General features: G+C 63.5%; 54 protein-coding genes (1 of these 54 cut by a window edge). 23 read left to right on the plus strand and 31 right to left on the minus strand.

Features of this window, described 5'->3' with window-relative positions; translation table 11 throughout:
* The coding region (locus RUGAMON1_RS30995) for an alpha/beta fold hydrolase (RefSeq protein ID WP_445234120.1) at positions 1-459 on the minus strand (459 nt) is incomplete at its 3' end.
* Between the two features lie 314 nt (positions 460-773).
* Between RUGAMON1_RS30995 and RUGAMON1_RS31000 the strand changes: the two genes are divergently transcribed.
* From RUGAMON1_RS31000 to RUGAMON1_RS31010, 3 genes are all read left to right on the plus strand, one after another.
* Positions 774-1,676 carry a LysR family transcriptional regulator gene (locus tag RUGAMON1_RS31000; RefSeq protein ID WP_445234121.1) on the plus strand — a complete coding sequence of 301 codons (903 nt, stop codon included), beginning with the start codon at positions 774-776 and terminating at the stop codon, positions 1,674-1,676.
* Between the two features lie 124 nt (positions 1,677-1,800).
* On the plus strand, positions 1,801-2,004 hold the full coding sequence (locus RUGAMON1_RS31005) for a hypothetical protein (protein ID WP_445234122.1): 204 nt from the start codon (positions 1,801-1,803) through the stop codon (positions 2,002-2,004).
* 46 nt (positions 2,005-2,050) lie between these two features.
* Complete coding sequence (locus RUGAMON1_RS31010; protein ID WP_445234123.1) at positions 2,051-2,827, plus strand: GIN domain-containing protein; 777 nt, start codon at positions 2,051-2,053, stop codon at positions 2,825-2,827.
* Positions 2,828-2,884: 57 nt separating this feature from the next.
* On the opposite strand, the gene RUGAMON1_RS31015 is transcribed toward RUGAMON1_RS31010, so the two are convergent.
* The 11 genes from RUGAMON1_RS31015 to RUGAMON1_RS31065 form a co-directional block, all read right to left on the minus strand.
* The gene (locus tag RUGAMON1_RS31015; protein ID WP_445234124.1) at positions 2,885-3,577 is read right to left on the minus strand and encodes a LytR C-terminal domain-containing protein; all 693 of its coding nucleotides are present in this window, start codon (positions 3,575-3,577) and stop codon (positions 2,885-2,887) included.
* 6 nt (positions 3,578-3,583) lie between these two features.
* Positions 3,584-4,519 (minus strand): type II secretion system F family protein, encoded by a 936-nt coding sequence (locus tag RUGAMON1_RS31020; RefSeq protein ID WP_445234125.1) that lies wholly within the window; start codon positions 4,517-4,519, stop codon positions 3,584-3,586.
* A 9-nt stretch (positions 4,520-4,528) separates the two neighbouring features.
* Entirely contained in the window at positions 4,529-5,506 is a 978-nt protein-coding gene (locus RUGAMON1_RS31025; RefSeq protein ID WP_445234126.1) for a type II secretion system F family protein, read from the minus strand.
* A gap of 4 nt (positions 5,507-5,510) precedes the next feature.
* On the minus strand, positions 5,511-6,863 hold the full coding sequence (locus RUGAMON1_RS31030) for a TadA family conjugal transfer-associated ATPase (protein WP_445234127.1): 1,353 nt from the start codon (positions 6,861-6,863) through the stop codon (positions 5,511-5,513).
* A 23-nt stretch (positions 6,864-6,886) separates the two neighbouring features.
* Positions 6,887-8,059: a CpaE/TadZ family protein gene (locus RUGAMON1_RS31035; protein WP_445234128.1), complete on the minus strand. Its 1,173-nt coding sequence runs from the start codon at positions 8,057-8,059 to the stop codon at positions 6,887-6,889.
* Between the two features lie 9 nt (positions 8,060-8,068).
* The gene (locus tag RUGAMON1_RS31040; RefSeq protein WP_445234129.1) at positions 8,069-8,347 is read right to left on the minus strand and encodes a hypothetical protein; all 279 of its coding nucleotides are present in this window, start codon (positions 8,345-8,347) and stop codon (positions 8,069-8,071) included.
* A gap of 13 nt (positions 8,348-8,360) precedes the next feature.
* Positions 8,361-9,842 (minus strand): type II and III secretion system protein family protein, encoded by a 1,482-nt coding sequence (locus RUGAMON1_RS31045; protein WP_445234130.1) that lies wholly within the window; start codon positions 9,840-9,842, stop codon positions 8,361-8,363.
* 7 nt (positions 9,843-9,849) lie between these two features.
* Entirely contained in the window at positions 9,850-10,686 is an 837-nt protein-coding gene (gene cpaB / locus RUGAMON1_RS31050) for a Flp pilus assembly protein CpaB (protein WP_445234131.1), read from the minus strand.
* Complete coding sequence (locus tag RUGAMON1_RS31055; protein WP_445234132.1) at positions 10,683-12,047, minus strand: DUF8689 domain-containing protein; 1,365 nt, start codon at positions 12,045-12,047, stop codon at positions 10,683-10,685. The genes cpaB and RUGAMON1_RS31055 overlap by 4 nt, the downstream gene beginning before the upstream one ends.
* 100 nt (positions 12,048-12,147) lie before the next feature.
* The gene (locus tag RUGAMON1_RS31060) at positions 12,148-12,678 is read right to left on the minus strand and encodes a prepilin peptidase (RefSeq protein WP_445234133.1); all 531 of its coding nucleotides are present in this window, start codon (positions 12,676-12,678) and stop codon (positions 12,148-12,150) included.
* 56 nt (positions 12,679-12,734) lie between these two features.
* Positions 12,735-12,914, minus strand: a complete 180-nt coding sequence (locus RUGAMON1_RS31065) for a Flp family type IVb pilin (protein WP_445234134.1) — start codon at positions 12,912-12,914, stop codon at positions 12,735-12,737.
* 466 nt (positions 12,915-13,380) lie between these two features.
* On the opposite strand from RUGAMON1_RS31065, the gene RUGAMON1_RS31070 reads away from it, so the two are divergent.
* Positions 13,381-14,424 (plus strand): GGDEF domain-containing protein, encoded by a 1,044-nt coding sequence (locus RUGAMON1_RS31070; RefSeq protein WP_445234135.1) that lies wholly within the window; start codon positions 13,381-13,383, stop codon positions 14,422-14,424.
* Between the two features lie 107 nt (positions 14,425-14,531).
* Here the strand turns inward: RUGAMON1_RS31070 and RUGAMON1_RS31075 are convergent, their stop codons facing one another.
* Entirely contained in the window at positions 14,532-15,752 is a 1,221-nt protein-coding gene (locus RUGAMON1_RS31075) for an HD-GYP domain-containing protein (RefSeq protein WP_445234136.1), read from the minus strand.
* A 132-nt stretch (positions 15,753-15,884) separates the two neighbouring features.
* Here RUGAMON1_RS31075 and RUGAMON1_RS31080 point away from each other — a divergent pair, with 132 nt between their 5' ends.
* From RUGAMON1_RS31080 to icmF, 3 genes are all read left to right on the plus strand, one after another.
* Positions 15,885-16,817 carry a LysR substrate-binding domain-containing protein gene (locus tag RUGAMON1_RS31080; RefSeq protein WP_445234137.1) on the plus strand — a complete coding sequence of 311 codons (933 nt, stop codon included), beginning with the start codon at positions 15,885-15,887 and terminating at the stop codon, positions 16,815-16,817.
* 216 nt (positions 16,818-17,033) lie between these two features.
* Positions 17,034-20,597: an indolepyruvate ferredoxin oxidoreductase family protein gene (locus RUGAMON1_RS31085; RefSeq protein WP_445234138.1), complete on the plus strand. Its 3,564-nt coding sequence runs from the start codon at positions 17,034-17,036 to the stop codon at positions 20,595-20,597.
* Between the two features lie 149 nt (positions 20,598-20,746).
* Entirely contained in the window at positions 20,747-24,046 is a 3,300-nt protein-coding gene (gene icmF, locus RUGAMON1_RS31090; protein ID WP_445234139.1) for a fused isobutyryl-CoA mutase/GTPase IcmF, read from the plus strand.
* A gap of 46 nt (positions 24,047-24,092) precedes the next feature.
* On the opposite strand, the gene RUGAMON1_RS31095 is transcribed toward icmF, so the two are convergent.
* The 4 genes from RUGAMON1_RS31095 to RUGAMON1_RS31110 form a co-directional block, all read right to left on the minus strand.
* Positions 24,093-24,740, minus strand: a complete 648-nt coding sequence (locus tag RUGAMON1_RS31095) for a DsbA family protein (protein ID WP_445234140.1) — start codon at positions 24,738-24,740, stop codon at positions 24,093-24,095.
* Positions 24,740-25,471 carry an SDR family NAD(P)-dependent oxidoreductase gene (locus tag RUGAMON1_RS31100; protein ID WP_445234141.1) on the minus strand — a complete coding sequence of 244 codons (732 nt, stop codon included), beginning with the start codon at positions 25,469-25,471 and terminating at the stop codon, positions 24,740-24,742. Before RUGAMON1_RS31100 ends, RUGAMON1_RS31095 begins: the two co-directional genes overlap by 1 nt.
* 143 nt (positions 25,472-25,614) lie before the next feature.
* Positions 25,615-26,232, minus strand: coding sequence for a PEP-CTERM sorting domain-containing protein (locus tag RUGAMON1_RS31105; RefSeq protein ID WP_445234142.1), 618 nt, complete (start codon positions 26,230-26,232; stop codon positions 25,615-25,617).
* Positions 26,233-26,261: 29 nt separating this feature from the next.
* The gene (locus RUGAMON1_RS31110) at positions 26,262-27,707 is read right to left on the minus strand and encodes a pectate lyase family protein (protein ID WP_445234143.1); all 1,446 of its coding nucleotides are present in this window, start codon (positions 27,705-27,707) and stop codon (positions 26,262-26,264) included.
* A 598-nt stretch (positions 27,708-28,305) separates the two neighbouring features.
* On the opposite strand from RUGAMON1_RS31110, the gene RUGAMON1_RS31115 reads away from it, so the two are divergent.
* The 7 genes from RUGAMON1_RS31115 to RUGAMON1_RS31145 all read left to right on the plus strand — a co-directional run bounded on the left by RUGAMON1_RS31115 (position 28,306) and on the right by RUGAMON1_RS31145 (position 31,808).
* Complete coding sequence (locus RUGAMON1_RS31115) at positions 28,306-28,638, plus strand: cupin domain-containing protein (protein WP_445234144.1); 333 nt, start codon at positions 28,306-28,308, stop codon at positions 28,636-28,638.
* 27 nt (positions 28,639-28,665) lie between these two features.
* Entirely contained in the window at positions 28,666-29,247 is a 582-nt protein-coding gene (locus RUGAMON1_RS31120) for a DUF488 domain-containing protein (protein WP_445234145.1), read from the plus strand.
* A 102-nt stretch (positions 29,248-29,349) separates the two neighbouring features.
* On the plus strand, positions 29,350-29,736 hold the full coding sequence (locus tag RUGAMON1_RS31125; RefSeq protein ID WP_445234146.1) for a DUF488 domain-containing protein: 387 nt from the start codon (positions 29,350-29,352) through the stop codon (positions 29,734-29,736).
* A 14-nt stretch (positions 29,737-29,750) separates the two neighbouring features.
* Complete coding sequence (locus RUGAMON1_RS31130) at positions 29,751-30,377, plus strand: uracil-DNA glycosylase family protein (protein ID WP_445234147.1); 627 nt, start codon at positions 29,751-29,753, stop codon at positions 30,375-30,377.
* Complete coding sequence (gene sdhC / locus RUGAMON1_RS31135) at positions 30,374-30,742, plus strand: succinate dehydrogenase, cytochrome b556 subunit (RefSeq protein WP_445234148.1); 369 nt, start codon at positions 30,374-30,376, stop codon at positions 30,740-30,742. The genes RUGAMON1_RS31130 and sdhC overlap by 4 nt, the downstream gene beginning before the upstream one ends.
* Entirely contained in the window at positions 30,739-31,077 is a 339-nt protein-coding gene (gene sdhD / locus RUGAMON1_RS31140; protein WP_445234149.1) for a succinate dehydrogenase, hydrophobic membrane anchor protein, read from the plus strand. Before sdhC ends, sdhD begins: the two co-directional genes overlap by 4 nt.
* Before the next feature lie 35 nt (positions 31,078-31,112).
* A complete protein-coding gene (locus tag RUGAMON1_RS31145; RefSeq protein WP_445234150.1) occupies positions 31,113-31,808 on the plus strand; it encodes a succinate dehydrogenase iron-sulfur subunit in 696 nt (231 codons plus the stop codon).
* A gap of 95 nt (positions 31,809-31,903) precedes the next feature.
* Here the strand turns inward: RUGAMON1_RS31145 and RUGAMON1_RS31150 are convergent, their stop codons facing one another.
* The 5 genes from RUGAMON1_RS31150 to RUGAMON1_RS31170 form a co-directional block, all read right to left on the minus strand.
* Complete coding sequence (locus RUGAMON1_RS31150; protein ID WP_445234151.1) at positions 31,904-32,917, minus strand: substrate-binding domain-containing protein; 1,014 nt, start codon at positions 32,915-32,917, stop codon at positions 31,904-31,906.
* Between the two features lie 10 nt (positions 32,918-32,927).
* Entirely contained in the window at positions 32,928-34,196 is a 1,269-nt protein-coding gene (locus RUGAMON1_RS31155; protein ID WP_445234152.1) for an MFS transporter, read from the minus strand.
* Positions 34,197-34,227: 31 nt separating this feature from the next.
* Entirely contained in the window at positions 34,228-34,869 is a 642-nt protein-coding gene (gene pgmB, locus RUGAMON1_RS31160; protein ID WP_332853386.1) for a beta-phosphoglucomutase, read from the minus strand.
* The gene (locus RUGAMON1_RS31165) at positions 34,866-37,190 is read right to left on the minus strand and encodes a glycoside hydrolase family 65 protein (protein WP_445234153.1); all 2,325 of its coding nucleotides are present in this window, start codon (positions 37,188-37,190) and stop codon (positions 34,866-34,868) included. Before RUGAMON1_RS31165 ends, pgmB begins: the two co-directional genes overlap by 4 nt.
* 96 nt (positions 37,191-37,286) lie before the next feature.
* Positions 37,287-38,294 carry a LacI family DNA-binding transcriptional regulator gene (locus RUGAMON1_RS31170; RefSeq protein WP_116991112.1) on the minus strand — a complete coding sequence of 336 codons (1,008 nt, stop codon included), beginning with the start codon at positions 38,292-38,294 and terminating at the stop codon, positions 37,287-37,289.
* A gap of 229 nt (positions 38,295-38,523) precedes the next feature.
* Between RUGAMON1_RS31170 and RUGAMON1_RS31175 the strand changes: the two genes are divergently transcribed.
* Positions 38,524-40,998, plus strand: coding sequence for a TonB-dependent receptor (locus RUGAMON1_RS31175; RefSeq protein ID WP_445234154.1), 2,475 nt, complete (start codon positions 38,524-38,526; stop codon positions 40,996-40,998).
* A 134-nt stretch (positions 40,999-41,132) separates the two neighbouring features.
* Positions 41,133-41,474 (plus strand): hypothetical protein, encoded by a 342-nt coding sequence (locus RUGAMON1_RS31180; RefSeq protein ID WP_445234155.1) that lies wholly within the window; start codon positions 41,133-41,135, stop codon positions 41,472-41,474.
* Between the two features lie 3 nt (positions 41,475-41,477).
* On the opposite strand, the gene RUGAMON1_RS31185 is transcribed toward RUGAMON1_RS31180, so the two are convergent.
* Positions 41,478-42,542 carry an MBL fold metallo-hydrolase gene (locus RUGAMON1_RS31185; RefSeq protein ID WP_445234156.1) on the minus strand — a complete coding sequence of 355 codons (1,065 nt, stop codon included), beginning with the start codon at positions 42,540-42,542 and terminating at the stop codon, positions 41,478-41,480.
* A gap of 87 nt (positions 42,543-42,629) precedes the next feature.
* Between RUGAMON1_RS31185 and RUGAMON1_RS31190 the strand changes: the two genes are divergently transcribed.
* Positions 42,630-43,235 (plus strand): TetR/AcrR family transcriptional regulator, encoded by a 606-nt coding sequence (locus tag RUGAMON1_RS31190; RefSeq protein WP_445234157.1) that lies wholly within the window; start codon positions 42,630-42,632, stop codon positions 43,233-43,235.
* A gap of 6 nt (positions 43,236-43,241) precedes the next feature.
* Here RUGAMON1_RS31190 and RUGAMON1_RS31195 read toward each other — a convergent pair whose 3' ends face one another.
* Together RUGAMON1_RS31195 and RUGAMON1_RS31200 are read right to left on the minus strand one after the other, a co-directional pair.
* A complete protein-coding gene (locus RUGAMON1_RS31195; RefSeq protein WP_445234158.1) occupies positions 43,242-44,330 on the minus strand; it encodes a WD40/YVTN/BNR-like repeat-containing protein in 1,089 nt (362 codons plus the stop codon).
* Position 44,331: 1 nt separating this feature from the next.
* A complete protein-coding gene (locus tag RUGAMON1_RS31200; protein ID WP_445234159.1) occupies positions 44,332-44,601 on the minus strand; it encodes a ubiquitin family protein in 270 nt (89 codons plus the stop codon).
* Between the two features lie 86 nt (positions 44,602-44,687).
* On the opposite strand from RUGAMON1_RS31200, the gene RUGAMON1_RS31205 reads away from it, so the two are divergent.
* Positions 44,688-45,008 carry a hypothetical protein gene (locus RUGAMON1_RS31205; protein ID WP_116991119.1) on the plus strand — a complete coding sequence of 107 codons (321 nt, stop codon included), beginning with the start codon at positions 44,688-44,690 and terminating at the stop codon, positions 45,006-45,008.
* Here RUGAMON1_RS31205 and RUGAMON1_RS31210 read toward each other — a convergent pair.
* Entirely contained in the window at positions 45,005-45,541 is a 537-nt protein-coding gene (locus tag RUGAMON1_RS31210; RefSeq protein ID WP_445234160.1) for a carboxymuconolactone decarboxylase family protein, read from the minus strand. The genes RUGAMON1_RS31205 and RUGAMON1_RS31210 overlap by 4 nt on opposite strands.
* A gap of 110 nt (positions 45,542-45,651) precedes the next feature.
* On the opposite strand from RUGAMON1_RS31210, the gene RUGAMON1_RS31215 reads away from it, so the two are divergent.
* Positions 45,652-46,566, plus strand: coding sequence for an AraC family transcriptional regulator (locus tag RUGAMON1_RS31215; RefSeq protein ID WP_445234161.1), 915 nt, complete (start codon positions 45,652-45,654; stop codon positions 46,564-46,566).
* On the opposite strand, the gene RUGAMON1_RS31220 is transcribed toward RUGAMON1_RS31215, so the two are convergent.
* The 5 genes from RUGAMON1_RS31220 to RUGAMON1_RS31240 all read right to left on the minus strand — a co-directional run bounded on the left by RUGAMON1_RS31220 (position 46,499) and on the right by RUGAMON1_RS31240 (position 52,251).
* Positions 46,499-46,813, minus strand: a complete 315-nt coding sequence (locus RUGAMON1_RS31220; protein WP_445234162.1) for a 2Fe-2S iron-sulfur cluster-binding protein — start codon at positions 46,811-46,813, stop codon at positions 46,499-46,501. The genes RUGAMON1_RS31215 and RUGAMON1_RS31220 overlap by 68 nt on opposite strands.
* Positions 46,814-46,855: 42 nt before the next feature.
* A complete protein-coding gene (locus RUGAMON1_RS31225) occupies positions 46,856-48,502 on the minus strand; it encodes a methyl-accepting chemotaxis protein (RefSeq protein ID WP_445234163.1) in 1,647 nt (548 codons plus the stop codon).
* A 194-nt stretch (positions 48,503-48,696) separates the two neighbouring features.
* A complete protein-coding gene (locus RUGAMON1_RS31230) occupies positions 48,697-49,623 on the minus strand; it encodes an ABC transporter permease (RefSeq protein ID WP_332853376.1) in 927 nt (308 codons plus the stop codon).
* Positions 49,620-50,708 (minus strand): ABC transporter permease, encoded by a 1,089-nt coding sequence (locus RUGAMON1_RS31235; protein WP_445234164.1) that lies wholly within the window; start codon positions 50,706-50,708, stop codon positions 49,620-49,622. The genes RUGAMON1_RS31230 and RUGAMON1_RS31235 overlap by 4 nt, the downstream gene beginning before the upstream one ends.
* On the minus strand, positions 50,695-52,251 hold the full coding sequence (locus RUGAMON1_RS31240; protein ID WP_445234165.1) for an ABC transporter ATP-binding protein: 1,557 nt from the start codon (positions 52,249-52,251) through the stop codon (positions 50,695-50,697). Before RUGAMON1_RS31240 ends, RUGAMON1_RS31235 begins: the two co-directional genes overlap by 14 nt.
* A gap of 274 nt (positions 52,252-52,525) precedes the next feature.
* On the opposite strand from RUGAMON1_RS31240, the gene RUGAMON1_RS31245 reads away from it, so the two are divergent.
* From RUGAMON1_RS31245 to RUGAMON1_RS31260, 4 genes are all read left to right on the plus strand, one after another.
* Positions 52,526-53,278, plus strand: coding sequence for a GntR family transcriptional regulator (locus tag RUGAMON1_RS31245; RefSeq protein ID WP_445234166.1), 753 nt, complete (start codon positions 52,526-52,528; stop codon positions 53,276-53,278).
* A 137-nt stretch (positions 53,279-53,415) separates the two neighbouring features.
* Entirely contained in the window at positions 53,416-54,267 is an 852-nt protein-coding gene (locus RUGAMON1_RS31250; protein ID WP_445234176.1) for an outer envelope protein, read from the plus strand.
* Positions 54,268-54,287: 20 nt separating this feature from the next.
* Positions 54,288-55,370 (plus strand): BMP family ABC transporter substrate-binding protein, encoded by a 1,083-nt coding sequence (locus RUGAMON1_RS31255; RefSeq protein ID WP_445234167.1) that lies wholly within the window; start codon positions 54,288-54,290, stop codon positions 55,368-55,370.
* 8 nt (positions 55,371-55,378) lie between these two features.
* Positions 55,379-55,822: the 5' portion of an aromatic ring-hydroxylating dioxygenase subunit alpha gene (locus RUGAMON1_RS31260; RefSeq protein ID WP_445234168.1), read on the plus strand. Its footprint extends 579 nt past the window's final position; only the first 444 of its 1,023 coding nucleotides appear in the window; the start codon lies at positions 55,379-55,381; the stop codon falls past the right edge of the window.

Below are 55,822 nucleotides of genomic sequence, written 5' to 3' on the forward strand. Positions count from 1 at the left end.
GGTGGAGAAGCCGGCCAGGATGATGTTCTTCAGGTCCAGCGCTTCGATCAGCTGCGCCAGGTCGTCGGCGTAGTGGTCCATGTCGTTGCCGTCCCAAGGCTGGCTCGAACGGCCGTGGCCGCGGCGGTCGTGGGTGATGACGCGGAAGCCGTTGTTGGCCAGGTGGAAGGCGGCCGATTCCCAGCTGTCGGCGTTGAGCGGCCAGCCGTGGCTCAGGATCACCGGCTGGCCGGCGCGCGGCCCCCAATCCTTGTAGTAGATCTCGACGCCGTCGCGGGTGGTGATGGTGCTGCCCGTTTTGCTGACTGCGCCACCATGAATCACCGGCGCGGCCTGTGCGTTGCCCCCGGCAAACGCGGCCAGCGGCACGGCCACAGCGGCGACTGCGGCGCCGGCGCCACCGAAGATGGCGGAGCGGCGGGATGGGTTCACTGCTTGGTCTTGGGTATTTTTGCTCATGATGGACTCCATTTTAATTAGTTAGCGATTTAATAGGAAACTACATTTGTACATGATTACTGGTGTTTATTGTGCTGCCCACGTGCTCAATATATATCGCACGCTATTCAATAGCAAGCTATTTTAATCAATTCTTTTACAGCAACTTCTTCCTTTTAGTCGATACTTGGCTACAAGGGCCTGTGCTACAGTTCTTTGCACGTTTGGCCTTGCGATGGGTTGAATCTTAGGCCAGCCGGGGCGTTTGCGGAACAGACAGCCCTGCAAGCCGGCTTTGCAAAAATGCAGACCTCCCCCACGAAACGACATCCTCCATGCCCTCAAATACCGACTTCGACTGGAACGACATCCCGCTGATCCTGGCGCTGGCCCGCAGCGGCAGCATGAGCGCCACCGGCCGCCAGCTGGGCGTGGACGCCTCGACCATCAGCCGCCGCATCGCCGCCGCCGAAAAGTCGCTGAAGCTGCGCCTGTTCATCCGTGACAACACCGGCTACCAGCTGACCGACGCCGGCCAGGTCTTCGTCCAGCACGGCGAAGCGGTGTACGGCAACGTCCAGAGCATGTTGCAAGCCTCGTCGCAGGAGGCCGACGCCACCGCCGGCCCGGTCAACATCACCTCCATCGACTTCCTGTTCGACTACTGGCTGCTGGAACACGTTCCCGCGCTGCACGCCCAGCATCCGCAGCTGCAACTGACGCTGCAGGCGGAAAACCAGAACCTGTCCTTCACCCGCCGCGAGGCCGATTTCGCCCTGCGCCTGGGCAAGCCGGGCGAGGACGCGGCGCTGGTGATGCGCAAGCTGGGCGACCTGGGCTTCGCCGTCTACGGCCACGCCCGCTTCGCCGACACGCCGCGCGCCTGCTGGGGCACCCAGCCCTGGATCGCCTACGACGACGCGCTGGCCGCCACCGGCGAAATGCGCTGGCTGGCGCAGATGGACCCGCAGCCGCGCATCGCACTCAAGGTGAACAGCCTGAGCACGATGGTGCGCGCCTGCCGCGCCGGCGTCGGCATGGCGCTGCTGCCCTGCATCATGGGGCAGCAGGAGGGGCTGGTGCGCATCGGCGGCGGCGTCGAGGTACAGCGCGACATCTGGCTGCTCAGCCATCGCGACGCCGGCTCCATCGCCCGCTTCAAGACCGTCTCCACCTGGCTGTCGCAGCTCTACGCCGGCAGCCAGGACCTGTTGTGCGGCGCGGTTTCACACCGTTAATCCGCATTCTGACCCCTCGTTTTTGCAGTTCGTCACATCCCGGTGGATGTACAGGGGGCCCTTGTCTATAGTTCACTCAACGCAAGACAAAACGCAGTGAACCACACAACCCAAGGAGCTCAAAATGAACATCGCTAAAAACATGGAAGCCATCTTCGTAGCCGCAATCGTCGTCGCCAGCGCTACCTCGTTCGCCACCGCCGCCGTACCGGCAATGCACAGCGCCGCCCCAGTGGCAGCAGTCGCCGCCAAGGCCGACACCGCGAAGATGCAAGTGGTGACCGTCAGCGCCAAGCGCCTGACCGCCGCTGAAAAAGCCGCACTGTAATCGCGCGCTGTCATCGATATCTAACTCACGCTGAACGACGGAGCGCATGATGAAAAAATATCTGAAGGCTGCGATGCTGGCCACGGTCCTCAGCAGCGGCGCCAGCGCCGCGCTGGCCGCCGATGTGATCAGCGAAAACCGCAGCGTCGATGCGCGCGCCGTCAACATCGATCTTGATGGCGTCATCAGCCTCAAGATAAAGCAAGGTCCAGTCGCGTCGCTGACTCTACACGGAGAGGCTGACGCGCTGAAAAAAGTGACGGTGGAGCAGACGGGCGATACCCTGCACATCGGCACCAGCAAGACCCGCGGCTTCAACTTCGGCTTCGGAAGAAAGCAAGACCTGCGGGCGGAACTGACGCTGCCGAATCTGCGCCAAGTGGTGTCGAGCGGCGTCGGTTCCACCGAAGTGAACGGCTTCAGCGGCGACAACCTGCGCCTGGCGCTGGACGGCGCCGGCTCGGTCAAGGTCAACGCCCAGTACCGCAACGTCGATGTGAAGCTGGGCGGCGTCGGCAGCATGACCGTCAACGCCGGCAACAGCGACAACGTCGACCTGAATTTGCGCGGCACCGGCCACATCGAAATCACCGGCCAGACCAAGCAGCTGCACGCCAGCCTTGGCGGCGTCGGCGGGCTCGATGCGGAGCAGCTGCGCGCCGACACGGTGGAAGTCAATATGTCGGGACTGGGGAGCGCGTCGGTGTACGCGAAGACCAGCGCGAATATGAAGTTATCGGGCATGGGTTCGGCCAAGGTGTACGGCAACCCGGCCAATCGTAGCGCCAGCGCCCGCGGCATGGGCAGCATCAGCTGGCAATAAGGAATGCGGTAGTCCGCAGCAGGAAACACATGGGTGTGTTTTTACCGTCCGCGAGGCTCACTCCTCCCGGACGGTTTTTTTTATGGCGTCGCGTCCCAGCACGATGCGCATGTCGGCGTAGACCGGCTTGCCGTCTTGCGCTTGCAGCGGCAGGCCCAGTCGCTGCGCCAGCGTCTGCGCCAGCAGCCGCCGGTCGCGCCGGTATTCGATGCGGCTGACCGGCACCACGAACGGCTTCACATTGGTCAGGCGCGTGGCCTTGATGCCTTCCGCGTCCAGCGTGCGCGCCAGCCGCGCGGCGGCGCCGGCAACGCCGTTGCCGTTGCTGATTTCCAGCTTGACGCCTTGCGCCACAGGCGCCGCTTCAACGCTGGCGTCCACGCGCAGCACTTCCACCAGCGCCGCGCCGATCTTCCTCACTTCCGTGCGCGGCATCGCGGCCTCGACGACGGCCCTGGCCTGCGCCGCGCCTCCCTTCAACAGCGCGTAGTCGCGCCGCACGTCATGCGCGCGCAGCGTGGCGGCTTGCCTGAACATGGTCGCCGCCCGTGCGCGTTCTCCGCCCGCCTCCAGCGCCGCGCCCAGCTGCTCCCAGCGCGAGGCGTCGGTCGGCTCCAGCAGGCAGGCTTGTTCCAGCGCGGTGACGGCGCTGGCTGGCGGCTCCGTCACCGGCGCGAGCGCCGGGGCCATGCCGCCGCACGCCATCAGCAAAGCGCCGGTGCATGCGGCGCCCAGTGTACGTTTCATCATCGCCTCCTATTTTCCCAGTATGCTCGGCAGCATGCGGTAAATCTGTATGCCGGCGGGGCCGATCAGCACCAGCATCAAGGTCGGAAAAATGCAGAAGATCAGCGGGAACAGCAGCTTCAAGGCGATCTTGGCGGCGGCTTCCTCGGCGATCATGCTGCGCTTGGCGCGCAGATTGTCCGAGTGCACCCGCAGGGATTCGCCCATGCTGGTGCCGAAGCGTTCCGACTGTATCAGCATCGCCACCAGCGTGTCGACGTCGTCGACGCCGCTGCGCAAGGCCAGGTTGCGCAAGGCTTTCTCCTTGCTGAAGCCGGCGCGCATTTCCATCAACGCCAGTTGCAGCTCCTGCGCCAGCGCCACGCTCTTGATGTGGATCTCGCCGGCCACCTTGGCCATGGCGCGCTCCAGGCTCAGGCCCGCTTCCACGCAGACGGTCAACAGATCCAGCGCATCGGGGAAGTTCTCGAAGATATCGCGGCAGCGGCTGGCCGCCCTGCGCGACAATATGACGTTCGGCAGGTAGTAGCCGATCGCCGCCGTCATCAGCAGCAGGTAGATAAAGCCCCGGTTCAGCGTGTGCCCCAGCGCGGCGGCGCCCAGGCCCACCTGCAAAGCCGGGAGCCCCAACGCCAACAGTGTCTTGGCGGCGAAGTACAGCGACGGCGCCGACGCGCCGCGCCAGCCCGCGTTCATGAAGCGGGTGCGCAGCGGCGAACGCTCCCAGCCCTCCTCCGGCAGCGACAACCGCGAAAACGGTTGCGCCGCCTGCGCGACCTTCTCTATCCAGCCACCTTCCACCGGCGCCGACGATTCCGACTTGCCGATAAAATCGTTGAGCCGCTCGCGTATCGGCACCGATGAGAAACTGAGCAACGCCACCAGTACGACGCCCGCCACCACCGCGAACACGATAACGAGGAAACCTATCTGCCGGATGTCCATATCCCCTCCTCAAACCCGTATGCGTATGACCTTGCGCATCCAGACAACGCCGCCCGCCGCCATCGTCAGGGCGTACCACGTCAGCGTGACGCCGGCAGGATCGGTCCATAGCACCCGCACGTAAGCGGGGTTGGCCAGCATCATCAGCGCCAGCACGCCCAGCGGCAGCAGGCCCAGTATCCATGCCGACATCCGCCCTTCGGCCGACATCACGCGGACCTGCGCCAGCAGCCGCAGTCGGGCGCGTATCAGGCGGCTGATGTTGCCCAGGACTTCGGCCAGGTTGCCGCCGGACTCGCGCTGTATCAGCACCGCGATCACCAGGTAGCGCAGGTCGGTCAGCGGCACGCGCAACGCCAGGTTGTGCAGGGCTTCGTTCATCGGCACGCCGTAGTTGATCTCTTCGTAGGCGAACTTGAATTCGCCGGCGATCGGCTCCGGCATTTCCTCGCCCACCATCTGCATCACGTTGGCGAAGGAGTGGCCGGCGCGCAGCGCCCTGCCGAGAAAATCCGCGGCCTCCGGCAACTGCTCCTCCAGCTTGAGCAGGCGCGCGCGCCGCGTGCGCATCAACAAGGCCCAGGGCAGCGACAGTATCATCGCCAGCATGCCCGTCGCCGCCAGCGCGGGCAAGTCCAGCATGGCCGGCAGCAGCAGCGCCGGCGCCAGCAACGCCAGCACGCAGCCAAGGAACTGCGCCACCGACCAGCGCACGCCCGCTTGCAGCAGCAGGCGATCCAGCGCAGCGAGGTGCCTGAAGCGGCGCAGGATTTTCTCAAGCCCTGGATTGCGGCTGTAGCTGCGCTGCTTGAGGATATCGATCCGCTCTCCGCCGTGCTCTCCGCGCGCCGCCATCAACCGCAGGCGCTTGGAGATGCGCCGCGCGCCGCTGCCGTGCGCGCCCGACCACCACAGCCAGGCGCCTTCGATCATCAGGATCACGGCGGCGAACAGCAGCACCGCAAAGGCGGAGAAGATCGCATCCATGCCGCTACTCGTAGATCTTGTCGGGGTCGAACACCGAATCGGCCACCGGCACGCCGAACATGCGCAAGCGGTCGGCGAAGCGCGGCCGCACGCCGGTGGCGGAGAAGTGCCCCAGCACCTTGCCGTTCGCATCCACGCCCTTTTGCTCGTAGCGGAAGATCTCATGCATGGCGATTACATCGCCCTCCATGCCGGTGATCTCCTGCAGGCTGACCAGCTTGCGCGTGCCGTCGGTCAGCCGCGACACCTGCATCACCACCGTCACGGCGGAGCAGATCTGCTGGCGCGTGGCGCGCGGGGTCAGGTTCAAGCCGGTCATGCCGACCATGTTCTCCAGCCGCGACAAGGCGTCGCGCGGGGTGTTCGAATGGATGGTGGCCAGCGAGCCTTCGTGGCCGGTGTTCATCGCCTGCAGCATGTCCAGCGCCTCCGGCCCGCGCACCTCGCCGAGGATGATGCGGTCCGGCCGCATGCGCAGCGCGTTGCGCACCAGCGAGCGCTGATTGACCTCGCCCTTGCCTTCGATGTTGGGCGGCCGCGTCTCCAGCCGCACCACATGCGGCTGGCGCATCTGCAGCTCCGCCGCATCCTCGATGGTGACGATGCGCTCCGCCGCCGGAATGAAGCCGGACAGCACGTTCAGCATGGTGGTCTTGCCGCTGCCGGTGCCGCCGGAGATCAGGATGTTGACCTTGGCCTGGCCCAGCGCCTTCAGCACCTCCATCATCGGCGGCGTCAGGCTGCGGTAGTCGAGCAGGTTCTGCACCGTCAGCGGATTGACCGCGAAGCGCCGTATCGACAGGATAGGTCCATCGATCGCCAGCGGCGGGATGATGGCGTTCACGCGCGAGCCGTCCGGCAGCCGCGCATCGACCATCGGGCTCGATTCGTCCACGCGGCGGCCCACGCGCGAGACGATCTTCTCGATGATCTTCATCAGGTGGGCGTTGTCGTTGAAGGTCACATCGGTCAGCTCCAGCCGGCCGGCGCGCTCGACATAGACCTTGGCGCAGGTGTTGACCAGGATGTCGGACACGCCGGGATCGGCCAGCAGCGGCTCCAGCGGCCCGAAGCCCAGCATCTCGTGCTGGATGTCGAGCACCAGGCTATGCCGCTCGTGCTGATTGAGCACGATGCGCTCTTCTTCGATGATGCGCTGGACCAGCAGCGCCAGCTCGTGCTTGAACTGCTCCGGCGTCAGCCGCTTCAGGCGTTCCAGGTCGATACGGTCAAGTATCGTCTGGTGCATGCTTTTCTTCAGCTCCTGGTAGGCCGATGCCGCCAGTCCCGGCAGGCCGCCGATGATCAATCCCTGGCGGTTGTCGTCCGCCGTCGCCAGTCGTTCGCGTAAGCTCATGTCATTCTCCGCTGTGGTTGTTCCTACTCGCTCTCGTTGCGGCCGAACAGGCGGTCGAACAGGCCTTTGCTCTCGGCCACCCGGCGCGCCGTCACCAGTTCCACCAACTCGGCGAGGCTGCGCGCCACCGCGCTGCTGCGCGACAGCTGCAGCACCGGGATGCCCTGGTTGACCGAATCGGTGGCCGACAGATAGTCATTCGGCACGGTGTGCACCACCTCCGCGCCCAGCGCCTGCTCCAGGTCCATCAGGCGCAGCTTGCCGCCCTTTTCGTAGCGGTTGACGATCAGGCGGATACGCTCGCTCGGATAGCCCAGCGAACGGAAGATGTCCAGCAGGCGGCGGCCGTCGCGGATATCCGGCAACGCCAGTTGCAGCACCGGGTGGATGGTGTCGGCCTGGTCGAGCGCGCGCAGCGAGATGGCGTCGATCTGGCGGCCCACATCGAGCACGATGAAGTCGTAGTGCTGGCGCGCCACGCGCAGGATGGTGTCCATGTGCTCGGGCTTCATATCGACCGCGTGATTGGGATCGTCGGCCGCCGCCAGCACGCCGAAGTTGGACGCCACGTGCACCAGGCAGGAATCGAGGAAGGAACCGTCCATGCGGCCGATCTGCGCGCAGATGTCGGACAGCGTCATCGCCGGCTTCTGGTCCGACACATACAGCGTGGCGTCGCCGAACTGGCCATGCAGGTCAATCAGCAACACCTTCTTGTCGGCCAGCGCGGCCAGCGCGTAGCCGAAGTTGGTCGACAAGAAGGTCGCGCCGCTGCCGCCCTTGCAGGAGATGAAGGCCAGCACCTTGCCGTCGCGCACCTGGCTGACGCCGGCCGCCACTTCGATGCGGCTCATCGTTTCATGGAAGGCGCTGTGCACCAGCGGCAGCTGCAGCACCTCGCGTATACCGGCGCGCATGGCGCGGATCAGCAGGTCCTGCTGCGGCTCGCGCGTCAGCAGCATGAAGGAGGAGGATGGATACAGCTTGCTCAGGCGCTCGACCAGCTCCGCCTCGTCCGGCGCCACATCGCTGGCGTCGACGATCACCAGTTCCGGCAGCTCCGGCAGCTGGCGTTCAACCGCGTCGCGCAGGCCGTTGCGCGACGCCACCAACTGCACGGCGGGCATACGCGCCGAGCCTTGCGCGGCGACTTCGGCATGCAGCAGGCTGTCCCTGCTGATCATCAGTGCTTTCATGGTCGCTCCTCACTTGGCGCCGCTGACGCCGATGGTAAATGCCGACGGCTGCGGCGCGGGATCGCTGCTGGCCTTTTGGTAGCGCTCAAAAACCGCGTGCGCGGCGCGGCCGTCCATGCCGGCCACCGGGTCGCGGTTGCGGCCGGCGTCGGCGTCGATCACCTGCTGCGCCAGCGTGACGCGCGCGACGTCGCCGAAGTGCCGGTCCCATTGCGGCGTGGTGGGCGTCAGTGGCAAGGCGCAGGAGGCCAGCGTGCATGCCAGCGGCAGGCTAAGTAGGTATCGCATCGTCGTATCCCGTTTATTTGTGGTCGGTACTCTGGGCCGGTGGCCCTTCCATGCGCCCTTCGAGGAAGAGCTGGGCGCGGCTCGGTGTGGTGACACTGTCGGTCGGCAGCTTGTAGTCCGGCGGCAGCGGCTTGACCAGGTGCGGCGTGACGACGAACAGCAGCTCGGTGCGGTCCTGCTGGAAGTCGCTGCTGCGGAACAGCGCCCCCAGCACCGGCAGCTCGCCCAGCACCGGCAGGCCGTGGATGTTGGTGGTCTGGGTGTTGCGGATCAGGCCACCGATGGCGAAGCTCTGGCCGTCGAACAGTTCAACCGTGGTGGCGGCGCGGCGCGTGGTAATCAGCGGCAGGATGGCGCCGCCGGAGAAGCCGGCGGCCGAGATGCCGATGCCCTCGCGCGACAGCTCCGACACTTCCGGCGCCACGCGCAGGTTGATGCGGCCGCCGGCCAGCACGGTGGGCGTGAAGTGCAGGCCGATGCCGAACTCCTTTTCCTCCAGCGTGATCTTGTTGTTGTCTTGCGCGACCGGGATGAAGATCTTGCCGCCCGCCAGAAAGCTGCCTTCCTGGCCGCTGATCGCCATCACCGTCGGCTCGGCCAGGATGCGCACCAGGCCATCCTGCTTTTCGGCCGAGATGCCGGCGTGGTTGCCCGTGGCCTTGCCGCCGCTGAGCAGGCCTTTCAGGGTGCCGCTGATGAAGTTCGACGCCAGCGTGGTGCTCCAGCTGCCGCCGCCAAAGCTCAGCGACAGCCCGGTCTCCAGTTTGTCCAGCAGCGTCTTGGAGACCTCGGCGATTTTCACTTCCAGCATCACCTGCTGCGGCGCGCCGACGTTGAGGAAGTTGACGATGCGCGCGGCGCCGCCGGCCGCCGATGCCGATGCCGGTGGCGTCGCGGACGCCGCCGCGCCGACCTTGTCGACCTTGTCGCCCTTGTCGCCCTTGGCCGCCTCCAGCGCCTGCGCCGGCCGCCGCACAAACGCGGCCGCCAGCTCCAGCACGCGCGCGGCGGTCTGCGCGTCGTCGACCGTTCCGCTGAGGACCAGCGTATCGCCGGCGGCGCTGACCTGGATATCTTTTTGCGAGGGCATCAGCGCGGCCAGTGCGTTTTGCAGCGCCACCGGATCGACGCCGACCACCACCTCGATCACATTGCATACGCCGCTGCGGCCCTGCACGATCATATTGCTGCTGCCGATGTCGACGCCGACCACATACAGCGTGTCGGGCGCCACCAGCATCGCCTGCAGCACGGCTGGATTGCCGACGCTGCGCGCCTGCACCGCTTCCGGCATGCGCATCAGCGTCGACTTGCCCAGCGCGAGCGTCAAGCTGCCCGGCGTGGCGGCCTGACCGCTGCAGCGCAGGTTTCCGGTATCGCGCCCCGGCTGCGGCTGCGGCGCCTCCGGCGTGCTGGCGGGGGCGCCCGCGGCGGCCGCCATGGACCCCAGGCTGGCCATCGCCAACAACAGCGCCGTGTGTCGTAGCGTCGTCATGGGCGGCTCACAGGCATTCCTGCGTGCGCTGCGCGCCGGCGATCACGCCGACGCAGGCACGGGCACGCGGCGCGGCCTGCGCCAGCTGCGGGCGCGGCTTGGCGACGACGGCGGTCGTCTCCACCGGCGGCGCCACCGCAGGCTTGGCGATACCGAGCAAACTGGTCTTGGTCGCGCCGTCCGTCACGCCCGGACGCGGATCGACCTGGTTGCGCAACACCAGCGACAAGGTGCCGACGCTGCGCGCCAAGTCGATATTCTCGGCCTGCGCCGGCGTCACCTCCAGCGTGACGGCGTTGACCACGCGCGGCTTGGTTTCGTCGCGCCCCACTTCCTGCGCCACGGCCAGCACCAGTATCCGTTCCAGCACGATCTTGGAAATCGCGTTCTCGTTGCCGGTGGCGGCGGCCTGGGTGTTGACGATGATGTCGACAAAATTCCCCGGCAGCGCAAAGCCGGCCACGCCCACCACGTCATTGACGCGCACCGTGATGGCCCGCTTGCCCTCCGAGATCAGCGCCGACAAGCCGCCCAGCGTGCCGGCTGGCGCCAGCTTGGCCTCGCTCAAAGGCTCGTCGCGCAGCACGCTGGTTTTCAGCACGCGGCCCACCAGCTTGGAACCGTCGCGGATGGCGCCGCGCGGCAGGCTGTCGGCCGGCCAGTCGATCGCCTTCAGCATTTCCGGCGTCAGCCGCTGGCCCAGGTTCACATCGGTGGCGGCGACAATGATCTTGTTGGCCGACGTCGGCGTCTGGCGCAGCAGCCAGCGCGAGGCCAGCACCACCGCCACCAGTCCCAGTACGATGGCCAGCGCCATCATCATCAGTGCGCGGCGGTTGTTCATGCTATGCGCCGCTGCAGTTGGTCGATGGCGTCGGCCGGCGCCGCAACGCCGGTAGCGAACATGCTGATCCAGGCTTGCTCCAGCGTCTCCACGCTGATGCGCGCTGGCTCGCCGAGGAAGCCGGCGAAATCATTGATGCGGCCGATGATCTCGCGCGGGTAGCAGGCCAGCAGCGACAGGCCGCTACCCGCATGCAGCTCTTCGATCAGGTAGCGCAACGCCGCCTCGTCGAGCGCCACGCCGGCGGCTACGCACTGTTGGCGAAACAAGGTGCGGTAGTTGGCCACATCCAGCGGCCCGACCGGAATCTTGTAACCAACCCGGCGCAACGCCGGCGCGTCCAGCAGCGCCTCCGGCGCCAGGCTGGTGGCGAACACCAGCTGCATGCGGCATGGCACGCTGAAGTGATAACCGCCGGCCAGCGCCAGCTGGCTGCGTTCCAGTTCCCGCGCCTGCGAGAAGCGGTTCAGCAGATCGGCGGCGGCCATGCGCTGCCGGCCCAGGTCATCGACGATCAGCAGGCCGTTGTTGGCCTTCAGCTGCGGCGGCGAGCGATAGCAGCCGCTATGGCTGTCCGCCTGCAGCTCCAGCATGTCGGCACTCAGGTCGGCGTCCAGCGCCACCACCGGCCGCGCGCACAGCACCCAGCGCGGATCGCTGCTGCGGCGTTCCTGCGCCTGCCGCAGCTGGCGCAGATGCTGCGGCGCCGGCGCGCGGTGCAGCAGCGCGTCGTAGACCTGGATGATCTCCTGCCCCACCACCAGCGCATGCGGCACCGCGATCACGCCTTGCAGCAGGGCTCCCAGCCGGCGCGCCAGCACCGACTTGCCGCTGCCCGAAGGTCCATGCAACAGCACCGTGCGGCCCGCATGCATGGCCGCGCCCAGCATGCGCTGCACGGCGGGGCTGAGGAAGTCGTCGGCGAATTCGGCCGCCAGTTCTTCGGCGCACAGCTGCGGCGCCTGGCCTGCCTGGCGTTCGACCACGGCGCGGTAGGCGTCCAGCGTCACCGGCGCCGGACCGACGTAGGGGCAGCGGTCCATCCAGGCGCTGGCGCGCAGGCGGCCGGCCGACGTCAGCTGGTACTGCACGTCGATGTCCGATTCGCCGCGCCAGGCCACTTCGACCACATGCTCGGCCACCATGAACTCCAGCGCTTCGCGCAGCACATTGATCGACAGGTGCAGCCGCGTGGTCAGCACCGGCAGGTGGATTTTCCCGGTGATGAAGATGGTCTTGGCGATCAGCTCGACGATCAGCTGTTGCGACAAGCCGCTGTCGCGCACCGTCTTGGGCTGGGCCGGCAGCAGCTCCGCGGGGTCGGCATGGAGGGCGGTGGAAGGCGATTCTACGGCGAGCATGGCGATCTCCAGCGGTGGAATTAGTTACGTTGAGGAATCAAGTCTATCGACCCACGCTTTGTGGATATTGACGCGCAGCAAATTCGTGGCTAGCAAGCGTTCAGTGATGTGCGAGTGCCACAAGCGTCATCGTGGCCAGCGCGATCGCCAGGCCGTAGGGAATGCCGCCGACGCTGGCGCCCGGCGCCAGCGGCACCGCCTGCAAGGGCATGCCCAGGCTGCGCAGCAGCAGCGGTTTGCAGATCGTCACCAGGTTGCGCCAGCCGTCGCGCCAGCGGCCGTTAAACAACAGCATCAGCAGGCCCATCAGGCCGCCGATCAGCGTGGCCAGCGCCGCCACCTTCACGGCCATCAGCGGGCCGACGAAGCTGCCGACCATGGCCATCAGCTTGACGTCGCCGGCGGCCATGCCGCGCAACAGATACAGGGGCAGGAATAAAAAAAAGCCGGCCAGGCCGCCGGCTACCCACTGCGTCAACGGCGCCCAGTGCAGGCCGCCCAGCATGTGCAGCATCAGCGCCAGCAGCAGGCCGCTGAGGATCAGCACATTCGGAATCTTGCGCAGGGCCAGGTCGGTCACGGCCGCTTGCGCAACCAGGCAGATCAAGATCACTTCGATCGGGTTCAACATGACGGTCTCTCCGACGAAAGGCTTTCCAGCCTGACTGCGGCTGGAAAGCCGGGTGGTTACGCTGAGGTGATCTTGGTCGCGATGCCGGTGAAGGCCGTGTTCAGCGCCGGGCCCAACAACGCGAAGACGGCAATGACCGCCGTCGCCATCGTCGCCGCGATCAAGCCATATTCAATGGCGGTGATCCCGTCTTCGTCGTGGGCGAACACCTTTGCAGCTGCAATAAGCGAGTTCATGATTTACTCCTAGGATTAAGTCAAAAAAAGTACCCCTGGCGCGGTTGGCGGACTATCAAATCGCCAGTGCCTTGCCATTAAGGCTTACTATACGGATCGGAGTTTTCTGAGAGTTGACGTGACGCAAGTTTTCCGTACGGCATTTATTTTGCGGGTATGATGAAAATGTGCGTGCGAAGCACACTTCACGGCTGGCTTATGTCAAACTGCATCAGTTTCCCGGCCGATAAGCTGGAAAGGGTTATCCAGCTGTCGGAAAAAGGTCGCATCCAGTTGCAAGGAATGTTTTTTTTCGCACACATGAATTGCCTTGATTGCAAAAAGCTATTATCCTGCTTAGCTGTTCTTTGGAAAGGCCCCGTGTTGCAGCTTCACTGTGCGCCTGACTATCAAAGAGATTGGCTTGATAGGCGTGAACGAAACGTGGCTAGACACAAGGTTGTGTGATTATTTTCCAGAGAAGAAAATGGATTCCCTACTGAAACACATGGTGGACATGACCGGCCACCGCGATCACACGATGCTCGACATCTCCGTGATCTCGGCGGTGCAGGAGCTTGCCCGCGCCAGCCAGGCCCGCGTACTGACGCTGGCCACAGTCAGGGGCAAGACCTTCGTGCGGCCGCGCGCCATCATCTGCGCCGGCGAAGCGGCGCGCATGGTCGATACGACGGACCTGCACAATCCCGGCGAACCCATCGAGAACTTCCCGGCCCTGGCCCAATGCATCGCCGACCACGACTCGGGCGCCGACGTCGCCAACGAGGCGGGCGAGCACACGCTGTGGCTGCCGATCTGGCTGGGCGACAAGGCCGACACCTGCCTGGAAATCGTCAACCCGACCCCGTACACCAGCGACACCATCCACGTCATCGGCGGCATCGTCAGCGTCTACCGCAACTTCCAGAACCTGCTGGACTACAGCGAACGCGATTCGCTGACAGGCCTGCTCAACCGCAAGACCTTCGACGACCAGCTGGCCAAGATGTTGGCCGCCAGCACCGAGCAGGATGCCCTCACCTTGCCGGGCGAGCCGGAGCGCCGCAGCCACCACGAGCAGGAAAAGCAGTGGCTGGCCGTGGTCGATGTCGACCATTTCAAGCACGTTAACGACCGTTTCGGCCATTTATACGGCGACGAGGTGCTGATCCTGATCGCCAACCTGCTCACCTCCTCGTTCCGCGCACAAGACCGCGTGTTCCGTTTCGGCGGCGAGGAATTCGTCGTGCTGCTGCGCTCGACCACCCTGGACAACGCCAAGAAGATCATCGACCGCTTCCGCATGAACGTGGCGTCGCATGATTTCCCGCAAGTGGGCAAGGTGACTGTCAGTGTGGGCTTCGTCAGCATCAGCGCGCTGGAGGCGCCGGTGATCATCCTGGGACACGCCGATCAGGCGCTGTACTACGCGAAAAGCCACGGCCGCAACCTGGCCTGCCACTACGACGAGCTGGTCGATGGCGGCATGTTGCAAGCCATCGAATCCAACGATACCGCCGAGTTCTTCTAAACCCTACTGTAAGCCGTTTCAAACTGAGCGCAGCGAGGCGCGGCGCCGAAGACAGTACGAACGTACGGCAAGGCGCCACAACGAAGCTGCGGTCAGTTTGAAATGGCTTACGCCAGGGTCAGGAAGCGCATCGGGTCTACATTCCACTTGCTGGGCGATTCGTGGCCGACGATCTTGTCGCCGCCGCCAAAGCCCAGACCGCGCGACAAATCGATGGTTTCCGGCTTGATGTAGAGATTTTTCTTGGTGTTGAAGAAAACGTTGACCTTGGGCGCCAGCAAGTTGGTCTCGTGTGGTTCAATCACCACACCCAGGCGTCCCGACTCCAGCATCACCATGGTGCCAACCGGATAGATCCCGACGCAGCGCATGAATTCCTGCGCATATTGCGGATTGAAGTGGAACTTGCTCCACTCATAGATCTTGCGCAAGGCCGCCGCCGCCGACATGCCCTTGTGATAGCAGCGGTCCGCCGTAATGGCGTCGTACACGTCGACAATCGCCGCCATCTGCGCCAATTCGCTGATGTCGTCGTTGGCCTGCTTGTTCGGATAGCCGCTGCCGTCGCGCCGTTCGTGGTGGTGCAGCGTGATGTCCAGCGGAATCGGCCCGACTTCCGGCGATTGCAGCAGGATGTTGTAGCCATCCTGGGGATGGCGCTTGATGATGGCGAATTCCTCGTCCGTCAGCGGACCGGGCTTGTTCAGGATGGCGTCCGGCACCAGCGCCTTGCCGGTGTCGTGCAGCAAGCCGCCGAGGCCCGCCTGGTGGGTGGTTTCGGCATCGAACCCGCGCGAACGGCAAAATGCAACCAGCAGCGTACAGACGCTAACTGAATGCAAAAAGGTGTAATCGTCTTTGTTCTTGATGCGCAGCAAACCGACCAGCGCACCCGGATTGCGCAAGATGGATTCGGTGATATTCTGCACTACCGGCTGGACTTGATCGAGCTCGATGGCCTTGCCCAGGCGCGCATCCTGCATCACGGTGCGTACCAGCGTCGACGCCTGATGGCGGATCTGCACCGCGCGCTTCATCTCCTCGCCCAGCGATACGCGGGTGATGACCGGCGCCTTGGCGACGATTTCGACGATTTCGCGTTCGGTGGCGGCCTGCGCCTCGTCCAGCGTCGGTGCGTCCTGCACGTCAAGTCCCTTGCCGCTGTCTATGACAACGTCGTGGATGCCGGCGTTGATGATCTTGCGGATTTCATCTTCGCTGGAGATCAGGAAGCGGTTGCGGACGAATGGATGGGTCATCCAGTCGCAGCTCAGGTCATGAATGTACATGCCCACTTTTAGCTGCGAAGAGTCGACTTTCTTTAACATACTGGTACCCACTTTTCAAAGGCTGGAAGCAGCGGAAAGCGCTGATGCCAGTATAGCAAATAGTTTCCCATCAGGATTAGATTTACAGGTGCTACCATTTGTTTGTCTAGGTTAACACTACTCCCAAAACCCATGGAATTACGCCAACTTCGTTACTTTGTAGCCATAGCAGACCACGGTTCGCTGTCACGGGCGGCCTTGGTGCTGCATGTTGCGCAACCGGCACTAACGCAACAGTTAAGGCAACTGGAGGAAGAGTTGGGCGTGCAACTGCTGCACCGCTCGGCACAAGGCGTGCTCAGCACGGATGCCGGCAAGATCTTCTACGAACATGCGCAAGCCATCCTCAAGCAGGTGGCCGACGCCCGTTCGGCCGTGGCGCAGTCGGCCGAACGCCCCAGCGGCGCCGTCACGCTGGGGCTGCCGCACAGCATTTCCGGCGCACTGGCGCTGCCGCTGCTGACGGCAACGCGCGCCCAATATCCCGAAATCACCCTGCAACTGACGGAAGAGCTGACAGGCAACCTGAGCGAGCAGCTCAAGTCCGGCCGTGTCAACCTGGCGGTGCTGTTCGACGACGGCCAGCTGGCGCAGTTCGCCACCACGCCGCTGGTGGAAGAGGAGTTGCGCTTCATCTGTCGTGCCGATGCCACGTACGCGCAAGGTGAGCAGGCACTCACATTGACGCAAACGCTGAAAACCACGCTGATCCTGCCCGGTCTGCAGCACGGCGTGCGCCCGCGCATCGAAAGCGTGGCGCGCGAGGCCGGACTGACGCTGGGCAACGTCATCGAAATCAATTCCATCGCCATTCTCAAGTCCGCCATCCTGGCCGACATGGGCGCCACCATCTTGCCGTCGGCGCCTGTCCTGGACGAGCTGGAGCGCGGCGCGATGCGCTCCCACCGCATCCACAGCCCGTCGATTTCGCGCACGGTGGTGTTGTGCGCCTCCAAGAATATTCCGCTGACCAACGCCGCGGCGGCGGTCAGCCGGCTGGTGCAACAAGTGAGCGCGCAGTTGTGCGCCGGCGACACCTGGCCGGGCGCGACCGCCATCGCCTAAGTACATCACCCAGGCCATCACTTTTTCTTATACCCCCATCGGCAATCCGTATTTCCGTATACGTCAACTCGCGCCCATACTCTGCTACAAAGCGGGTTTTTTAAGCCTAAAATACCTGCAACGCCGCTAACCATGCGGCCCATGGCCTGATCCTGGCGCGCCTACCCGGCGCCACCAAGTTTGGGCGCGATCTGACACAAAACCGGAGACACCACCATGCCCGATACCACGGCAAACGGCCCAGCAACGTCCACCAGAGACGCCGCCCCATCCCGCCTGACCACCGTCAGCCTCGACGACAAATACACAGCCATCAAAGGCGACATCTTCCTGTCCGGCATCCAGGCGCTGGTGCGTCTGCCGATGATGCAGCGCGTGCGCGACCAGGCGGCCGGCCTGAACACTGCCGGTTTCATTTCCGGCTACCGCGGCTCACCGCTGGGCGGCCTGGATGAAAACCTGTGGAAAGCCAAGCCGCACCTGGAAGCGCACCACGTGCAGTTCGTGCCGGGCGTGAACGAGGATCTGGCCGCGACCGCCGTCTGGGGTTCGCAGCAGGTCGACCTGATCGGCGAAGCCAAGTACGACGGCGTGTTCGCCATGTGGTACGGCAAGGGCCCGGGCGTGGACCGCTGCGGCGACGTCTTCAAGCACATGAACCACGCCGGCACGTCCAAACACGGCGGCGTGCTGCTGGTGGCCGGAGACGACCACGGCGCCTATTCGTCGACGCTGCCGCACCAGTCGGACCACCTGTTCTCCGCTTCGATGATCCCGCTGCTGTATCCATGCAATGTGCAGGAATACCTGGACCTGGGCATCCACGGCTGGGCCATGTCGCGCTTCTCCGGCTGCACGGTGGCGTTCAAGGCGCTGGCCGATACGGTCGAATCGTCGGCCTCGGTCGACGCCGATCCGTTCCGCGTCGAAGTCAAGATCCCGCACGACTTTGTCATGCCGGAAGGCGGCCTGAATGCGCGCCTGTCGAGCATCCCGCTGGGCCAGCAGGCGCGCAATCAGGAAGCGCTGATGCAGGACTACAAAATCTACGCCGCGCTGGCCTATGCGCGCGAGAACAAACTCAATCACACCACCATCACCAGCCCGAACGCCAAGCTGGGCATCATCGCCTCCGGCAAGTCCTACCTGGACGTGCTGGAAGCGCTGGAAGAACTGGGCATCGACGAGAAGATGGCGGCCGACGTCGGCCTGCGCCTGTTCAAGGTCGCGATGCCATGGCCGCTGGAGCCGGACAGCGTGCGCGAGTTCGCGCAGGGCCTGGACGAGATCCTGGTGGTCGAGGAAAAGCGCCAGATCGTCGAGTACCAGCTGAAGGAACAGCTGTACAACTGGCGCGACGACGTGCGTCCGCGCGTGATCGGCAAGTTCGATGAAAAAGGCGAATGGGTCGCGCCGCGCGGCGAATGGCTGCTGACCTCCAAGGCCGACTTCTCGGTGTCGCAAGTGGCGCGCGTGATCGCCTCGCGCGTCAAGCGCCTGATCTCGGACCCGGTCACCTGCGACCATATCAAGGCCCGCCTGACCTTCCTCGACGCCAAGGACGCGGTGCTGAAGAAAGCCATCAACACCCCGTTCCGTCCGGCGTTCTACTGCTCCGGATGCCCGCACAACACCTCGACCAAGGTCCCTGAGGGCAGCCTGGCGCTGGCCGGCATCGGCTGCCACGTGATGGCGACCTCGATCTACCCAGAGTTCAACAAGCTGACCACGCACATGGGCGGCGAAGGCGCGCCGTGGATCGGCCAGGCCGCGTTCTCGAAAATTCCGCACGTGTTCCAGAACTTGGGCGACGGCACCTACTTCCACTCCGGCTACCTGGCGATCCGCGCGGCCGTGGCGGCCAAGGTCAACATGACCTACAAAATCCTCTACAACGACGCCGTGGCGATGACGGGCGGCCAGCCGGTCGACGGCATCACCTCGGTGCCGATGATCGCCCAACAGATGGCGGCCGAAGGCGTCAAACGCATCGCGCTGGTCACCGAAGACTTGAGCCGCTATACCGACCGCAGCGCCCTGCCATCCATCGTCAGCCTGCACGACCGCAAGGACATGGACGCGGTGCAGCGCGAGCTGCGTGAAGTGGGCGGCGTATCGGTGCTGATCTACGACCAGACCTGCGCGGCCGAGAAGCGCCGCCGTCGGAAAAAAGGTGAGTTCCCCGACCCGGCCAAGCGCATGGTCATCAACGAAGCCGTGTGCGAGGGCTGCGGCGACTGCGGCATCCAGTCGAACTGCACCTCCATCCTGCCGAAGGAAACGGAGTTCGGCCGCAAGCGCACCATCGACCAGTCGTCCTGCAACAAGGACTACTCGTGCGTGAAGGGCTTCTGCCCGAGCTTCGTCACCATCGAAGGCGGATCGCTGAAGAAGACCAAGACCGGCGTCACCAAGGACAACGCCGACGACGGCTTCGGCGCCCTGCCGGAACCGGTGCTGCCATCGTGCGATCAGCCGTACAACATCCTGATCAACGGCATCGGCGGCACCGGCGTGATCACCGTCGGCGCGTTGATGGGCATGGCCGCTCACCTCGAAGGCAAGGGCGCTTCGGTGCTGGACATGACAGGTATGTCGCAGAAAAACGGCTCCGTCACGTCGCACGTCAAGGTCGCGAAGACCCCGGCCCACCTGCGCGCGCAACGCATCGCCACCGGTGAGGCGGATGTAATCCTCGGCTGCGACATGCTGACCGCCGGCGCCGCCGACGCGGTATCGAAGATGCGTCCGGGCCGCACGCTGGCCATCGTCAACCTGCACGAGCAGCCGCCAGGCACTTTCGCGCAGAACGCCGACTGGCAGTATCCGGTGGCGGAAGTGCGCGCGCTGATCGAGGAATCGGTCGGCGCCGGCGCCGCCGATTTCATCGACGCCACCAAGCTGGCCACCGCGTTGATGGGCGACTCCATCGCCGCCAACCTGTTCATGCTCGGTTACGCATGGCAGAAGGGCCGCATCCCGCTGACCGAAGCGTCGCTGCTGCGCGCGATTAAGCTGAACGGCGTCGGCATCGCGTCCAACAAGAAGAGCTTCCTGTGGGGCCGCCGCGCCGCCGTGGACCTGAAGCGCGTCGAGCGCGTGGCCACGCCTACGCAAGCGATCGTGATGCAGATGCCGCAAAGCCTGGAGAACGTCATCAACAAGCGCGTCGAGTTCCTGACCGCCTATCAGAACGCCGCCTACGCCACCACCTACGAGCAGCTGGTGTCGCAGGTGCGCGCGAAGGAGACCGCGCTGGGCCTGGGCAACAAGCTGTCCACCGCCGTCGCCAAGTACGCCTTCAAGCTGATGGCCTACAAGGACGAATACGAAGTGGCGCGCCTGTACACCGACGGCCGTTTCGTCGAGCAGCTCAAGCAGCAGTTCGAGGGCGACTTCTCGGTCAAGTTCAACCTGGCGCCGCCGATGTTCGCCAAGAAGGACGCCAAGGGCCATCTGGTCAAGGCGGAATTCGGTTCGTGGATGTGGAGCGCGTTCAAGCTGCTGGCCAAGTTCAAAGGCCTGCGCGGCGGCGCCTTCGACATCTTCGGCTACACCGAGGAGCGCAAGATGGAGCGCGCGCTGATCGTCGAATACCGTGAATTGGTCAATTCGCTGACGGACAAGCTGTCGCCGGAAAACCACGCCACCGCCGTGGAACTGGCCGGCCTGCCGGAGAAGGTGCGCGGCTTCGGCCACGTGAAGGAAAAGGCCGTCGCCACCTTCCGTACCGAGAAGGCGCGCCTGCTGGCGCAATTCAGCCAGCAGCGCGCCGCTTGATTGAGACGTAACCCCGCAACCCGCACGCGGGGGTCAGACCCCATGCGGGGTCTGACCCCTGTTTGCCGCAGTACGGGGTTCGATTGGATTGACGTTAACGTAAACGTCATATAATGAACCAAATAAAGCACAAAAGCCCAAGGGACACCATGAACGACCTCTCCGCTCCGAAAATCGCAGCCGTGCCGGATCAACCGCGCCTGAACAACAAAGTCCGTTTCGTTACCGCCGCCTCGCTGTTCGACGGCCACGACGCCTCGATCAACATCATGCGCCGCATTCTGCAATCGAACGGCGTCGAAGTGGTCCACCTCGGCCACAACCGCTCGGTCGACGAAGTCGTCACCGCGGCGCTGGCCGAAGACGTGCAAGGCATCGCCATCTCCAGCTACCAGGGCGGCCACGTCGAATACTTCAAATACATGATCGACCTGCTGCGCGCGCGCGGCGGTGCGCACATCAAGGTATTCGGCGGCGGCGGCGGCGTCATCGTCCCCGACGAAATCGCCGACCTGCATGCTTACGGCGTCACCAAGATCTTCAGCCCGGAAGACGGCCAGCGCATGGGCCTCGTCGGCATGATCCAGTGGATGGTGCAGCAGTGCGACATCGACCTGTCCAACTATTCGCCTACCTCGCTGGCGCCGTTGAAGGAAGGCGACATCGCCGCTCGCCACCGCCCGCTGGCCCAGCTGATCACCGCGCTGGAAAACGATAAAGCCTCCCCTGCCCTGCGCGCCGAACTGCTGGCCGCCGCCGAAGGCCTGGCCGTGCCGACGCTGGGCATCACCGGCACCGGCGGCGCCGGTAAATCCTCGCTGACCGATGAACTGATACGCCGCATCCGCCTCGACCAAGGCGACGCCGTCAACATCGCCATCATCTCGATCGACCCGTCGCGCCGCAAATCCGGTGGCGCGCTGCTGGGCGACCGTATCCGCATGAACGCGATCAATCCGTGGAACGGTCAGACGCGCGTCTTCATGCGCTCGTTGGCCACGCGCGAAGCAGGCTCCGAAATCTCGCAGGCGCTGCCTGACGTCATCGCCGCCTGCAAAGTGGCGGGCTTCGACCTGGTGATCGTCGAAACCTCGGGCATCGGCCAGGGCGACGCCGCCATCGTGCCGCACGTCGACGTGTCGATGTACGTGATGACGCCGGAATTCGGCGCCGCATCGCAGCTGGAAAAAATCGACATGCTCGATTTCGCCGACTTCATCGCCATCAACAAATTCGACCGCAAAGGTTCGCAGGACGCGCTACGCGACGTCGCCAAGCAGTACCAGCGCAACCGCGAAATGTGGAGCAAGCGTCCGGAAGAAATGCCGGTCTACGGCACCCAGGCGTCGCGCTTCAACGACGACGGCGTCACCGCGCTGTATCAAGGCCTGCTGCCTAAACTGGAGCAGTTCGGCCTGAAGGCCAAGCCGGGCAAGCTGGCGCCGGTGGATGTGCGCTTCTCCAGCGGCAAACATGTGATCGTGCCACCGGCACGCGCGCGCTACCTGGCGGAGATCGCCGACACCGTACGCGGTTACCACCGCTTCACGCGCAAGCAGGTCACGCTGGCGCGCGAACGCCAGCAGCTGACCGAATCGAAACGCATGCTGGCCATCGCCCACAAGACCGCCGACTTCGCGGTTGAGCTGAATGAGCTGATCGCCGAGCGCGATGCGGAAATGGACGGCGGCGCCAAGAAGCTGCTGGCCCAGTGGCCGGACATGCAGGCCGCGTATGCCGGCGACGATTACGTCGTCAAGATCCGCGACAAGGAAATCCGCACCCGCCTGATCCAGCACACCCTGTCCGGCACCAAGATCCGCAAGGTGGCCCTGCCGCGCTACGAAGATCACGGCGAAGTGCTGCGCTTCCTGATGCTGGAAAACGTGCCGGGCTCCTTCCCGTTCACGGCCGGCGTGTTCGCCTTCAAGCGCGAAGGCGAGGACCCGACCCGCATGTTCGCCGGCGAAGGCGACGCCTTCCGCACCAACCGCCGCTTCAAGCTGGTCTCCACCGGCATGGACGCCAAGCGCCTGTCGACCGCGTTCGATTCCGTGACCCTGTACGGCGCCGATCCTGCGCTGCGTCCTGACATCTACGGCAAGGTCGGCAACTCCGGCGTTTCGATCGCCACGCTGGACGACATGAAGGTGCTGTACGACGGCTTCAACCTGTGCAGCCCGAGCACCTCGGTCTCGATGACCATCAACGGCCCGGCGCCAACCATCCTGGCGATGTTCATGAACACCGCCATCGACCAGCAGGTCGACAAGTTCGTCGAAGAGAACAAGCGCCAGCCTAGCGCCGACGAAGCGGCCAAGATCAAGGACTGGGTACTGCAGAACGTGCGCGGCACCGTGCAGGCCGACATCCTGAAGGAAGACCAGGGCCAGAACACCTGCATCTTCTCGACCGAGTTCTCGCTGAAGGTGATGGGCGACATCCAGGAATACTTCGTCCACCACCAGGTGCGCAACTTCTACTCGGTGTCGATCTCCGGCTACCACATCGCCGAAGCGGGCGCGAACCCGATCTCGCAGCTGGCGTTCACGCTGTCGAACGGCTTCACCTTCGTGGAAGCCTATCTGGCGCGCGGCATGCACATCGACGACTTCGCACCGAACCTGTCGTTCTTCTTCTCCAACGGCATGGACCCGGAATACACGGTGCTGGGCCGCGTGGCGCGCCGCCTGTGGGCCGTGGCGATGCGCGACAAGTACGGCGCCAACGACCGTTCGCAAAAGCTCAAGTACCACGTGCAAACGTCGGGCCGTTCGCTGCACGCGCAGGAGATCGACTTCAACGACATCCGCACCACGCTGCAGGCGCTGATCGCGATCTACGACAACTGCAACTCGCTGCACACCAACGCCTACGACGAGGCGATCACCACGCCGACCGACGAATCGGTACGCCGCGCGCTGGCGATCCAGCTGATCATCAACCGCGAATGGGGCCTGGCCAAGAACGAGAACCCGAACCAGGGCTCGTTCATCATGGAAGAGCTGACCGACCTGGTGGAAGAAGCGGTGCTGCAGGAGTTCGAACGCATCGCCGAACGTGGTGGTGTGCTGGGCGCGATGGAAACCGGCTACCAGCGCGGCAAGATCCAGGAAGAGTCGATGCTGTACGAGCACCAGAAGCACGACGGCACGCTGCCCATCATCGGCGTCAACACCTTCCGCAATCCGAAGGCGACCGGCGAGCCGCAGAAGATCGAACTGGCACGCTCCACCGACGACGAAAAGCAGTCGCAGCTCACGCGCCTGGACGACTTCCACGCCCGCAATGCGGACGCGGCGCCGGCAGCGCTGGCAGCCTTGCAGCAGGCGGCCATCGACAACGCCAACGTGTTTGAAAAGCTGATGGACGCCGTGCGCGTCTGCTCGCTGGGCCAGATCACGACAGCGCTGTTCGAAGTCGGCGGCCAGTACCGCCGCAATATGTAAGGCAGCAGAAAGGGGGCGGATCATCGCCCCCTTGTTTGCTTCTACCTCACGCCCTCTCCAGCGTCCGTAGCGCCTCGTCAAGCTGGCGCTCCAGTTGATCCACGTTTGCATAACCGGGACTGATGCCGATCCGCCGGCCATCGGCTTCGAGCAGCAGCGCCGGGAAGCTGCGGATGCCCATCGCCCGCACCACGGCGAATTCGGCCAGCGTGTCAGCTATCGTCGCGGGATGCGACCACGCTGCCAGGAAGGCTGCGGCCTCCATCGCAACGCCTTGCCCCTGCAATTCAGTCACGGCCGCCCGGGCCAGCACCGCGCCGTCGGTGGTGTCCAGGCCGTCGACATAGAACGCCCTTTGCAGCGCGCGGAACACCGCCAACTGGTCGGCGCCCGGCGCCACACGGCGCGCCGTCACGACCGCGCGGCATATCGGCTCGGTGTCATAGACGAAGTTCTCACGCGCCATCAATGCCTTGCGATTAAACGGCAAACCACTGCTTTCCTCGACCCGCGCCCAGTGCGTGAGGCGGAACTGCTTGCCGCTGTCGTCCAGCACATCGGTGGCGCCGGCGCGCAGGCCGCCGACCAGGATCTCCACCGGCAGCTCCGGGTGCCGCTCCGACAAGGCCGTCATTTCCTTGCCGAAGCCGTAGCACCACGAGCACATGGGGTCACCAACAAAAAGCAGCTTCATTACCATTTGCCGTTGTGTGCACCGCCGTCCACCCGCAGCACTTCGCCGGTGACTTGCTTGGCCTCGGTCAGGTACACCACCGCATCGGCGATGTCCTCGACGTTGGAAATGGTGCCCATCGGATGCAGCGACTTCAGGAAGTCTTGCGGAATGCCCTTCAGCAGCGGGGTGTCGACCGATCCCGGCGAGACCACGTTGACGCGGATGCCGTCCTTGGCGAATTCCGATGCCAGGCTGCGGCTGATGGCATCGATGCCGCCCTTGGTAATCATCGGCACGGCCGCGGTCAGGGCCGCGTTGGGCGCATCGACCAAGGTGCTGCTGATGCCGACGATGCTGCCGCCACGCTTCTGGGTCAGCATCTGCTGAATCACCAGTTGGCTGATGTGCAGATAGCCGTCCAAATTCGTGCGCACCAGCGCATTGAAATCATCCTGGGTGTATTCCAGGAAGGGCTTGGCGATGAAGATGCCGGCGTTGTTCACAAGACCGTCGATGCCGCCGAATTTTTTCATGGCGGTATCGACGATATTGACCGCGGTCGCTCGTTCGGCAATGTCGCCATCGACCAGCGCCAGCCGGTCCGAAGGCGCAAACGTCGCGCTCTTGCTGATGCTGCGCGAAGTCGCGACCACGTTGTAGCCGCGTGCCAGGAAGGCGTTGACGATGCCCGCGCCTATGCCCTGCGATGCGCCGGTGACGATGATGGTTTTTTGTTGTTGCTGGCTCATGATGCTCTCCAAGTAAGTGGTCGGTTTCATCCGACCTCTGTCGATCGGATGAAACCACTGTACGCCGGAGGTAGAGCCAGATAAATACGGGCAACGGACAAAAAGTAGTTACGTCATGTAATGAATAGTGGCTCCATCATCGCTCATTGTTGCTTGCGGCGGCGAGCCAGCGCACCGATGCCGGCCAGGCCAACGACAAGCATCATCGTCCCGGCCGGCTCGGGCACGCTGGACACCACCACACCATCCACCCGCAGTCCCTGGTCCAGTCCCAGGAAGGTCGCGTCATACCACTGGCCGCCCTGCATCAGCGCATAGCCACCCAATGCTTGCGGCGCCATGCCCGGCATGCTGCTTTGACTGCCCGCGCCATAGCTCGACGTGAACACCACCCAGTAAGTGCCAGGCCCCACTTTCCAGTCCAACGCCGACACGCCATTCCAGGCCAGCGCGCCGGCACTGGTGGCGACACTGGCCGATTGCAGCACGCTGCCCGGTATGAAGCCGCCATCGCCGTCTGCGCTGTTGCTGAACAAGCTGACACCCACCGTGCCCGCATCCGTGCTGAAATAGCCGGAGATGCCGGTTATGGTCAGCGCGCCCGTCACCGAGAACTGGCCGGCGTAGCTATGGTTGCTGTTGAACGCCCAGCCGCTGCCGACGGCGTTCGACGGCGTACCCGTGTCGACCACCAGCGCGGCCTGCGCCGACCCAACCGCCAGGCACAGCGCGAAAATGAAACTCAATCGTTTGAAGAACATGCGTTTCCGCCTTTCAGATGTGGATGCGATTACTTCAATTTGCCGGCGCCGGCGTTGGCCGGCACTGAGCTCAGCGTGGCGGTCGCGGTTTGCAGCGCGTACAGATACGGCGGCGTCCACAGATTGGCGGCGCTTGGTAATGCGAGACCGCACTGGCCGTCGACCAGATTGGTGCCAGCCTTGTCGCTGACGAAGACGTGGCCGGACGAACGGAAGCCGGTATAGTCCTTGCCTTTGATAGCCTTGCCGCAGAACTCAGTCAGCTTGAGACCCGTGATGTTGTAGTAGTGATTCTCGATCAGCATGTTCGAGTGGTAGCGCGCATCGGTGCCGCTTTCGAACTTGATATCGGCATCCTTGGTGGAGACGCTGCCGGTAACGAGGTTATTGAACATGTGAACCTGGCCATAGCGATTCAACGGCAAGCGCGTGGTCGCGCCGTCCCACCAGTTGCCGCTGAAAGTCACATGCATGCGGCCCTCGTCGCTCCACGCGCGGCCGGAGTCGCCATTGCCCACCAGCGTGGTCTTGTGGTGCTTGCCGAAGTAGCTGTTGGATATGGTGACGTAGTCGCTGCCCCGTACCACATCGAGCGCGCCGTCATGCCGCGTGGTGTAAGGGGCGATTGCCAGCGAGTCCGGCGTATCACCATCACTGATGGTCAGGTGATCGAGGTAGATGTTCTGCCCACGCGATACCGTCAGGCCGTCGGCGTAGGCATTGGCCGAGTCCTCCGGATTGACGTCCCACGGCGTATCGAGCACCAGGTTGCGCACGATGACGTTGCGGGTCCAGGTTGGATAGTCGTCGCCGTCCTTGCCGTCGGCGATCCACTTCTTGAAGTCCGCTTCCGGATCGCCACCAGCGGTCAGCGCGAGTTCGCCGCCGATCAGCAGCGCCGTGCCGGTGATGCGGGCCGCGCGGCCCTGGGCGTCGTTGATGCCGACCAGCGTCGTATTCGAGGGCAGGCTGATCGAACCGCCCAGCTTCTGATCCGAATAGCTGGTGTATTCCTTGAACACCGTATTGTTCTGGCTCCAGCGCAGATCGATATGGCCAATCACGCGGATGATCTTCGGTTCGTTGCCGGCTTCGTTAATGGCGGCGATCAGTTGCTGGCCGTTGTACACGGTGTAGATGCGGTTCGCGGTGGCAGAGCCGCCGCCCGTCACCAGCACCGGCGTCTTGCGCGTGCGGGCGTGCCAGCCGGTGGCCGGTGCGCTGTTGCGCTCAAAAGTCAGCACGCCGCCGGTCGGATCGGCCGAGGCGAACTGCCACACCGGCAGCTTGGGCGCGGCCATGTAGTTGGCGGGATCGTGCAAGCCGCCGACCAGCACCGGGGCCGAGTAATTGCGCACGCCGTATTGGGCCGTTTGCAAGGGAGTACTGGCGCCGACGAGGGTCTTGGCGTCTATCGTTGCGGCCTGCGCGGCCGATGCCAGCAGGATGCCGGCGGCGATGAGTGAGTATTTCAAGGTTGTCTCCATTATTAGAAAGTAACTGGCTGTGCGAGTGACGATCCGTACCCACGTGTTGGTGCCTTGCGCGCCGCAATGCCAAATCGATTTTCGAATCGAAAACCGACGTGAGATATCAGCCGGAGCGAATCACGACCGATATCTGCCAACTGGGTGGGTCTGGATAAACATTCAGCATCCGACTGCGATAGCTGAAACAGGCACCTTGCGTACCTGTCGCCGTTGCGACGAGGGCTGGTAGCCGAGGTCGCGCAGGTCAAGGATCGAAGCCAGCCTAAGGACTTACACCGGCATCGATTGATTTGATACTAATCCGTCAGAAAAAAATATGCAACAAGGATTCAGAGGGCGTGACGCGTGGCACAGCGCCCGCGGCAAATCGCGGCCCGTCGCAAGGACATTGCGACATTATGTAACGACTGCGTTGATTTGCTTGCACCATGCCGGTCCGACATCAATCACGAAAATCGGATACCCTAAAGTACTCGGGAACGGATGGCGAGACTTGTCGGCGTTTTCGGCAGCTCGGGCTTACAACCCCAAATAGGTTAATTACCGTAGCCAGTCAGCATGGCGATCTTTCGAAGGAACGGATATGGCTCTTCATCATGCATCCTCGGGCGAGTTGATTGACATTCGTCCCCTTGCAAGCAAACTCAAAAGCGCACGCACGGAAACGCTCTACAAATCGGACCGTCTGGAAGTGTTTCGCATGGTCCTGCTGACAGGCAAGGGAATGCCGGCACACCAGGTGGCCGGCGAAGTCACTATCCAGTGCATCGAGGGAAGTATTGAATTGACGGCTGAAGGAACAAGCCAATTGATGCGCCAGGGCGACTTGATATGCCTGGCCGGCGGCAAGAGCCACGCGCTCAAAGCAGTAGAAGATTCGTCGGTTCTTGTCACAATATTGTTGCATGGTGCGTAATCGCTACTCTCGATGTAATTCTTCCACATGAAACGCGAGACTGCGGCGAATGCACCGCTTGTTTGCACGATCGGCCATTCCAACCGATCGCTCGACTCCTTCCTCGAGCTGCTTCGAAGCAATGAGATCGCCCACCTGCTCGATGTGAGAACCGTGCCGCGATCCCATCACAATCCTCAATTCGGTCGCGACGCACTGCCGGCGTCGTTAGCTGCGGTTCAGATTGCCTACACCCATGTCCCGGGTCTCGGCGGCTTGCGCCACGCGCGGGCCGATTCGACCAATACTGGCTGGCGCAATCCTTCGTTCCGGGGCTACGCGGATTACATGCAGTCAGCCGAGTTCGCCGACAACGTTCAGCGGGTCGCGGACCTGGCACGTGCAGAACGTTGTGTCCTGATGTGCGCAGAAGCCGTTCCGTGGCGCTGTCATCGCTCGATGATCGGCGACGCACTTCTTGTTCGCGGTATTCGCGTTGAAGATATTATTGGGCCGAAGGGGCGCAAGCCCCACGTTCTAACTGCGTTCGCCCACGTTGAGGGAACCCTCGTCACCTATCCGTCCCCCTCCCTGGGCGATACGGATACCACCCGAAATCAAGAGCGATAAGACTGCCCCCATTGCGATGCACAAAGGAACGGCGCTGAAACAAGAAAAGAATTAAGATCGATGGCCAACATCGGATGGCCAACATCGTCAAGGAGCGAACTGATGAGCAGCAGACTCAGGGCGGGCAATGTCAGACTGAAACGGGCATACGAGCCGCCTTCCCAAGACGACGGCACGCGCGTATTGGTCGACCGATTATGGCCGCGCGGCATGAAGAAGGCAAACGCGGCGCTGGATCACTGGGCGAAAGACCTCGCCCCCAGCACCGAGTTAAGGAAGTGGTTCGGACACGACCCCGCGCGCTGGCCAGAGTTTCGGCTTCGGTATGCCGAGGAGATGCGCCAGCATGGCGAACAGCTCAGGCAATTGCGCGCGTTGACGCGCACGAACCCGATCACGCTCATCTATTCAGCCCATGACGAATTGCATAACGACGCAGTCGCGCTGAGAGATTTTCTCTTGGGCAGGAAGACGAAGACGGGGCACTGAGGTGCGAAGACAATATGCGGAAAGTGGAATATCCCACTCTCGAAGGATTGTTGACTGCGGTGCGCCAATGCCGGGCTTGCGCGCCGCATTTGCCGTTTGGCCCGCGTCCGGTGCTGCAAGCCGGCGGCGCGGCGCGCATCCTCATCGTCGGTCAGGCGCCCGGCGCACGCGTGCATGAGTCTGGCATACCGTGGGATGATCCGAGCGGAGAGCGGCTGCGCACGTGGATGGGGATCGACGCTGCCAGGTTTTATGACGCGTCGCAAATCGCGATCATCCCAATGGGATATTGCTACCCGGGACGAGGCAACGGCGGCGACTTGCCCCCACGCCGTGAATGCGCGCGCTTGTGGCTCGATCAATTGCTGACCAAACTGCCGCAGATTGAAATGACGCTCTTAGTTGGGCTGCACGCGCAACGTCACTTTCTGGGCAACCGGCGCAAGCGGTCATTGACCGAAACCGTCAAGGCGTGGCGCGAGTATGCGCCTGAATATCTCCCGTTGCCGCATCCTTCGGCGCGCAACACGCCATGGTTCCAGCGCAACCCTTGGTTTGAAAGTGCGCTATTGCCCGGGTTGCGCGAACGGATCGAGGCGCTGTCCGACCAAGACGCAACATCCTCACGGAGGCAGCGATGAGAAGAGCCGTATTCTTCAACCTGACCCAGATTCAAATGCCGGTTGGTGCCGTGACGTCGATCACCCATCGGATCACCGGCATTTTGCTGGCGATCGGCATCCCGTTCGGCGTCTATCTGCTCGATCAATCGCTGCGAGATCCCGCATCCTATCTGGGGGTAACGCGGCTGTTCGCATACCCGGCGTTCAAGGTGGCTGCGCTCGCCTTTATCTGGGCACTGGCACATCATCTATTGGCCGGCGTGCGCCATCTCCTGAGTGACATCGATATCGGTTCGCGCTTGACGACCGCGCGGCGTAGCGCTTGGAGCGTCAACCTTGGCGGGCTCGCCGTGGCACTGCTGGCTGCAGGAGCATTGTTGTGAGACGGGCTGTTTCCGGCCTGCGGGCGTGGCTGGTGCAGCGCGTGACTGCGCTCTACATGCTGCTGTTCCTCGTTTTTCTGCTGACACATTTTCTGCTTGAGCGGCCCACATCGTATGTGGCCTGGCATACCTGGATCGCGATCCCCGTGGTCAGTATCACCGCGCTCGTTTTCTGCGCTGCGTTGTTGGTGCACATGTGGGTCGGCCTACGCGATGTCATCCTCGATTATGTCAAACCGCTCGCCATTCGCGTCGGGGCGTTGGCGTTGCTGGCTCTCGGCCTGGGCGGGCTTGGCGCATGGGTAATGCGTATCTTATGGCACGGGCATGGCTGAGGCGCCCTTCAATACGTAAGAAACTGGGAGAAAAAATGAAATTTTCAATTTTCCGCTTCAATCCAGAACAAGATAAAAAGCCGTACATGCAGGATTTCGAGATTGAATTGGACGCCACCGACCGGATGCTGCTGGACGTTATTCTGCGCATAAAAATGCAAGATGATTCGCTAACGATCAGGAAATCATGCCGTGAAGGCGTGTGCGGTTCTGACGCAATCAATATCAACGGGCGCAACGGACTCGCATGCGTCACCCGGATATGGGGTCTTAAGGAACCGGTGGTGTTGCGCCCCTTGCCGAGCTTTCCGGTAATCCGCGACCTGGTGGTCGACATGACCCAGTTCTTCAAACAATATCACTCCATCAAGCCTTATCTGATCAACGATGACCCGCCTCCGGAAAAAGAGCGCCTGCAGTCGCCGCAGGAACGCGATAAGCTCGACGGTCTCTATGAGTGCATCTTGTGCGGATGCTGTACTAGTCAATGTCCGTCATCATGGTGGAACCCGGACAAATTCGTCGGGCCGGCCGGCCTGCTGCAGGCCGAACGTTTCATCGTTGACAGTCGGGATCGGGCCACGCAGGGACGTCTCGACGACTTGAACGATGTTTATCGGCTATTTCGCTGCCGCACGATCATGAACTGCACCGAAGTGTGTCCCAAGGGGCTCGCGCCATCACGCGCAATCGAACAAATCCGCTTGATGATGGTCAAGGATTCGCTATGACGAACGCAACGGCAATTCGTGACCACCTCTGGGCGGTCTCCTCTGGATCATCGATTTCATAATACATCAATGAAAAAGGCAGAGCGCATCAAGAACTATCTGAGTTGAGCAGGTCCGACTGTTGATCCGGCAAGCAGCACCGGCTGCCACAGCTCCTGCAATTCGCCGGCCGGCTTGCCTTCCACCAGTGCCAGCAGCATCTCGACCATGCGGGCGCCGGCTTTGTGCGCGTCGGGCTGGTCGATGGTGGTGACGTCGACGCCGGCCAGCGTATCGGCCATGCTGCCCCAGACGATGACCGACATCTCCTTGCCGATATCGATGCCCGCGTCGCGCAGCGCGCGCACCGCGCCAACGCCAGACAGATGATTGTCGACGATGACGGCGGTCGGCCGCGGCGAACACGCCAGCAACTGCTGCATCGCCTGATAGCCGCTGCGGCGGTCCAGCGTATTGTCGATCAGGTAGCGCGTATCCACTTCCAGCCCGGCCGACGCCATCGCTGCCACAAAGGCGTCCTTGCGCTGGCGGGCGAAGTTCAATTCCAGCGGCGCGCTGACCAGCGCCACGCGCTGATGGCCCAGTCCCAGCAAGCGCTCCATCGCCATGCGGATGCCCGCCGCGTTGTCGTAGTCGAACCACGCATACGGCGCATCGAGCTGGGTGCGTCCATGCGCGACAAAGGGAAATTTGGCTTTGCTCAGAAAGGCGATGCGCTCGTCGCGCACCAACGTGCGGCTGACCACCAGGCCATCCACACGCCGCCCACGCACGATCTGCTGGTACGACGGCTGCTCCGCCGCCGGCGACACCGGCGCGATGATCAAGTTCTTGCTGACCTGCTCCAGCGCGGCCGACATGCCGGCCACCACGTCGAGGAACATCGGATCGCCCAAGTCCGCCGGCAGCAGCGGATAGATGATCCCGAACACATTGGTGCGTCCCAGCGCCAGCGAGCGCGCCATCGGATTGGCCTGGTAGCCGTTCTCCTTGGCCGCCTTCAGCACGCGCTCGCGGGTCCGGCCGTTGACCTCGGGGTAACCGTTTAACGCCCGGCTCACCGTGGTTTTCGACATGCCGAGTAAATTCGCGAGGCGCTCCAGGTTCATAGATAATTGCTCAATGTTGACCGCTGATTATAGCGGACGGGTCGAAACCACCACCACCGTCATCTACCGCTTTTTTGAAAAAATACAACATAATCAAGACGATAGAGATGGGCACCAGAGTCAGGTAGAAGGCGAAATGGCCACTGAAATTACCGAACACGTAACCGGTGATCAGCGAGCCGGTGGTGCCGCCCAGTGCTGAAAAAATCACCAGCAGGCCGGTCATGGCCGAGTGCTGGTTCTTCGGCAGCGAGCTGAGCATCACCGAATTGATACCGGGGTAGATCGGCGCCATGAACAATCCGATCAGCGGGAACAGGAAGGTCGCCAGCGGTGCGCTGGACCAGCTGATGTTCGGATCGGCCACCACGTCGTGCGTCAACGGCAGCGCCAGCAGCACCATCGCCGCCATGCCGATCACGCAGGCGTTCATCACCGGATACCAGTTCAATTTGCGCATCAACACGCCGGCCGACAGGCGCCCGATCGCCAGGCAGGCGGCAAAGATGCTGGTCACCTGCACGCTCATCGCCGCCGGCAGTTTCAGGATCTCGTTGTTAAACGTCGGCAGCCAGGTGCCCACGCTTTGCTCGATCAGCACATACAAAAACGCCGTGATGACGAACACGCACACCAGCGGCTTGAAGAACAGCTTGAGCATGGCGGCGAAATCCTGCGCGATGCTGCGGCCCTGCGGCAGCGCCGCCATGTCCTCGTTGAAGGGAGTGGTCAGCAGCAGCGCAAACGTCACTGCGCACAGCACGGCCAGCACCCAGTACACCTGCAGCCAGCTGCGCGACAGCGGATCGGACGAATCGATGAAGTAGCCGAACACCCAGTAGGCGCTCAACACGCCGACCATGAAAAAGCCCTCCAGCAGGTTCATGATGCTGGCGTGCTGCTTACGGTCGGCGGCGATCAGGCCCAGCGTCGAATACACCGACACCTTCACCAGCGCGAACGATACGCCGACGCAGAAGAACAACAGCTTGGTGGTGGCGAACGACGGCAGCAGCGGCATCGCCACGCAGGCGGCGGTGACGATGGCCAGCCCGGTCAGCATGGCCTTCTTGTAGCCGATGCGCGGCAGGAAGGACGCGATCAGGAAGGATACCGCCGCAATCGGCAAGTCCTTGAACCCTTCCAGCACGCTGGCGCTGGACTTGCTGACGCCGTAGTTGTTGATGACCTGAAGGATGACCGTGCCCACGCTATTGAGCAGGATCGCAAATACAAAGTAAATCAGAAATAGCGCAAATAGAATGCGATTGTTCTTCATACTGTCTCCGAATTTTTATAATTTATATTATTTAGTATGATTCGAGATTGAAGTCGCTCAGGCTCGTGATGACCACGTCCGCCTGAGTGAGCACAAAGGGATGGCCTATCCCCAGTGCGAACATGCCGGCCGATTTAATCGACGCCACCCCCGCCACCGCATCCTCGACGCCGAGACAGTCTTCCGGCGCCACGCCCAGTTCCCGCGCCGCCTTGAGGAAAATCTCCGGATCCGGCTTGCCGCGCGCGATGGTCGCCGCATCGACCACGTAATCGAATTTATCGGTGATGCCCAGGCGGCCCAACACGGTAAAGGCGTTCTTGCTGACCGAAGCCAGGCCGATGCGCAAACCCCGCGCGCGCACCGTGTCGAGCGCCCGCACCGCGCCCGGCAGCAGGTCGGCTGCGGACATGGTGGCGATCAGCTCCTGGTAGTGCAGGTTTTTTTCGTCGGCCAGCGCCAGCTTTTCCTCGCTAGTGTACGCCCGCTTGGACGACGCCAGGATCAGGTCCAACGATCCCATACGGTCGATACCCTTCAGGTTCTCGTTGAAGGCGTGATCGAAATGCACACCCTGCGATTCCGCCAGGCGCTTCCACGCCAGGTAGTGATAGTGGGCGGTGTCGGTGATGACGCCGTCCAGGTCAAAGATAACGGCTTTAAAGCGGCTCATGCGAAACTCCTCGATTGCGTCGGTTGCGACAGCGTCAGTGCGACGGGTTCGCCGCCATGGGTAAAGTTCAGTGCATCGCCTTGCAGCAGGCGGTAATCGGCGCGGCCAGGCTCCACGTGCACCTCCAGCAGCGCGCCCTTGAAGTGAATCTTGAACGTGTAGTGCTGCCACTGCTTCGGCACCGACGGCGCGAAATGCAGCTCGCCGCCCACCACACGCATGCCCGCGAAGCCATACGCCACGCCCATCCAGGTGCCGGCCATCGCCGCCGTGTGCACGCCGTAGTGCGTGTTGCCGTGGGTGTCGTCCAGGTCGAGGCGCGCGGTCTCCATGAAGTAGTCGTAGGCCTTGTCCGCGTAGCCCACTTCCGCCGCGATGATGCTGAAGATGCAGGACGACAGCGACGAATCGTGCGTCGTCACCGCCTCGTAGTAATCGAAGTCGCGGCGCTTGTCCTCCAGCGTGAACTGGTCGGACAGCAGCAGCAGCGCCAGCACCACGTCCGCCTGCTTGCACACCTGGTGGCGATAGATCACCATCGGGTGGTAGTTCAGCAGCAGCGGGTAGTTCTCCTTCGGCGTGTTGGCGAAATCCCACACTTTCTTGGACAGGAAGCTGTCGTCCTGCGCGTGGATTTGCAGCGCTTTGTCGTAAGGAAGATTCATCAGCGATGCGGCGCGGCGCCATGCGGCCGGCTCGTTCGCATCCAGCGCGGTGGCGGCGGCGATGCGCGCGAACTCCGCCGGCTCCCGCGCCTGCAACTGCTCCGCGATCGAGGCCGCAAAGTTCAGGTGCATCTGCGCCATCGCGTTGGTGTAGTAGTTGTTGTTGACCAGCGCCGTGTATTCGTCCGGCCCCGTCACCTGGTTGATGCAGAAGCGCCCTTCGCGGTCATAGCTGCCGATGCCCATCCAGATGCGCGCCGTCTCCATGACGATTTCCGCGCCGTGCTTGACCAGGTATTCCAGGTCATTTGTCGCTTCCATGTACAGCTTGATGGAATAGGCGATATCGGCGTTGATGTGATACTGCGCCGTCCCCGCAGGGAAGTAGGCCGAGCATTCGTCGCCGGCGATGGTGCGCCATGGGTACAGCGCTCCGGTGGCATGCGACATCTGGCGCGCGCGCTCGCGCGCCTTCGGCAGTCCGGCGTAGCGGTACTCCAGCAGCTTGCGGGCGATCTCCGGCTTCGAATACAGGAAGAACGGGAAGATGTAGATCTCCGTATCCCAGAAATAGTGGCCTTCGTAGCCCTCGCCCGTCACGCCCTTGGCGGAGATGTTGGTCTTGCCGTCGCGGCCCACCGATTGCAGCAGGTGGAACTGGTTGAAGTGGATACCTTGCTGAAGCGCGTCGTCGCCGGCGATCTGCACGTCGGCCTGCTGCCAGAAATCGGCCAGGTACTGCTCCTGCGCCAGGCGCAGGTCGTCGAAGCCGGCCGCCTTGGCGGTGGCCAGCGTGTCTTTGCTGCGCCACATCAGCTCCGCCTCCGCGTAGTCGCGCGAGGAGAAGTAGCTGCCGTACTTGTTCAGAGTGACAGTCTGGCCGGCTTGCGCTTGCAGCTCATACGTCTGCGTCAGGCGCTGCGCTACCTGCGCGATCTCGATGGTCGCATCGGCGCCAGTCAGTTCGGTGTCGGTGGCGCTGACCAGCATGAAGCCGCTGTTGTGCGTGCGCTGCACCAGCGCCGCGAAGCCGACGTTCTGCTCGTGGCCCACCATGTGCAGCGACTGGCCGGACACCGCCGAGCCCACGCGCGGATCGTCGCCGGCTTCCTGGTTCTTCACCGCGCCATCGAGCGCCGACACCAGCCGCAGGCGGCCCGCGAAGTTCAGCGGCGTCACCGCGAACTCGATCGCGAACAGATGCTTGTTCTCGAAGCACACCAGACGGCGGCTGTGCAGCTTCACGCTGCGGCCCTGCGGCGAGGTCCATTCCACGGTGCGCGTCAGCACGCCGGTACGGAAGTCCAGCACCCGCTCATACGATTGCACGGAGCCGTTCAACAGGTCGAAGCGCTCGTCCTCCAGCCACAGCTCGATGCCCTTCGCATTCGGCACGTTCAGCATGAACTGGTTGACCTTGGCCAGGCCGTAGGCCGCTTCCGGATACTGGATAGGCTCCGATTCGTAGAAGCCGTTCAGATAGGTGCCGTCGAGCGAAGTGCCGGCCGGGCCGCTGTAGCCCTCCTCGCCGGTGCCGCGCAGGCCGATGTAGCCGTTCCCCAGCGCGAACAGGGTCTCGTCGAGAAAGTGGGAGTCGGTGTCGAAACTGGTCTCGCGGATGCACCAGGCTTCGAGGGGATAGGTGTGTTGTTGCACAGCGTATTCCTTAAAAATGCGATTCAAAGCGGTTTGAATTTTGAAAAAAGCCGGTTTATTGACGTTTTGGGCTCTATTCAAGGGGAAACTGGAAAACTAGGTCTGGCGTACCATCAAGGTGGTCGGCAGCATTTCGGATGCGACCGGGTGGCCTTCGATCAGGCCCAACATCTTCTTGGCCAACAACACGCCACCGTCGCGCAGATACTGGTGCACGCTGGTCAGCGGCGGCACGAAACTGGCCGCACCGGGCGTATCGTCGTAGCCGATGACGGAGACATTCTCCGGCACCCGCAAATTCTTCTCGGCCAGCGCGCGGATCGCGCCCATGGCCAGCAAGTCACTGGCGGCAAACACGCCGTCGAAATTGGCGCCCTTCTTTTTCAACAGCGCCGAGATGCTGTCGAAGCCCGCCTCGAAGGTGAAGGCCTTCGGACGGATGATATGCACCGTCGCCCGCCCGCCCATCGCGTCGATGAAGCCGGCGCAGCGTTCCTGCACCTCGGCGTGGTCGACGTCGCCCAGGAACACCAGCTTCTGCCGGCCCTGCGCGATGAAGCGCTCGGCGGCGCTGATGCCGCCCTTTCTGTTGTCCGAGCCGACCACGATGTAGTCGGTGTCGGCTTCCGGCGCGCCCCATACCACCAGCGGCATGCCGGTCTGCTGCAAGGTGCGCACCGCTTCGCCGTGCGAGCCCTGGCCCAGCAGGATCAGCCCGTCGGCGCCCTGCACCGGTGCCGTGTTCATCAACTGCTTGGACGTCAGCACCACGCTGTAACCGGCGGTGGTCAGTTCCTGCGTAATGCCGCCCAACAGCTCCAGCGGATACGGATCGGACATCGGCCGGCCGCGCACGGGTGTCATTTCCACCACAACCGCCACCGAATAACTGCGGCCCATGCGCAGATTGCGCGCGCTCACATTGAAACGGTAGCCCTGCTCGCTCGCCAGGACGCGAATCTTCTCGCGCGTCTCCGCCGTCACCAGCGGACTATCGCGCAGCGCGCGGGAAACGGTGATCTTGGAGACGCCGGCCAGCTTGGCCAGGTCTTCCATCGTCAATGCTGTTTCGGCTTTGCGGGCTACAGACTTATTCGAAGGCATTGATCGCTCATAGGTTGAAAACAGGGGGTGCGCACGCATTATGACAGAAATTTTTAATTTGTCGCGGAAAATGACATCGATAACATTTTGATTGACATCGATATCATTTCTTGTTTCAATGGCCTATCTTCACGAATCGTGGAAGATGGGGATGGAACTACCGGAAGCTGTTTTGGCTGGTGGCGCACCGTCCAGGAGACGATTTACACCATAAGAAAGCATAGACCACATGAAAAGCCAGAATCCGTTCTTGTTATCCGCAGTCACGGCTGCCGTCCTCACTCTCGTCAACCAGACCGCGGCGCAAGCCCAAAGCGCCGCCCCAACGGAACCTTCCACCTCCAAGGAAGTCACCGCCGAAGTCCAGCAAGTCGTCGTCACCGGCGTCGCCTCGGCGCGCGGCGTGCGCAAGGTCGATTCGGCCTTCTCGATCACCACCGCGACCGAAGAACAACTGAAGCAAGCCTCGCCCAGCAGCACCGCCGACATCATGAAAATCGTGCCCGGCGTGTATGCGGAATCGACCGGCGGCCAGTCCGGCGCCAACATCGAGGTGCGCGGCTTCCCTTCCGGCAGCGATTCGCCCTTCGTCTCGGTGCAGCTGATGGGCAACCCGATCTTCCCGCCGCCGACGCTGTCGTTCTTCGAAGGCTCGTCGGCCTTCCGCCTGGACGACACGGTCGAGCGCGTTGAAGTGCTGCGCGGCGGCCCGTCCACCATCTGGTCCAACGCCCAGCCTGGCGCGACGATGAACTTCATCCTCAAAGAAGGCAGCGACACGCCGGAAGGCTCGGTGCGCTTCACCACCGGCACCGGCAGCCTGCGCCGCGTCGACATGTTCTACGGCGGAAAAATCAGCGACGGCTGGTACGGCTCGGTCGGCGGCTTCTACCGCAAGACCGACGGCGTGCGCGACGCCGGCTTCCCGGCGGACGACGGCCACCAGCTGACCGCCACGCTGACCCGCAAGCTCGACGACGGCAAGCTGACCATGTACGTCCGCAACACCGACGACAAGAATGCCTTCTACACCGGCGTGCCGCTGATCTCTAGCAACGGCGGCCACACGATCTCGGAATTCCCAGGCTTCAATCCGCTGACCGGCACCCTGATGAGCGGCGAAATGCGCAACTTCACCATCGAAGCGGCGCCCGGCAAGACGCTGAACCGCGACCTGGCGGACGGCCGCGGCCTCAAAGCCACCGTGTTCGGCGCGGACTTCGACCAGAAGATCGGCGAGTGGAGCGTATCGAACAAGTTCAACCGCTTCGACGGCGACCTGAACACCAACGCCATGTTCACCGGTAACAACCCGCTGTCGATGAACGATTACCTGAAGGCGGCCATCAGCTCGGCCAACGGCAACGCGGCAACCGTCGCGGCGGCCGGCGGCAAGCTGGCCACGGCCGGCACCGCCACCTATGTGCACGGCGGCGCGGTCGACGGCAACCAGCAGGTGGTGCAAGCCGGCCTGTGGTCGGTGGAGAAGAAACTGACATCGTTCACCGACGAACTGCGCGTCAGCAAGGAAATCGGCAAGGACAACACGGTCACCGTGGGCGGCTACTTCGCCGATTACTCGTCGCGCGATGTCTGGTACCTGGGCAACAGCCACCTGATGTCGGCCGTGCCGCAAGCCAGCCTGATCAACGTGACCCTGAACAACGGCGTGGTCGTGTCGAAGAACGGCACCGACGGCAATGTGTTCTACGCGCCGGTCGCTTCGTATGACGGCCGCAACACCGCCGCCTTCATCTCGGACGAGTGGAAAGTCAACGACCGCATCAAGGTCGACTTCGGCATGCGCCATGAGCAGCAGAAGATCAGCGGCACGATCTCCAACCTGACCTCGGCCGACACCGACAACAATCCGCTGACCGTGTATAACAACGGCACCTCGATGCCGGACGGCTCCAACACCTACCTGAGCCGCACCGACAGCGCCAACTCCTTCACCATCGGCGGCAACTACAAGCTGGCCAAGGATACGGCGGTGTTCGTGCGTGCCAACCGCGGCCACACCTTCATCTCGTTTGACGACCTGCGCGGCGCCGGCACCCAGGCCAAGGTCAACGACCGCGGCATCCTGCCGACGCCGAAAGTAAGCCAGTACGAAATCGGCTTCAAGACGGCATCGCAGCTGTACAGCGCCTATATCAACGCCTTCCACACGGAATTCGACGGCATCGCCTTCTCGCAGGTGCTGGCCGACGGCCGCGAGCTGCATTCGATCAGCGGTTCCAAGGGCAACGGCGTGGAATTCGAACTGGCGGTGCGCCCTATCGCCAACCTGCAACTGGCATTGACCGGCGACTACCAGAAATCGGAATACCGCGACAATCCGGACACCGCCGGCAAAACCGTCCAGCGCCAGCCGAAGCTGCAATTCCGCTTCACGCCGACCTACCGGATTCCTTTCGGCGACGGCAACTCGGCCAAGCTCTACGCCACCTACACCTCGATCGGCGAGCGTTGGGCTGACCAGGCCAACCAGCAATACCTGCCGTCGTACCGCACCGTCGATGCCGGCGTGCTGTTCTCGCTGGGCGAGAAGATCGAAGTGCGCCTGGCCGGCACCAACCTCAACAACGAACTGGGCCTGACCGAAGGCAATTCCCGCCTGACCGCCGGCGGCTCCGGTCCGATCAACGCACGTCCGCTGTTTGGCCGTACCTGGGAAGCGTCGTTGCTGTACCGCTTCTAAACTGTAGATCCCTCCCTCACAGGCAAGGCGCGGTTAGCCTTGCCTTTTTTGTTGTTGTGGCCTACTCTTCAATTGATCGTAATCAATACGATTCTGCCTTACCATGCCCGGAATTATTGCTTAGGGGTTAGATCGTGGCTTCCGTAACGTCCGTCAGCGCGCTGCAAGCATCGATTGCACAAGCCGAAAGGCAAGTGCAGACGGATCAGTCACGCGTGAACCAGGACGCCAGCCGGCTGGAGCAAAGCCGGGTGCAGTTGACCAAGGATAAGCAGACGCTGAGCGATACCCAGCAAGAGAGCGATCAGGCGTCCGCGCCGCCGCTGAAGGCGGCGCCCGCCCCGAATTTGAACAACGCGATAGAGAGACCGTCGCGCGCCGAGCAGGTGCTGCCGGCCGACCTGACGGCGCCGCCCAAGCCGCAGATCAACGCGCAGGGCGAGACCATCGGCAAGCTGATCAACGTCGTCGCCTGAACCTCAGGCGGCCAGCATCGCCGCTTCCAGTTCCTTCACCGCATCCCACCAGCGACCATCGGCCAGCGGCAGGCGGATATCGAGCGCCTTGCCGATTTCCGGCGTGGCCAGCGGCAAGCGGCGTTCCGCAGCCAGCTCGGCGATGCGGTCGAACGGGTCATGCCAGGCGTGCAGCGACAGGTCGAACGTGCCGTTATGAATCGGCAGCATCACCTTGCCGCGCAAGTCGATGTGCGCCTGCAGGGATTCCTCCGGCTGCATATGCACATCCGGCCACTGTGGATCGTAGGCGCCGGTCTCCACCATGGTCAGGTCGAACGGACCATGACGGCGGCCGATTTCCTTGAAACCGTCGAAATAGCCGCTATCGCCGCTGAAAAATACCTTCACGTCGCGGTCTTCGATGACAAACGACGCCCACAGCGTCTTGTTACGGTCGCTCAGGCCGCGCCCGGAGAAGTGCTGGGCCGGCGTCGCCACCAGCTTCAGGCCGGCCACATGGGTCGATTGCCACCAGCTCAGCTGCTGCACCTTGGCGGCAGGTATGCCCCAGGCGACCAGACGGTCGCCCACGCCCAGCGGCGTGATGAAGTGCTCGGTCTTGGCGGCCAGCTTCATCACGGCGGCGTAGTCCAGATGGTCGTAATGATCGTGCGACAGGATGATGCCCTTGATCGGCGGCAATTCCTCGATGCTGATCGGCGTCTGGTGGAAACGCTGCGGCCCGGCCCACTGCACCGGCGAGGCGCGCTCGGAAAACACGGGATCGGTCAGCCAGAAATGGCCGTTGAGCTTGAGCAGCACCGTCGAGTGGCCGAGGCGGAACAGGCTGCGATCCGGAGCATCCAATAACTGCTGCTGCGTGATCGCATGAACGGGGATGGCCTGGCGCGGCACGGTGTCCTTGGGTTTATCGAAAGCAAAGCGCAGCATCACGCCCAGCGACTTGAAGAAACCCATCTGATGCATCTTGACCGGATTGCGGAACTTGCCGTCGCGGCTACGCGGCGCGCTGGGCACGGACAGGCCGTCGAGGGCGGATTCGGCGATAACGGATTGATAAGTCATGATGGGCGACTCCAAGGTTTAGAATGTACACTACACAGTGTAGTTCTTATTTTTTGAAAAGTAAACTAGTCGGTGTAAAATAAAGCTATGAACACGCCCCTCAAACTGACCGACCGCAAACGCCAGGCCATCGTCGAAGCCGCCATCGCTGAATTCCGCGTCAGTGGTTTCGAATCGACCAGCATGGACAAGATCGCCGCCACCGCCGGCGTGTCCAAGCGCACGGTGTACAACCACTTCCCCAGTAAAGACGAACTGTTCGCGCAGATATTGCATGAGTTGTGGAATAGTTCGATGGCGCAGCAACAGCAGCCCTACGATCCGGCCGTGCCCATGCGCGAGCAATTACTCGATTTGCTGTGGAAAAAGATGGCCATGCTGCAGGACAGTTACTTCCTGGATCTGGCGCGGGTGGCGATCGCCGAATCCATCCACTCGCCCGAGCGGGCGCAGGAGATGGTGACGCGGCTGACCCGCAAGGAAGAGGAAGCCGTGGTCTGGCTGCGCGCCGCCCAGGCCGACGGCAAGCTGCTCAAGGCCGACCCGGTGCTGGCGCCGCAAATGTTGACCGGCCAGTTGAAGACCTTCGCCTTCTGGCCGCAAGTGACGCTGAACCAGCCGCCGCTGGACGCGGCCATGCAGAAAAAAGTGGTCGAGGCGACCGTCGATATGTTCCTGGCCTACGCCGGCTAAGCTCGACTAAGCGAAGCTGACCGAGTAAATTGGCGGCAAGGTGGTGGAGATGGTCTGCCACTGGCCGCCGCCATCCTCCGACAGCCAGGCGCCGCCGGTGGTCGACCCCATCAGCAGGATCTGGCCGCAATCGCTGACGGCCAGCCCGTGCCGGTAGACCAGGTCGTAGCAATGCTGCTGCGGCAGGCCGCCGCGCCAGGCGGTGAAGGTCTTGCCGCCGTCGGTGGTGCGCGTGACCGCCAGCGCCGCGTGCGCCGCGATGCGCTTGCTGTCCGCCTCGGCCGGCACGAACCAGGCGGTCTCGCCATCCTTGGGATGCACCGCCGTCACGAAGCCGAAATTCGACAACGGCGCGCTGTGCACCTCGGTCCAGTTGGCGCCGTTGTCCACCGAGCGCCAGATGCCGTTGTGATGCTGGCACCACAGCTTGTCCGGCTCGCCCGGGCAACGCACGATGCGGTGCGGGTCCTGTATCTGCTGCACGTCCGCCATTTCCGGCGGCATGTAATTGGCGACCATGCCCTTGGCGCGCATGCTCCAGCTTTCGCCGCCGTCCGTGGTCAGCCAGGCGCCGCCGCAGGAGATGCCGACCAGCACCGACCTGCTGTCGCGCGGATCGACGCAGATGCTGTGGATGCCCGGCACGTCGTAGCCGCCGCCCATCCACTGCGCGCGCTCCGGTACATTCCACAGCGACTCCACCAGCTGCCAGCTGTCGCCCCGATCGTTCGAGCGGAACAGCCCGCCCGGCAGGGTGCCGGCCCACAGCACGCCCGGCTGGTCCGGCCCGCCCGCCGCCAGCGACCAGATCTGCTTCATCGTCCATTCCACCGGATCGGCCGACTCCGCCGGCTTGACGGGAAACGCCGGCACCGCCACCTCCACCCAGCTGTCGCTGCCCGCATCGCGCCGGTGCAGCTTGGCGCCGAAGTGGCCCAGGTTCAGCGCCGCATACAAAGTGCCGTCGCGCCGGTCCGACAGCACCATCGACACCGGATCGCCGAGGAAATGCTGCTGGTCGATATGCCACGCCTCGTGCGTACGGTAGATTTCAAACAATCCTTTGCGAGTGCCGATGTAGGCGCGGTCGGACATGTCAACCTCCAGAAAGAGCTTGCAAAATATAGACTTTGGAATGCGGCGCGAGCGCATCGTTCAATATTTTTCGCTCGCGGGTGCGTTGTCCGTCGATGAAGATGACGACGTTCTCGCGCAGCTGGCCTTGCTCGTCGAGCACGTAGCCGCGCAGCCGTGGATGGTCGGCAAAGGCGGCGTCGAGGGCGCTGCGCAGATCGGCCGCGCCGGTCTCCACCTGCGGCACGGTCATGAAGCGGCCCAGTTGCTGGGTAAAAACAAGTTGCGCCATCGTTATGCTTGTTGGTTAGATCGACGGAATTCAGATTCTATGCTGAATCGCATAAAATGAAAACGCATCAACTAACGGAGCGCCGCATGACGATCACACCGCAAGAGCTGGAACTGCTGATGGAAGAGGTGGAAAAGGAAGATCCGATCGATTTCGCCGACCTGCCGTTCGACGAGCACGATCTGCGCGGCCTGATTTCCAACCACCTGTGCGAGATGGCCGAGGCGATGGAAAGCTTCAGCGAGGAAGACAAGCACCTGACCCTGCTGGCCGTGGCGGCCAAGCTGGTGCTGGAAAACATGGTGCTGAATATCCAGCTGATGCGGCGCCACGGCGTGCCGCTGAGCGAATCGACCGACGCGCTATTGAGCCGCCTGCGCAAACGCGACGACGGCCCCAAAACTTAAGGCGCGGCAGGGAAATCGAGCGTCGTCGCGTTGACGCGGTTGAACAGATTGGTGAACGTGATGGTGGCAATCGCCAGCAGCGTATCGACGATCTGTGCGTCACTGTAGCCGGCCTGCTTGACCGCCGCCACCACCTCCGCCGGCACCTCGCCGCTGGTGGTGAAAACGGTATGCGCAAAAGTCGCCAGCGCATCGATGCGCGCGTCGCCGCTGGCCTGGCGGTGGCGCACGTTGAGCATCGTCTCGCCGCTTAAGCCGGACTTGCCGCCCGCCAGCGTATGCGCGGCCAGGCAGTAGTCGCACTGCGCATCCTGGCTCACCGCCAGCTTGACCACCTCCACTTCCTTCGCCGCCAGACTGCTTTTGCGCAGCGCGGCATCCATGTTCAGCGCGGTTTCCAGCGCGATCGGGCTGTTCGTGCCCAGCGTGACATAAGCGTTGGGCACTTTGCCGATCGCTCCCTTGATGGCGGTGAACAATTGCGCAGCGTGGCCGGTGGCTTCCGAGACAGCTTGAGTGGTCAGACGGGACATGATGTTTCCTTTCAGGTGAGTTGATATGGAAACAGTCTACGGCCATTCCATGAGATGATGAATGCTCGAAAATCGCTATAATTTGCTTATTCATCTCAACCAAGCTTGCCATGGATACCCTTAGCCACCTGCTCTCGCTGTACCCGATGCGCACCGCGCTGGACACGCGCTGCCACTTCGGCGCGCCGTGGGTGCTGGATCACGCGGCGACCGCCAGCGGCATCGCCCCCTACCACCTGATCGCGCGCGGCACTGCACTGGTGGACGGCGCCGACGGCTTGACGCTGCAAGCGGGCGACCTGATCGTCTTCCCGCACGGCGGCGCGCACCGGCTCTACATCGGCGATCCGGCGCAGGCATCGGCCATGCACAGCGCGCCGGGCCTGCTGCGCTACGAGGGCAACGTCGGCGACGGCCCCGCCACCGACATCCTGTGCGGCGAATTCCGTTTCGATGAAGACGGCGCCAACGGCCTGCTGGCCGCGCTGCCGCCGATGCTGGTGGTGCGCAGCGCCGAGCGCGCCGACGCACAAGGCCTGAACCACCTGATCGCCATGCTGCAGGCGGAAGCCGAAACGCCGCGCGCCGGCTCGGAAGCCATCGTGCGGCAACTGGCCTCCGCGCTGTTCGCGCTGCTGATACGCAGCTGGCTGGAACAATCGATGGCGGTACCGGGATTGTTCGCCGTGCTGGCGGAACGCCGCCTGCTTGCCGCGCTGGACGGGATGCTGTCCGCGCCGCAGCGGGCATGGACGCTGGAACAACTGGCGACGGCATGCCATATGTCGCGCGCCACCTTCGCGCGCCTGTTCAAACAAGCGGCCGGCGCCGCGCCGGCCGCCGTGCTGACGCAACTGCGCATGGCGCAAGCCGCACGCCTGCTGGATGCAGGCCGCCAGGCAGGCGACGTCGCCGAAGCGGTCGGCTATCAGTCGGAAGCGGCCTTCAACCGCGCCTTCAAACGCCGCTATCAGGTGGGGCCGGGAGCCTGGAGGCGGCGGGCGCCTCGATCAGCAGGTCGGTGACGGCGATGGCCACACACGGCAGGATATAGCCTTCGCGCTTTTCGTCGAAACTCAGGCCCGGCCACTCGATCAGGTAACGCACCGTGCCGCTGGTGCTCAGGCAGATGCACGTGCGGCAGGTGCCGTTGCGGCAAGAACTGGGCAGGCGCACGCCGGCGCGTTCGGCGCTTTGCAGCACCGTCGCCGGCGCTTGCGCGTCGAAGCTCCATCCCTGTCCCGCCAGTGTTACCCGTACCGCTTGCTCCATGCTGGTTCCCGAATTGCCGCGTCAAACCAGCATCATAAACCCTCAGGCCAGCAGCTTCAGCCTCGGCTTGGGCTGGCTCACCGGCGCCGCAGCGGGACGCCGGGCCGCCAGCCCGCCCTGCAACTTGAACACCGCCATCGCCTGCGACACGCAACGCGTCTGCTGCGCCAGGTTGCCGGCGGCGGCGGCGGCCTGCTCCACCAGCGCCGCGTTCTGCTGCGTGATGTCGTCGATCTGTATCACCGCCTGGTTGACCTGGACGATGCCGTCGCTCTGCTCGCGGGTCGAGTTCGAAATCTCTTCCATCACCCGCGACACCCGGTCCACCGACTCGATCACCTGGCTCATCGTCACGCCGGCGCTGGTGGTCAGCGCCGTGCCGGCCTGCACCTTCAGGATCGACTGATCGATCAAGGTCTTGATTTCCTTCGCCGCCGTGGCCGAACGCTGCGCCAGGTTGCGCACCTCGCTGGCCACCACGGCGAAGCCGCGTCCTTCCTCACCGGCGCGCGCCGCCTCCACCGCGGCGTTCAGCGCCAGGATATTGGTCTGGAACGCGATGCCGTCGATCAGGCCGATGATGTCGAGCACCTTGTTCGACGAGGCGCTGATGTCGACCATCGTCGACACCACCTGCGACACGATACTGCCGCCCTGCGCCGCCACCGCCGACGCCCGCTCGGCCAGTTCATTGGCGCTGGCCACATTGCTGGCGCTTTGCTGGACGGTCGACGTCAGCTGCTCCATGCTGGCCGCGGTCTGCTGCAAGCTGGAAGCCTGCGACTCGGTGCGCCCCGACAGATCCAGGTTGCCGTCGGCGATTTCATCGGTCGCCACCGAAATCTCGTCGAAGTTGGCGCGTACGTCGCCGATGATGCTGTGCAGGTTGATATTGGTCTGCCGCAACGCCGCCAGCAGCTGCCCCATTTCGTCGTCGCGCTGGATGGCGAAAGTCGCCGTCAGATCGCCGCCCGCCATCATGCGCGCCGCGCGCGTCGCCTGCCGCAGCGGCAGCGCCACGTTCAGATACAGGCTGCGGCCGAACCACACCATGCCCAGCATGGCGGCCAGCGCCAGCGCCCCCATCCAGTTGCGCGCCGCGACTATGCTCGTATCGTCCAGACCCAGCAAGGCAAAGGCCAGCAAGGCCAAGGCGCCGCCGGTCAGCAGCGTGGCCATGGCGATCTGGCGCGCCAGCGACACCTTCAACATGCCCGCCAGCCGCGCGACGATGCCAGTCGCAACCACACGTCCGTTGACGATGCGCAGCCGGCGCGGATTACCCGCCTTGAACTGGCGATACAGCTCGTCCGCCTCGCGCACCTGCTCACGGCTGGGCTTGGTCCGCACCGACAGGTAGCCCACTGGCTTGCCCTGCTCGATGACAGGCGTCACGTTGGCCAGCACCCAGTAGTAGTCGCCGTTCTTGCAGCGATTCTTCACCAGGCCGGTCCACGGCATGCCGGCGCGGATGGTCTGCCACAGATCGGCAAAGGCTTCGACCGGCATGTCGGGATGACGCACGACGTTCTGCGGTGCGCCGATCAGTTCCTGTTCCGTGAAGCCGCTGACCTCGATGAAATAGGGATTCGCATAGTTGATGTTGCCCTGCAAATCCGTGCTGGAGACGATGGTCTTGCCATCCTCCATCAGGTATTCGTTTTGAGTGATTGGACTGTTGATGCGCATGGCCGTTCCTTTTTATATTTGGGGAAAGGGCGTGCCGGGGTTTGGGGAGCGCCATCGGCCACTGGCCAACGAGTCCAGAATAATTGGATTTCCCTGCGACAAAATCACCAATTGTCGCAAGGAATTTTTACTGCGGAGTTTTATTGTGGATTTTTGATCTGCATCAATTTTCACGGGTGCGAACGCAACACTTGTCAGTCCGGCTTGAAGTTTTGGCCAAGAGACATTGGTTTATTCAGCAAGATTGTTTGCGGATTGCGGCAAATTATGACTAGCACAACGATAGTGGCGAGGTAGGGCAGCATCGACAAAAACTCCGACGGAATGTCCAGCCCCATGCCCTGCCCGTGGAACTGCAACACCGTCACGCCGCCGAACAGATAGGCGCCCACCATCACGCCGCGCGGCTTCCAGGTCGCGAACACCACCTGCGCCAGCGCGATCCAGCCGCGCCCCGCCGTCATGCCCTCGACCCACATCGGCGTCAGCGCCAGCGACAGGTAGGCGCCGCCCAGGCCGGCCATGGCGCCGCCGAACAGCACCGTGCCGTAGCGCAGGCCGATCACCGGATAGCCGATCGCGTGGGCGCTGTGCGGCGACTCGCCCACCGCGCGTATCACCAGCCCGATATGGGTGCGCGCCAGCACCCAGCCGATCAGCACCACCAGCAGCACCGAACCGTACACCATCGCGTCAAAGCGGAACAGCAGCGGCCCGACAAACGGCAGGTCCGACAGCAGCGGGAAGTGCAGGTGCGGCATCGGCTCCACCGTCTGCCCCACCAGCCCGCGTCCCATGAAGGCCGACAGCCCGATGCCGAACAAAGTCAGCGCCAGTCCGGTGGCCACCTGGTTGGTCTGCAAGGTCAGCACCAGGAAGCCGAAGATCAGCGACATCAGCATGCCGGCCGCAATCGCCGCCAATAGCCCCAACCACATCTGCCCCGTGCCCAGCGTGACGCCAAAGCCCACCACGGCGCCCACCAGCATCATGCCCTCCATGCCCAGATTGAGCACGCCGGAGCGCTCGGTCACCAGCTCGCCCATCGAGGCCACCACCAGCGGCGTGGCGGCGCCCGCCGTGCTGGCGAGGAAGGCGATTAACAATTCGGTGCTGATCATGCGGTTTCTCCAACGGTGACGGGCAAGTGGCGCTTGCGCGGCTTGAAGCGGTAGTGAATGAACAGGTCCGCCGCCAGCAGGTAGAACAGCAGCAGGCCCTGGAACATGCCGGTGATGGCCGACGGCACTTGCAGCTCGATCTGCGCCGTCTCGCCGCCGATGTACAACAGCGACATCAACAACGCCGACAGCACCACGCCCAGCGGATGCAAGCGTCCGACATAGGCGACGATGATGGCCGCGAAGCCGTAGCCGGCCGACACCGACGGCTGCATCTGCCCCAGCGGCCCCGCCACTTCGCCGACGCCGGCGATGCCGGACAAGGCGCCGCTGACCATGAAGGCCAGCCACACATTGCGCGGCTCGCTGAAGCCGGCGTACAGCGCGGCGGCCGGCGCCATGCCGCTGACCTGCATGCGGTAGCCGGCAAACGTATGCTTGCAGAAGAACCAGGCCGCCACCGCCGCGACCAGCGACAGGATGAAGGCCGCGTTCAGGCGCAAGCCCTCCACCAGCAGCGGCAAGGTGGCCGAGTCGCTGAACATCTTCGACTGCGGGAAATTGAAGCCGGCCGGATCGCGCATCGGTCCGTGCACCAGGTAGCTCAGCAAGTGATACGCCACGTACACCAGCATCAGGCTCACGAGAATCTCGCTGGTGTTGAAGCGCGTGCGCAGCAGCGCGGGGATCGCCGCCCACAGCATGCCGCCCAGCGCGCCCGCCACCAGCATCAGCGGCAGCACCCACCACGCCTGCACTTCGTCGAAATACAGCGCCACCGCGCCGGCGGCGATCGCGCCCACCGTCAGCTGGCCGTCGGCGCCGATGTTGGCGACGTTGGCACGGAAGCCGATCGCCAGGCCCACGCCGCACAAGATCAGCGGGGTCGCCTTCAGCAGCAGCTCGCCGACGCCGTACAGCGTGGTCCACGGCTTGATGAAGTAGACGTAGAAGGCGTGCAGCGGCTCCTGCCCCAGGAAGAAGAACAGCACGGAGCCGGTCACCAGCATGGCCGCCGCCGCGATCAGCGGCGACGCCAGCATCATCGAACGCGATGGTTCGGGACGTCGTTCAAGCCGCGACATGTTCTGCTCCCTGGTAGTCGAAATCGCCGCTCATCCACACGCCGATCTGGTTGATGCTGGTGCCGGCCGCCGGCACCACTTGCGACAAACGGCCGTCCGCCAGCACGGCGATGCGGTCGCTCATCATGAACAATTCGTCCAGCTCCTCCGACAACACCAGCACCGCCACGCCCTGGTCGCGCATGTCGATGATGGCCTGCCGTATCAGCATGGCGGCGCCGATGTCCACGCCCCACGTCGGCTGCGCGAACACCATCACCTTGGGCGCCAGCGCGATCTCGCGGCCGACGATGAATTTCTGCAGGTTGCCGCCCGAAAGGCTGGCCGCCGCCGACTGCTCGCCGCCGCACTTGACGTTGAAGCGTTCGATGACCTTGCGCGCGAATTCGCGCACCGCACCGCGCTGTATCAGACCGCGCTTGACCATGCCGGTATTGGCGGCCGGCAGATAGCCGGTCAGCAGCGCGTTGTCGGCCAGCGACAGGTCGGGCGCCGCGCCACGGCCCAGCCGCTCCTCGGGCACGAAGCCCAGTCCCAGCTGGCGGCGCTGCGCCGCATCGAGCCTGCCCACGTCCTTCCCGCACAGGCGGATCGCGCCGCTGCCCGCAGCCAGCGCGCGCTCGCCGGAGATGGCTTTCAACAGCTCCTGCTGGCCGTTGCCGGAAATGCCGGCGATGCCGACGATCTCGCCGCTGCGCAGCGCCAGGCTGATGTCCTTCAAGCGCGTGCCGAACGGATCGTCGCTGCGCACATTGAGTTGATCGATCGCCAGCAGCACCTCGCCCGGCTCGCGCGGCTGGTGCACGCACACCGGCAGCTCGCGGCCTATCATCAGCTCCGCCAGCGACCTGGCGCTTTCCTGTTTCGGATTGGCGGTGCCGGACACGCGCCCCGCGCGCAGCACGGTAGCTTTGTCGCACAGGGCCTGGATTTCATCGAGCTTGTGGCTGATGTACAGGATGCTGACGCCTTCGGAGGCCAGGCGTCGCAGCGATTCGAACAGCTTGAGCACCGCGTCCGGCGTCAGCACCGAAGTCGGCTCGTCCATGATCAGCAGGCGTGGCGACTGCAACAGGCAGCGCACGATCTCCACCCGCTGCCGCTCGCCCACCGACATGCTGTGCACCAGCCGTTGCGGGTCCAGCGGCAAACCGTATTGTTCGGAGACGGCGCGGATGCGCGGCGCTAGCGCGGCCGGCGCGATCTTCTCGTCCAGCGCCAGCGCGATGTTCTCGGCCACCGTCAGCGTCTCGAACAGTGCGAAGTGCTGGAACACCATGCCGATGCCCAGTTTGCGCGCGTCGTGCGGCGAGTGGATGTGGACCTGCTTCCCCTCCCACATGATCTGGCCTTCATCGGGCCTGGTCACGCCGTAGATGATCTTCATCAGCGTGCTCTTGCCGGCGCCGTTCTCGCCCAGCACGGCGTGGATTTCGCCGGGCATCACGGTCAGGTCGACGGCCGCGTTGGCCACCACGGAAGGATAGATCTTGGAGATCCCCAGCATCTTCAGGCGCGGCTCAGTCATCGGCGCTTCGCTCATCGGCTTCCCTCATCGTATACAAATTGAATACAAAAACAGACGCAATTAGCATGCCAGTCACGATCCGCCTGAAACGCTCTATTTTGGGCGGAAGAGTGCACTAAATATGACACACTTCCTCACCAAAAACGTGCGCCACGCGCAAAAATGAGGACAAAACAAAGTATTTTCGTACACAATACAAGACAGATCCGCAGCAGTAGTTGTACACGATGTAGTTAGCATGGTTCCTGCTTTATGCAGTGTGAGCACCACCCTCACGGAGAATCGATCGATGCCATCACCAGGCAAACGCAAACCTCGCAAGGCCGAACCGGCGGCCATCGCTGTGGGCGCGCCTGCCGCCACCAAGCGCGGCACCACCGCCGTCGACCTGCGCATCTATCGCGCGGTCGTCAACGCCGTCATGAGCCACCGCCTGCCGCCCGGCACCCATCTGGGCGAAGCCGATTTCTGCGAACTGTATCAAGTCAGCCGCACCACCGTGCGCAAGGCGTTGCAAAGGCTGGCGCACGACCACATCATCGAGCTGCGGCCCAATCGCGGCGCGGTGATCGCCTCGCCGACGCCGGAGGAAGCGCGCGACATCTTCGCCGCCCGCCGCGCCATCGAAAGGGAGATCGTGCCGCTGGTGATACGCAACGCCACCCCCGCCTCGCTCAAGCAGATCCGCACCGCGCTGCACGCCGAAGACCAGGCCCGCCGCACCGGCGACCGCGCCGGCTGGATACGCCTCGGCGGCGAGTTCCACATCCTGCTGGCGGAACTGGCCGGCAACCAGGTGCTGCAACGCTTCATGGCGGAGCTGGTGTCGCGCTGCTCGCTGATCATCGCGCTGTACGAGGCGCCCGGCGCCACCATGTGCGAGAACGACGAGCACCAGGACCTGGCCACCCTGATTGAGCAGGGAAAGACCAAGGAGGCCACCCATTTGATCGAGCACCACCTGCTGGAAATCGAAGCGCGCCTGCACCTGAATGAGCAGGACAAGAAAGTGAATCTGGCCGAGGCGCTGTCCGGGTATTAGCGGGTGTGGCCCGGGAATTGCTAGAGAAGTCGATCAGATTGAATCCAATCATTGCAACGAATTGGATACAAAAGAAGTTCTTACAAACCGTGCTGTCCCGCTTTGCCGTCCTCTCATCTCACTGAATGGAGTTCATGATGTCCCGTCCCGCCTCCCGCACCGCCCTCGTCCTCCTCGCCGGCTGCGCCTGCGCCGCCCACGCCGCCGACTGGAGCGACACCTCGCTCAGCTACCGCTACGGCACCAAGTTCGCCGAACCGTTCAACAACAACGACATCACCAAGAACATCGTCAACCTGAGCAGCGTCTCCGGCTACAAGTACGGCAAGAACTTCTTCAGCGTCGACTTCCTGATGTCGTCGGAGGTCGACCCGTCGTCGGCCGGCGCCAAGAGCGGCGCGCATGAAGCCTATGCGCTGTACCGCCACACGCTGGACCTGGGCAAGGTCACCGGCAGCAGCTGGGCCTTCGGTCCGGTTCGCGGCGTCGGCGCCACCGCCGGCTTTGACTTCAACAGCAAGACCGACGCCGGCTACAACTCCAAGAAGCGCATGATCGTCGCCGGCCCGACGCTGATGCTGGACGTTCCGGGCTTCCTCGACGTCAGCCTGTTCGCGCTGTGGGAGAGCAACGCGCCGTTCAACACCTTCACCGGCGCCGCCACGCCGCGCTACGCCTACAAGACCCACCCGATGCTGACCGCCGCCTGGGGCATCCCGTTCAACGTCGGCATTCCGCTGTCGTTCGAGGGCTTCGCCAACTTCATCGGCACCAAGGGCAAGAACGAATTCGGCGGCGACACCGCGCGCGAGACCAACATCGACATGCAGATCATGTACGACATGAGCGCCGTGGTCAGCGCGCCGAAGAACACCTTCAAGGTCGGCGTCGAATACCAGTTCTGGAAAAACAAGTTCGGCAACCCTGACACCAACAACCCTGGCGCAACGGCGAAAACGCCGATGGTCCGCGCCGAATACCACTTCTAACTCCGCCCAAAGGAAACCGTATGATCAATCGTCGCAAAGTACTGGCACTGGCCGCGCTGGCCGCCGCAAGCATCGGCCTGTCCGCCTCCGCGTTCGCGGCGGAGCCGTTGAAGATAGGCTTCGTCTACGTCGGCCCGGTCGGCGACGCCGGCTGGACCTACGCCCACGACCAGGCCCGCCTGGCGATGGAGAAGGAACTCGGCGCCCAGGTCAAGACCACCTACGTCGAAAACGTGCCGGAAGGCGCGGACGCCGAGCGCGTGATCCGCAAGCTGGTCGCCGAGGGGAACAAGCTGATTTTCACCACCTCATTCGGCTACATGAACCCGACCGAGAAAGTCGCCAAGACCACGCCGGGCGTGGTGTTCCTGCACGCCACCGGCTTCAAGACCGGCAAGAACCTGGGCACCTACGAATCGCGCCTGTACGAAGGCGCTTACCTGAACGGCGTCATCGCCGGCAAGATGACCAAGTCCAAGACGCTGGGCTTCATCGCCTCCTTCCCCGTGCCTGAGGTGATCCGCAACATCAACGCCTACACGCTGGGCGCGCAGAGCGTCAATCCCGGCATCAAGACCAAGGTGATCTGGGTGAACTCGTGGTACGACCCGGCCAAGGAACGCCAGGCGGCGGAAACCCTGGTGGCGCAAGGCGCGGATGTGATGGCGCAGAACACCGACTCGCCGGCCACGCTGCAAGTGGCCCAGGAAAAAGGCGTGTACGCGTTCGGCTGGGATTCGGACATGTCCAAGTTCGCACCGAAGGCGCACCTGACGGCCGCCACCAACAACTGGGCGCCGTACTACACCGAGACCGCCAAGGCGGTCATCGCCGGCACCTGGAAGACCGGCGACTACCACGGCGGCATGAAGGAAGGCATGGTCAAGATGTCGGCGCTGAACGCGGTGGTGCCTGCCGAAGCGGCCAAGGTGTTCGAAGAGAAGAAGGCCGCGCTCACCGCCGGCACCCTCGCGCCGTTCACCGGTCCGATCAAGGACCAGTCGGGCGCCGTCAAGTACGCGGCCGGCGTGGTGGTGCCGCTGAAGGACCTGCTGTCGATGAACTTCTACGTGCAGGGCGTGGAAGGTTCGATTCCCAAGTGAGCATCTAAGTGAACCCCGATCCAGTCCTGTTGAACGACTGGCACCCGGTCGCGCTCTCGCAAGAGATCGTGGCCGGCGCGATCGCAGCCGCCGACCTGCTGGACACGCGCCTCGCCCTGTGGCGCGACAGCGGCGGCGCGCTGCACGCGTGGGAAGACCGCTGCCCGCATCGCGGCACCCGATTATCGATGGGGGCACTGCACGGCGACACGCTGCGCTGCGCCTACCACGGCTGGAGCTTCGGCAGCGAAGGCCGCTGCAAGCACATCCCCGCGCTGCCGGCGCTGGGCGAGGCCAATCTGAAGGCGCAGGTCACGACATACCATGTGCAGGAATGCCATGGCCTGGTGTGGGTCTGCCTCGGCGAGCCTGGCGTGGCCACGCCAACGCCGCCGCGCTTTCCCGAATTTTCCGACCCGGCCTTGCGCAAGGTCTGGTGCGGCCCCTACGAC

Source organism: Duganella rhizosphaerae (genome assembly GCF_040364205.1).
In the GTDB taxonomy this organism is placed as follows: domain Bacteria; phylum Pseudomonadota; class Gammaproteobacteria; order Burkholderiales; family Burkholderiaceae_D; genus Rugamonas; species Rugamonas rhizosphaerae.

Excerpts from the sequence above, each read along its gene's own strand:
- RUGAMON1_RS31040 (WP_445234129.1), bottom strand. The coding sequence starts at position 8,347 with ATGCGATACCTACTTAGCCTGCCGCTGGCATGCACGCTGGCCTCCTGC.
- RUGAMON1_RS31095 (WP_445234140.1), bottom strand. The coding sequence starts at position 24,740 with ATGAAGCTGCTTTTTGTTGGTGACCCCATGTGCTCGTGGTGCTACGGC.
- RUGAMON1_RS31220 (WP_445234162.1), bottom strand. The coding sequence starts at position 46,813 with ATGGAGCAAGCGGTACGGGTAACACTGGCGGGACAGGGATGGAGCTTC.
- RUGAMON1_RS31245 (WP_445234166.1), top strand. The coding sequence starts at position 52,526 with ATGCCATCACCAGGCAAACGCAAACCTCGCAAGGCCGAACCGGCGGCC.
- cpaB (WP_445234131.1), bottom strand. The coding sequence starts at position 10,686 with ATGAACAACCGCCGCGCACTGATGATGATGGCGCTGGCCATCGTACTG.
- RUGAMON1_RS31010 (WP_445234123.1), top strand. The coding sequence starts at position 2,051 with ATGATGAAAAAATATCTGAAGGCTGCGATGCTGGCCACGGTCCTCAGC.
- RUGAMON1_RS31225 (WP_445234163.1), bottom strand. The coding sequence starts at position 48,502 with ATGCGCATCAACAGTCCAATCACTCAAAACGAATACCTGATGGAGGAT.
- RUGAMON1_RS31255 (WP_445234167.1), top strand. The coding sequence starts at position 54,288 with ATGATCAATCGTCGCAAAGTACTGGCACTGGCCGCGCTGGCCGCCGCA.
- RUGAMON1_RS31055 (WP_445234132.1), bottom strand. The coding sequence starts at position 12,047 with ATGCTCGCCGTAGAATCGCCTTCCACCGCCCTCCATGCCGACCCCGCG.
- RUGAMON1_RS31105 (WP_445234142.1), bottom strand. The coding sequence starts at position 26,232 with ATGTTCTTCAAACGATTGAGTTTCATTTTCGCGCTGTGCCTGGCGGTT.
- RUGAMON1_RS31175 (WP_445234154.1), top strand. The coding sequence starts at position 38,524 with ATGAAAAGCCAGAATCCGTTCTTGTTATCCGCAGTCACGGCTGCCGTC.
- RUGAMON1_RS31205 (WP_116991119.1), top strand. The coding sequence starts at position 44,688 with ATGACGATCACACCGCAAGAGCTGGAACTGCTGATGGAAGAGGTGGAA.
- RUGAMON1_RS31085 (WP_445234138.1), top strand. The coding sequence starts at position 17,034 with ATGCCCGATACCACGGCAAACGGCCCAGCAACGTCCACCAGAGACGCC.
- RUGAMON1_RS31060 (WP_445234133.1), bottom strand. The coding sequence starts at position 12,678 with ATGTTGAACCCGATCGAAGTGATCTTGATCTGCCTGGTTGCGCAAGCG.
- RUGAMON1_RS31000 (WP_445234121.1), top strand. The coding sequence starts at position 774 with ATGCCCTCAAATACCGACTTCGACTGGAACGACATCCCGCTGATCCTG.
- RUGAMON1_RS31130 (WP_445234147.1), top strand. The coding sequence starts at position 29,751 with ATGCGGAAAGTGGAATATCCCACTCTCGAAGGATTGTTGACTGCGGTG.
- RUGAMON1_RS31155 (WP_445234152.1), bottom strand. The coding sequence starts at position 34,196 with ATGAAGAACAATCGCATTCTATTTGCGCTATTTCTGATTTACTTTGTA.
- RUGAMON1_RS31145 (WP_445234150.1), top strand. The coding sequence starts at position 31,113 with ATGAAATTTTCAATTTTCCGCTTCAATCCAGAACAAGATAAAAAGCCG.
- RUGAMON1_RS31200 (WP_445234159.1), bottom strand. The coding sequence starts at position 44,601 with ATGGCGCAACTTGTTTTTACCCAGCAACTGGGCCGCTTCATGACCGTG.
- RUGAMON1_RS31100 (WP_445234141.1), bottom strand. The coding sequence starts at position 25,471 with ATGAGCCAGCAACAACAAAAAACCATCATCGTCACCGGCGCATCGCAG.
- RUGAMON1_RS31170 (WP_116991112.1), bottom strand. The coding sequence starts at position 38,294 with ATGCCTTCGAATAAGTCTGTAGCCCGCAAAGCCGAAACAGCATTGACG.
- RUGAMON1_RS31195 (WP_445234158.1), bottom strand. The coding sequence starts at position 44,330 with ATGTCCGACCGCGCCTACATCGGCACTCGCAAAGGATTGTTTGAAATC.
- RUGAMON1_RS31070 (WP_445234135.1), top strand. The coding sequence starts at position 13,381 with ATGGATTCCCTACTGAAACACATGGTGGACATGACCGGCCACCGCGAT.
- RUGAMON1_RS31005 (WP_445234122.1), top strand. The coding sequence starts at position 1,801 with ATGAACATCGCTAAAAACATGGAAGCCATCTTCGTAGCCGCAATCGTC.
- RUGAMON1_RS31250 (WP_445234176.1), top strand. The coding sequence starts at position 53,416 with ATGTCCCGTCCCGCCTCCCGCACCGCCCTCGTCCTCCTCGCCGGCTGC.
- RUGAMON1_RS31230 (WP_332853376.1), bottom strand. The coding sequence starts at position 49,623 with ATGATCAGCACCGAATTGTTAATCGCCTTCCTCGCCAGCACGGCGGGC.
- RUGAMON1_RS31035 (WP_445234128.1), bottom strand. The coding sequence starts at position 8,059 with ATGAAAGCACTGATGATCAGCAGGGACAGCCTGCTGCATGCCGAAGTC.
- RUGAMON1_RS31065 (WP_445234134.1), bottom strand. The coding sequence starts at position 12,914 with ATGAACTCGCTTATTGCAGCTGCAAAGGTGTTCGCCCACGACGAAGAC.
- icmF (WP_445234139.1), top strand. The coding sequence starts at position 20,747 with ATGAACGACCTCTCCGCTCCGAAAATCGCAGCCGTGCCGGATCAACCG.
- RUGAMON1_RS31240 (WP_445234165.1), bottom strand. The coding sequence starts at position 52,251 with ATGAGCGAAGCGCCGATGACTGAGCCGCGCCTGAAGATGCTGGGGATC.
- RUGAMON1_RS31120 (WP_445234145.1), top strand. The coding sequence starts at position 28,666 with ATGAAACGCGAGACTGCGGCGAATGCACCGCTTGTTTGCACGATCGGC.
- RUGAMON1_RS31080 (WP_445234137.1), top strand. The coding sequence starts at position 15,885 with ATGGAATTACGCCAACTTCGTTACTTTGTAGCCATAGCAGACCACGGT.
- sdhC (WP_445234148.1), top strand. The coding sequence starts at position 30,374 with ATGAGAAGAGCCGTATTCTTCAACCTGACCCAGATTCAAATGCCGGTT.
- RUGAMON1_RS31125 (WP_445234146.1), top strand. The coding sequence starts at position 29,350 with ATGAGCAGCAGACTCAGGGCGGGCAATGTCAGACTGAAACGGGCATAC.
- RUGAMON1_RS31020 (WP_445234125.1), bottom strand. The coding sequence starts at position 4,519 with ATGGACATCCGGCAGATAGGTTTCCTCGTTATCGTGTTCGCGGTGGTG.
- RUGAMON1_RS31075 (WP_445234136.1), bottom strand. The coding sequence starts at position 15,752 with ATGTTAAAGAAAGTCGACTCTTCGCAGCTAAAAGTGGGCATGTACATT.
- pgmB (WP_332853386.1), bottom strand. The coding sequence starts at position 34,869 with ATGAGCCGCTTTAAAGCCGTTATCTTTGACCTGGACGGCGTCATCACC.
- RUGAMON1_RS31235 (WP_445234164.1), bottom strand. The coding sequence starts at position 50,708 with ATGTCGCGGCTTGAACGACGTCCCGAACCATCGCGTTCGATGATGCTG.
- RUGAMON1_RS31185 (WP_445234156.1), bottom strand. The coding sequence starts at position 42,542 with ATGACTTATCAATCCGTTATCGCCGAATCCGCCCTCGACGGCCTGTCC.
- RUGAMON1_RS31115 (WP_445234144.1), top strand. The coding sequence starts at position 28,306 with ATGGCTCTTCATCATGCATCCTCGGGCGAGTTGATTGACATTCGTCCC.
- RUGAMON1_RS31215 (WP_445234161.1), top strand. The coding sequence starts at position 45,652 with ATGGATACCCTTAGCCACCTGCTCTCGCTGTACCCGATGCGCACCGCG.
- RUGAMON1_RS31150 (WP_445234151.1), bottom strand. The coding sequence starts at position 32,917 with ATGAACCTGGAGCGCCTCGCGAATTTACTCGGCATGTCGAAAACCACG.
- RUGAMON1_RS31045 (WP_445234130.1), bottom strand. The coding sequence starts at position 9,842 with ATGACGACGCTACGACACACGGCGCTGTTGTTGGCGATGGCCAGCCTG.
- RUGAMON1_RS31025 (WP_445234126.1), bottom strand. The coding sequence starts at position 5,506 with ATGGATGCGATCTTCTCCGCCTTTGCGGTGCTGCTGTTCGCCGCCGTG.
- RUGAMON1_RS31210 (WP_445234160.1), bottom strand. The coding sequence starts at position 45,541 with ATGTCCCGTCTGACCACTCAAGCTGTCTCGGAAGCCACCGGCCACGCT.
- RUGAMON1_RS31030 (WP_445234127.1), bottom strand. The coding sequence starts at position 6,863 with ATGAGCTTACGCGAACGACTGGCGACGGCGGACGACAACCGCCAGGGA.
- RUGAMON1_RS31190 (WP_445234157.1), top strand. The coding sequence starts at position 42,630 with ATGAACACGCCCCTCAAACTGACCGACCGCAAACGCCAGGCCATCGTC.
- RUGAMON1_RS31015 (WP_445234124.1), bottom strand. The coding sequence starts at position 3,577 with ATGATGAAACGTACACTGGGCGCCGCATGCACCGGCGCTTTGCTGATG.